The 57,671-nt window shown below is 44.2% G+C and carries 46 protein-coding genes and 4 pseudogenes (1 of these 50 running past the window's edge); 40 read left to right on the top strand and 10 right to left on the bottom strand.

What is annotated here, in order from left to right:
- On the bottom strand, window positions 1-472 hold the 5' portion of the coding sequence (locus tag SU60_RS08115) for a peroxiredoxin (protein ID WP_041155076.1). Its footprint begins 140 nt before the window's first position; the window shows 472 of its 612 coding nt (coding positions 1-472); the start codon lies at window positions 470-472; its stop codon lies off the left edge, out of view.
- Between the two features lie 199 nt (window positions 473-671).
- Here SU60_RS08115 and SU60_RS08110 point away from each other — a divergent pair, with 199 nt between their 5' ends.
- The 3 genes and pseudogenes from SU60_RS08110 (at window position 672) to aceA (ending at window position 5,260) form a co-directional block, all read left to right on the top strand.
- Window positions 672-1,577: a hydrogen peroxide-inducible genes activator gene (locus tag SU60_RS08110; protein ID WP_041155075.1), complete on the top strand. Its 906-nt coding sequence runs from the start codon at window positions 672-674 to the stop codon at window positions 1,575-1,577.
- Window positions 1,578-2,181: 604 nt separating this feature from the next.
- Window positions 2,182-3,809, top strand: a pseudogene (gene aceB / locus SU60_RS08105) (malate synthase A).
- A gap of 140 nt (window positions 3,810-3,949) precedes the next feature.
- Window positions 3,950-5,260, top strand: a complete 1,311-nt coding sequence (aceA, locus tag SU60_RS08100) for an isocitrate lyase (protein ID WP_041155074.1) — start codon at window positions 3,950-3,952, stop codon at window positions 5,258-5,260.
- Window positions 5,261-5,416: 156 nt separating this feature from the next.
- On the opposite strand, the gene SU60_RS08095 is transcribed toward aceA, so the two are convergent.
- Window positions 5,417-5,875, bottom strand: coding sequence for a CBS domain-containing protein (locus tag SU60_RS08095; protein ID WP_041155073.1), 459 nt, complete (start codon window positions 5,873-5,875; stop codon window positions 5,417-5,419).
- Between the two features lie 316 nt (window positions 5,876-6,191).
- On the opposite strand from SU60_RS08095, the gene SU60_RS08090 reads away from it, so the two are divergent.
- The 6 genes and pseudogenes from SU60_RS08090 (at window position 6,192) to secF (ending at window position 13,319) form a co-directional block, all read left to right on the top strand.
- Complete coding sequence (locus SU60_RS08090) at window positions 6,192-7,340, top strand: trypsin-like serine protease (RefSeq protein WP_041155072.1); 1,149 nt, start codon at window positions 6,192-6,194, stop codon at window positions 7,338-7,340.
- Between the two features lie 297 nt (window positions 7,341-7,637).
- On the top strand, window positions 7,638-8,690 hold the full coding sequence (gene queA / locus SU60_RS08085) for a tRNA preQ1(34) S-adenosylmethionine ribosyltransferase-isomerase QueA (RefSeq protein WP_041155071.1): 1,053 nt from the start codon (window positions 7,638-7,640) through the stop codon (window positions 8,688-8,690).
- Between the two features lie 160 nt (window positions 8,691-8,850).
- Window positions 8,851-9,983, top strand: a pseudogene (gene tgt / locus SU60_RS08080) (tRNA guanosine(34) transglycosylase Tgt).
- A gap of 166 nt (window positions 9,984-10,149) precedes the next feature.
- A complete protein-coding gene (gene yajC / locus SU60_RS08075; protein WP_041155070.1) occupies window positions 10,150-10,479 on the top strand; it encodes a preprotein translocase subunit YajC in 330 nt (109 codons plus the stop codon).
- Window positions 10,480-10,500: 21 nt separating this feature from the next.
- Window positions 10,501-12,357, top strand: a complete 1,857-nt coding sequence (secD, locus tag SU60_RS08070) for a protein translocase subunit SecD (RefSeq protein WP_084735692.1) — start codon at window positions 10,501-10,503, stop codon at window positions 12,355-12,357.
- Window positions 12,358-12,371: 14 nt separating this feature from the next.
- Entirely contained in the window at window positions 12,372-13,319 is a 948-nt protein-coding gene (gene secF / locus SU60_RS08065) for a protein translocase subunit SecF (RefSeq protein WP_041155068.1), read from the top strand.
- A gap of 125 nt (window positions 13,320-13,444) precedes the next feature.
- Here secF and suhB read toward each other — a convergent pair whose 3' ends face one another.
- Entirely contained in the window at window positions 13,445-14,248 is an 804-nt protein-coding gene (gene suhB, locus SU60_RS08060) for an inositol-1-monophosphatase (protein WP_041155067.1), read from the bottom strand.
- Between the two features lie 231 nt (window positions 14,249-14,479).
- Between suhB and trmJ the strand changes: the two genes are divergently transcribed.
- The 20 genes from trmJ (at window position 14,480) to SU60_RS07960 (ending at window position 33,204) form a co-directional block, all read left to right on the top strand.
- The gene (gene trmJ / locus SU60_RS08055; RefSeq protein WP_041155066.1) at window positions 14,480-15,208 is read left to right on the top strand and encodes a tRNA (cytosine(32)/uridine(32)-2'-O)-methyltransferase TrmJ; all 729 of its coding nucleotides are present in this window, start codon (window positions 14,480-14,482) and stop codon (window positions 15,206-15,208) included.
- 134 nt (window positions 15,209-15,342) lie between these two features.
- Window positions 15,343-15,849 (top strand): Fe-S cluster assembly transcriptional regulator IscR, encoded by a 507-nt coding sequence (iscR, locus tag SU60_RS08050; protein ID WP_041155065.1) that lies wholly within the window; start codon window positions 15,343-15,345, stop codon window positions 15,847-15,849.
- Between the two features lie 28 nt (window positions 15,850-15,877).
- Window positions 15,878-17,092 carry an IscS subfamily cysteine desulfurase gene (locus SU60_RS08045; protein WP_041155064.1) on the top strand — a complete coding sequence of 405 codons (1,215 nt, stop codon included), beginning with the start codon at window positions 15,878-15,880 and terminating at the stop codon, window positions 17,090-17,092.
- Between the two features lie 40 nt (window positions 17,093-17,132).
- Window positions 17,133-17,516, top strand: a complete 384-nt coding sequence (gene iscU / locus SU60_RS08040) for a Fe-S cluster assembly scaffold IscU (RefSeq protein ID WP_041155063.1) — start codon at window positions 17,133-17,135, stop codon at window positions 17,514-17,516.
- A 71-nt stretch (window positions 17,517-17,587) separates the two neighbouring features.
- Entirely contained in the window at window positions 17,588-17,914 is a 327-nt protein-coding gene (iscA, locus tag SU60_RS08035; RefSeq protein ID WP_041155062.1) for an iron-sulfur cluster assembly protein IscA, read from the top strand.
- A gap of 55 nt (window positions 17,915-17,969) precedes the next feature.
- Window positions 17,970-18,485, top strand: a complete 516-nt coding sequence (hscB, locus tag SU60_RS08030; protein WP_041155061.1) for a co-chaperone HscB — start codon at window positions 17,970-17,972, stop codon at window positions 18,483-18,485.
- Window positions 18,486-18,506: 21 nt separating this feature from the next.
- Window positions 18,507-20,360, top strand: coding sequence for a Fe-S protein assembly chaperone HscA (gene hscA, locus SU60_RS08025; protein WP_041155060.1), 1,854 nt, complete (start codon window positions 18,507-18,509; stop codon window positions 20,358-20,360).
- 13 nt (window positions 20,361-20,373) lie between these two features.
- Window positions 20,374-20,712, top strand: coding sequence for an ISC system 2Fe-2S type ferredoxin (gene fdx / locus SU60_RS08020; protein ID WP_041155059.1), 339 nt, complete (start codon window positions 20,374-20,376; stop codon window positions 20,710-20,712).
- 60 nt (window positions 20,713-20,772) lie between these two features.
- A complete protein-coding gene (iscX, locus tag SU60_RS08015; RefSeq protein ID WP_041155058.1) occupies window positions 20,773-20,967 on the top strand; it encodes a Fe-S cluster assembly protein IscX in 195 nt (64 codons plus the stop codon).
- A 161-nt stretch (window positions 20,968-21,128) separates the two neighbouring features.
- Window positions 21,129-22,427, top strand: a complete 1,299-nt coding sequence (gene pepB / locus SU60_RS08010; RefSeq protein WP_041155057.1) for an aminopeptidase PepB — start codon at window positions 21,129-21,131, stop codon at window positions 22,425-22,427.
- Window positions 22,428-22,518: 91 nt separating this feature from the next.
- The gene (gene ndk, locus SU60_RS08005) at window positions 22,519-22,944 is read left to right on the top strand and encodes a nucleoside-diphosphate kinase (protein ID WP_041155056.1); all 426 of its coding nucleotides are present in this window, start codon (window positions 22,519-22,521) and stop codon (window positions 22,942-22,944) included.
- A 239-nt stretch (window positions 22,945-23,183) separates the two neighbouring features.
- The gene (gene rlmN, locus SU60_RS08000; RefSeq protein WP_041155055.1) at window positions 23,184-24,311 is read left to right on the top strand and encodes a dual-specificity RNA methyltransferase RlmN; all 1,128 of its coding nucleotides are present in this window, start codon (window positions 23,184-23,186) and stop codon (window positions 24,309-24,311) included.
- 403 nt (window positions 24,312-24,714) lie between these two features.
- The gene (gene rodZ, locus SU60_RS07995; RefSeq protein WP_041155054.1) at window positions 24,715-25,683 is read left to right on the top strand and encodes a cytoskeleton protein RodZ; all 969 of its coding nucleotides are present in this window, start codon (window positions 24,715-24,717) and stop codon (window positions 25,681-25,683) included.
- A 6-nt stretch (window positions 25,684-25,689) separates the two neighbouring features.
- On the top strand, window positions 25,690-26,808 hold the full coding sequence (gene ispG, locus SU60_RS07990) for a flavodoxin-dependent (E)-4-hydroxy-3-methylbut-2-enyl-diphosphate synthase (RefSeq protein WP_041155053.1): 1,119 nt from the start codon (window positions 25,690-25,692) through the stop codon (window positions 26,806-26,808).
- A gap of 26 nt (window positions 26,809-26,834) precedes the next feature.
- Window positions 26,835-28,103 (top strand): histidine--tRNA ligase, encoded by a 1,269-nt coding sequence (gene hisS / locus SU60_RS07985; protein ID WP_041155052.1) that lies wholly within the window; start codon window positions 26,835-26,837, stop codon window positions 28,101-28,103.
- A 124-nt stretch (window positions 28,104-28,227) separates the two neighbouring features.
- Entirely contained in the window at window positions 28,228-28,842 is a 615-nt protein-coding gene (locus SU60_RS07980) for a YfgM family protein (protein ID WP_041155051.1), read from the top strand.
- 12 nt (window positions 28,843-28,854) lie between these two features.
- Window positions 28,855-30,015 (top strand): outer membrane protein assembly factor BamB, encoded by a 1,161-nt coding sequence (gene bamB / locus SU60_RS07975; RefSeq protein WP_041155050.1) that lies wholly within the window; start codon window positions 28,855-28,857, stop codon window positions 30,013-30,015.
- A gap of 193 nt (window positions 30,016-30,208) precedes the next feature.
- Entirely contained in the window at window positions 30,209-31,705 is a 1,497-nt protein-coding gene (gene der / locus SU60_RS07970; protein WP_041155049.1) for a ribosome biogenesis GTPase Der, read from the top strand.
- Window positions 31,706-31,775: 70 nt separating this feature from the next.
- Window positions 31,776-32,648 carry an alanyl-tRNA editing protein gene (locus SU60_RS07965; RefSeq protein ID WP_041155048.1) on the top strand — a complete coding sequence of 291 codons (873 nt, stop codon included), beginning with the start codon at window positions 31,776-31,778 and terminating at the stop codon, window positions 32,646-32,648.
- Window positions 32,649-32,967: 319 nt separating this feature from the next.
- Complete coding sequence (locus tag SU60_RS07960; protein ID WP_041155047.1) at window positions 32,968-33,204, top strand: zinc ribbon domain-containing protein; 237 nt, start codon at window positions 32,968-32,970, stop codon at window positions 33,202-33,204.
- A gap of 11 nt (window positions 33,205-33,215) precedes the next feature.
- Here the strand turns inward: SU60_RS07960 and xseA are convergent, their stop codons facing one another.
- Complete coding sequence (gene xseA / locus SU60_RS07955) at window positions 33,216-34,547, bottom strand: exodeoxyribonuclease VII large subunit (RefSeq protein WP_041155046.1); 1,332 nt, start codon at window positions 34,545-34,547, stop codon at window positions 33,216-33,218.
- Between the two features lie 233 nt (window positions 34,548-34,780).
- On the opposite strand from xseA, the gene guaB reads away from it, so the two are divergent.
- The 7 genes and pseudogenes from guaB to SU60_RS07920 all read left to right on the top strand — a co-directional run bounded on the left by guaB (window position 34,781) and on the right by SU60_RS07920 (window position 44,781).
- Window positions 34,781-36,244 (top strand): IMP dehydrogenase, encoded by a 1,464-nt coding sequence (guaB, locus tag SU60_RS07950; protein ID WP_041155045.1) that lies wholly within the window; start codon window positions 34,781-34,783, stop codon window positions 36,242-36,244.
- Window positions 36,245-36,370: 126 nt separating this feature from the next.
- Window positions 36,371-37,924: a glutamine-hydrolyzing GMP synthase gene (gene guaA / locus SU60_RS07945; protein WP_041155044.1), complete on the top strand. Its 1,554-nt coding sequence runs from the start codon at window positions 36,371-36,373 to the stop codon at window positions 37,922-37,924.
- Window positions 37,925-38,055: 131 nt separating this feature from the next.
- Window positions 38,056-38,253, top strand: coding sequence for a hypothetical protein (locus SU60_RS07940; protein ID WP_052481512.1), 198 nt, complete (start codon window positions 38,056-38,058; stop codon window positions 38,251-38,253).
- 362 nt (window positions 38,254-38,615) lie between these two features.
- Window positions 38,616-41,549, top strand: coding sequence for an AlbA family DNA-binding domain-containing protein (locus SU60_RS07935; RefSeq protein ID WP_041155042.1), 2,934 nt, complete (start codon window positions 38,616-38,618; stop codon window positions 41,547-41,549).
- Between the two features lie 182 nt (window positions 41,550-41,731).
- On the top strand, window positions 41,732-41,968 hold the full coding sequence (locus tag SU60_RS07930; RefSeq protein WP_041155041.1) for a hypothetical protein: 237 nt from the start codon (window positions 41,732-41,734) through the stop codon (window positions 41,966-41,968).
- Window positions 41,969-42,300: 332 nt separating this feature from the next.
- Window positions 42,301-44,033, top strand: a pseudogene (locus SU60_RS07925) (chitinase).
- Window positions 44,034-44,187: 154 nt separating this feature from the next.
- Window positions 44,188-44,781, top strand: coding sequence for an acetate uptake transporter (locus tag SU60_RS07920; protein ID WP_041155040.1), 594 nt, complete (start codon window positions 44,188-44,190; stop codon window positions 44,779-44,781).
- 147 nt (window positions 44,782-44,928) lie between these two features.
- Here SU60_RS07920 and SU60_RS07915 read toward each other — a convergent pair whose 3' ends face one another.
- Window positions 44,929-46,479 carry an alanine/glycine:cation symporter family protein gene (locus SU60_RS07915; protein WP_041155039.1) on the bottom strand — a complete coding sequence of 517 codons (1,551 nt, stop codon included), beginning with the start codon at window positions 46,477-46,479 and terminating at the stop codon, window positions 44,929-44,931.
- Between the two features lie 309 nt (window positions 46,480-46,788).
- The gene (locus tag SU60_RS07910; protein WP_041155038.1) at window positions 46,789-48,045 is read right to left on the bottom strand and encodes a D-amino acid dehydrogenase; all 1,257 of its coding nucleotides are present in this window, start codon (window positions 48,043-48,045) and stop codon (window positions 46,789-46,791) included.
- Window positions 48,046-48,150: 105 nt separating this feature from the next.
- Here SU60_RS07910 and SU60_RS07905 point away from each other — a divergent pair.
- Both SU60_RS07905 and SU60_RS07900 read left to right on the top strand, forming a co-directional pair.
- Window positions 48,151-49,062 (top strand): annotated as a pseudogene (locus SU60_RS07905) (LysR family transcriptional regulator); the annotation flags it as partial.
- Window positions 49,063-49,213: 151 nt separating this feature from the next.
- Window positions 49,214-50,482 carry an O-acetylhomoserine aminocarboxypropyltransferase/cysteine synthase family protein gene (locus SU60_RS07900; protein ID WP_041155037.1) on the top strand — a complete coding sequence of 423 codons (1,269 nt, stop codon included), beginning with the start codon at window positions 49,214-49,216 and terminating at the stop codon, window positions 50,480-50,482.
- Window positions 50,483-50,558: 76 nt separating this feature from the next.
- Here SU60_RS07900 and SU60_RS07895 read toward each other — a convergent pair whose 3' ends face one another.
- The 4 genes from SU60_RS07895 to SU60_RS07880 all read right to left on the bottom strand — a co-directional run bounded on the left by SU60_RS07895 (window position 50,559) and on the right by SU60_RS07880 (window position 55,470).
- On the bottom strand, window positions 50,559-51,938 hold the full coding sequence (locus tag SU60_RS07895) for a Na+/H+ antiporter NhaC family protein (protein ID WP_041155036.1): 1,380 nt from the start codon (window positions 51,936-51,938) through the stop codon (window positions 50,559-50,561).
- Window positions 51,939-52,103: 165 nt separating this feature from the next.
- Window positions 52,104-52,691 carry a DedA family protein gene (locus SU60_RS07890; RefSeq protein ID WP_041155089.1) on the bottom strand — a complete coding sequence of 196 codons (588 nt, stop codon included), beginning with the start codon at window positions 52,689-52,691 and terminating at the stop codon, window positions 52,104-52,106.
- 186 nt (window positions 52,692-52,877) lie between these two features.
- Window positions 52,878-54,416, bottom strand: a complete 1,539-nt coding sequence (locus SU60_RS07885) for a bifunctional GNAT family N-acetyltransferase/carbon-nitrogen hydrolase family protein (RefSeq protein ID WP_041155035.1) — start codon at window positions 54,414-54,416, stop codon at window positions 52,878-52,880.
- Between the two features lie 154 nt (window positions 54,417-54,570).
- Window positions 54,571-55,470, bottom strand: a complete 900-nt coding sequence (locus tag SU60_RS07880; RefSeq protein WP_052481511.1) for a LysR substrate-binding domain-containing protein — start codon at window positions 55,468-55,470, stop codon at window positions 54,571-54,573.
- A 166-nt stretch (window positions 55,471-55,636) separates the two neighbouring features.
- On the opposite strand from SU60_RS07880, the gene SU60_RS07875 reads away from it, so the two are divergent.
- Together SU60_RS07875 and SU60_RS07870 are read left to right on the top strand one after the other, a co-directional pair.
- Window positions 55,637-56,647 carry a hydroxyacid dehydrogenase gene (locus SU60_RS07875; protein ID WP_041155034.1) on the top strand — a complete coding sequence of 337 codons (1,011 nt, stop codon included), beginning with the start codon at window positions 55,637-55,639 and terminating at the stop codon, window positions 56,645-56,647.
- Window positions 56,648-56,652: 5 nt separating this feature from the next.
- Window positions 56,653-57,327 (top strand): RraA family protein, encoded by a 675-nt coding sequence (locus SU60_RS07870; RefSeq protein ID WP_041155033.1) that lies wholly within the window; start codon window positions 56,653-56,655, stop codon window positions 57,325-57,327.
- The last annotated feature ends 344 nt before the right edge of the window (window positions 57,328-57,671 follow it).

Below are 57,671 nucleotides of genomic sequence, written 5' to 3'. Positions count from 1 at the left end.
CCATACGTAGCATTTCGTCGATATTACGGCCTAGAGGTAGGTCGTTTACTACTTGGTGGCGAACAGTGCCTTCTTCGTCGATTAGGAAAGAACCGCGGAAAGCAACACCTGCTTCTGGGTGCTCAACGTCGTAAGCCTTACAAATTTCGTGCTTAACGTCTGCAACTAGCGGGTACTTAACTTGACCGATACCGCCATCTTCGATAGCAGTGTTACGCCATGCGTTGTGAGAGAATTGAGAATCGATAGAAACACCGATCACTTCAACGCCTTTAGCTTGGAAATCAGCAAGACGGTTGTCAAATGCGATTAGCTCAGATGGGCAAACGAAAGTGAAATCTAGTGGGTAGAAGAACACAACGGCTTTTTTACCTTTGGTGAATTCTGCAAAGTTGAAGTTTTCAACGATTTCACCGTTACCAAGAACAGCTGCAGCAGTAAAATCAGGGGCTTGACGACCTACTAGTACCATTTTTTTGCTCCTAAAAAGTATGGTTAGTTCCGAACCGAATGTTGTTAAATCGGCTCAGTCCGTGTTTGTACGAGACAAACTATAGTACAGATTGTAGTATTGAAAAAAGCGAAATAAATAGATTGAGTTAATCGAAAAAAGCGATAATTGAAAAACTCTTAACTCGATCACTGGATTAGTGATAAGTATTGATAAAACTATGAATAAATGGCCTAGTTTAAAACAATTGCATTATTTGGTAACCCTGCATGAAACACGACATTTTAGTGATGCTGCGGTACGCTGTTTTGTGAGTCAGTCAACCTTGAGTAAAGGCATTCAAAACCTAGAAGATTTGATTGGTTGCCCTCTTTATGAAAAAAAAGATAAGAAAAGTCCTCTGGTGTTTACTCAAACTGGAGAGATGGTCGTAAAGCGCGGTAGAGAGTTACTTGCAAAAGGGCAAGACTTGGTTGAACTTGGCCGTCTATGCCAAGGTGGTGAGATGCAAGGTCAATTAAAAGTCGGATGCATACCAACGATTGCCCCTTTTTTACTGTGTGATTTGGTGCAAGAGGTGAACTACCGATTCCCACAGCTGAATCTTTTATTAAGAGAAGACACGACGACAAACCTGCTTCAAGCCCTTAGACACGGTGAGCTGGATGTGCTCATTTTAGCTTTGCCAGTCGAAATTGATGGTATGGAGAGCCGAGTGGTAGGTAAGGATCCATTTCGGATGGTCATTAGTGCTAATCAAGCTCAATCGGTGCCAGTACCTATTCGTTACGCTGATTTGCCTGACGAATCCGTGTTTCTATTAGAGAAAGAACATTGCTTAACAGAACACGCGGTATCGGCGTGTAAATTAACGGATAAGGAAAAAATCAATCCATTTACTGCGACGAGCTTACATACGTTGGTACAGATGGTTGCGAATGGTTTGGGCACCACATTCATTCCACAAATGGCAATAGATCACGGGCTTTTGCATAATCAAAATTTAGTCGTTTTAGATCCCCCGGGCACCCAAGCTTATCGAGAAATAGGCTTGGTTTGGCGTCCTAGCTCTTCAAGAACTGATACATTTATCCAACTCGCAGATGTTGTTTCAGAGCTGCTTTAGCTATTAGTCTTAGCTTCCATTAACCGCAATCTTACCTATTAACGCACTATAAATGGTGCGTTTTTTGGTTTTTTATCCTGCTGGTAATATTTAACTTGTAAAATTTTACAGCTCTACTGTCATGAAGCTTTCATAAAATAGTGAAATTTCACAATGTTAATTTTACACATCTTATGCCTTCCTTTGTTTAAGCTCTGTTTGAATATATTGCTCTAGCCCTTGCTACAGTAAGGCGTCTTCACTTCGGTTTATATTTATACGTGCGTTTTAAATGCTCAAGATATCAAAAAATTAATGTAATTTAATTACGTAATTAGATGCAAAAATAGGCTTGTGAATATGTCAATTTACTCAGCCGAATAAAACTTTGAATTTCCGGGTTTGTCGCTTTAGGGGGTTTCGCTTAATTCATTGTTGGTATAGCTTATTTAAAGGCCGATAAGACTTATGTCTAGATTGAAAAAGAACTCAAGTTTACGCAATGTATAGACATGGCCACACCAATCGAACGCAAATTTAAGGATGTATTTTGTTGTTCATAAATTACAAATGTAGCTTTTCGTAGGCCGATTAGAATGTTAAAGCACATTAAGGATGAATGATTATGCTTGCAGATACAGAGAATAAACCACAACCATCGATGCAGACCCAAGGCCAGCTTGAGGTAACGGGAGTTATTGCTCCTGAACATCAAGCTATTTTCCCTTTAGAAGCCCAAACCTTTTTATCTCTATTGTGCGAAAATTTTGCCGAACGCGTTGATCAATTACTGCAAGCACGAGAAGAGAAACAAACACGAATTGATGCGGGAGAGTTACCAGACTTTCTTACTGAAACTCAGGACATCCGTGAAGGCAGTTGGAAGATTTTGGGGATTCCACAAGATCTGCAAGATCGTCGAGTGGAAATTACGGGCCCTACCGACAGGAAAATGGTAATTAACGCACTGAATGCAAATGTAAAAGTGTTCATGGCTGATTTTGAGGATTCTATGTCTCCCGCTTGGAGCAAGGTTCTTGACGGTCAGGTTAACTTGCGTGATGCAATCAATGGCACCATCAGCTATACCAATCCTAACAATGGTAAGCATTACCAGTTGGTTGATGATCCAGCGGTGTTGATTTGTCGTGTTCGCGGTCTTCATTTAAAAGAAAAACACGTCACGTGGCACGGTCAGATTATTCCAGGTGCACTGTTCGATTTTGCTCTGTATTTCTTCAATAACTACAAAGCACTACTTCAAAAAGGCAGCGGACCTTATTTTTATATTCCTAAGCTGCAGTCTCATCACGAAGCAAAATGGTGGAGTGATGTATTCCATTTTACTGAGCAATATTTTGGTCTGGATACCGGGACGATTAAAGCGACGGTGTTGATCGAAACATTACCAGCGGTCTTTGAGATGGATGAGATTCTGTTTTCACTGAAAGAGCATATTGTCGGGCTGAACTGTGGCCGTTGGGATTACATCTTTAGCTACATCAAAACCTTGAAAAACCACCCAGACCGAGTATTGCCAGACCGCCAAGTCGTCACGATGGATAAGCCGTTCTTAAATGCGTACTCACGATTACTGGTACGTACCTGCATAAGCGTGGTGCGTTTGCGATGGGAGGCATGGCCGCATTCATCCCCGCTAAGGATCCAGTAGAAAACCAGAAAGTGCTAGACAAAATTCACAATGATAAATCGTTAGAAGCCAACAATGGTCACGATGGTACTTGGGTTGCACACCCGGGTTTAGCAGATACCGCCATGGAAGTGTTCAGCTCCATTCTGGGGGAGCGTTCGAACCAGCTTGATGTGAGCCGTGCACAAGACGCACCTATTACCGCCGCTGAGCTACTCGAACCCTGTGAAGGTGAAAGAACAGAAGAAGGGATGCGACATAACATTCGCGTTGCTTTGCAGTATATCGAAGCGTGGATTTCTGGAAATGGCTGTGTGCCAATTTACGGCTTGATGGAAGATGCCGCCACGGCTGAGATTTCACGCGCGTCAATCTGGCAATGGATTCAGCATGGTAAATCGCTAGATAACGGTGAAACCGTCACAAAAGCGCTGTTTGAAACTTACTTAAAAGAAGAGGTGGACGTTGTGAAACGAGAAATCGGCGAAGCGCGCTATCAAGCGGGGCGTTTTGACGAAGCCGCACAATTGATGGCCGAGCTTACAACCAGTGATGAACTGACGAACTTTTTAACCGTACCTGGATATGACTACTTAGATTAGTACAACCGAGATTCAGATAAGCAAGATTAAGAATACAAAACCAATAACGTGAAGGCTTAAAGGTAGATAGGGATGTACTACCTCAAGACGGAAACTCAACGCACCAGTAATGAGTGCAAATAATAAAGAGGGATAGACCAATGACATTAACTCGCCGCCAACAAATCGAAGCTCTGGAAAAAGACTGGGCAACAAATCCTCGCTGGAAAAATGTTAAACGCACTTACACAGCGGAAGAAGTGGTAGAACTGCGTGGTTCAATGGTGCCTGCGAATACAATTGCACAACGTGGTGCTGATAAGTTGTGGGACCTGGTGAATGGGAGTGCGAAAAAAGGCTACGTTAACTGTCTGGGCGCGCTGACAGGTGGCCAGGCTGTGCAACAAGCCAAAGCGGGTATCGAAGCTATTTATCTATCGGGCTGGCAAGTGGCTGCGGATAACAACACTGCATCTACTATGTATCCAGATCAATCGCTTTACCCTGTTGATTCCGTTCCTTCTGTGGTTAAGCGTATCAATAACTCTTTCCGCCGCGCGGATCAAATCCAATGGGCGGGCGGGAAATCGCCACAAGATGAAGGTGCGATTGATTACTTCTTACCAATCGTAGCGGATGCCGAAGCAGGGTTCGGTGGTGTATTGAATGCATATGAACTGATGAAGTCGATGATCGAAGCGGGGGCGGCGGGCGTTCACTTTGAGGACCAACTCGCATCGGTTAAGAAATGTGGACACATGGGCGGGAAAGTATTGGTTCCGACTCAAGAAGCGGTACAAAAGTTGGTCGCGGCGCGTTTGGCAGCTGATGTTGCAGGAACGACGACCTTGGTTATCGCTCGTACCGATGCTAACGCGGCAGATCTGTTGACGTCAGATTGTGACCCATACGATAAAGACTTCATCGAAGGCGAGCGCACGGCAGAAGGTTTCTACCGAGTGAGAGCAGGGATCGACCAAGCGATTTCTCGTGGTCTTGCTTATGCACCATACGCGGATTTGATCTGGTGTGAAACGGCAACACCGTGCTTGGAAGAGGCACGTAAGTTTGCTGAAGCTATTCATGCAGAATATCCAGACCAATTGCTCGCTTATAACTGTTCGCCATCATTTAACTGGGAGAAAAACCTGGATGCAGAAACCATTGCTAAGTTCCAGCAAGAACTCGCGGACATGGGCTACAAGTACCAGTTTATTACGCTAGCGGGTATCCATAACATGTGGTTCAACATGTTTGAGTTGGCACATGCTTATGCTCAAGGTGAAGGCATGCGTCACTATGTTGAGAAGGTACAGCGCCCAGAGTTCCAAGCGGCAGAAAAAGGTTACACCTTTGTTGCTCACCAACAAGAGGTAGGTACCGGTTACTTCGACAGAATGACCAACACCATTCAAGGTGGGCAATCATCGGTAACTGCGTTGACCGGCTCGACAGAAGAAGACCAATTTTAAAAATAGTGCTTAGTTTAAATAATTACTCTTAACCACGTCAGTAATGGCTTTTTGAGCGGCAGGATTGCCGCTCTTTTTTTTTGCTTGTGACGTATTGTTGAGATCACGTGCTGTAATTGTATGCCACGTTTGCACATCACTTTTCTCACCTACGGGTCATAGCGTTTCTTCGTCTGGTTCAATTTCTTCTGGTTCTACTTCTTCTTGCAGTTCCAACAAGTTAATCGCGATCGTTACGAAGTCACTGTCGGTAATAATGCCCACCAAATGATTATTACTTACGATGGGTAAACAACCCACTTTGTGCTTTTGCATGTAAACCGCACTTTCTTTTAAACCTGCACGCGGCTCTGCGGTCATGATGTTGGTGTGCATCATTTTTTCCAGAGGGGTGTCGAGAGTAAAAGAGTGCTCTGCTTCATCTGGATGCAAGCTTGATTCTTGAGCGGCAAGAATATCACGCTGAGTGACTAAACCTTGCAAGTGATGATGAGTATCCACAACCGGAATATGCCGAATATCGAGTTCATCCATCATTGCTTTTGCCTCTCGCAAGGTATGCGTTCGGGATAAGGTATGAGGATTGCGAGTCATCATGTCTTCAACCTTGATCATAGGGACCTCCAGCAGTGTTGTCCTTTGTTTAACTATAGGAAATATTTAGCGCTATATCTGAGAACTAACCCGTTTTTCATCAATAAAATACGTGATCTAATTCGAAGCTTTAATCGGCTGAATAGGAGGGCTTTATTTATGTTTTTATTAGTAATGTTGCGGGTGAATTGGTGCGAGGGAGTTGGCATTTTTAGTTGATAGTGGGTGAGGTCAAAATGTATTCCAATGAATTGAATCGCACATTTTTATTTGCTTGATGTTCCAATTTTCGTCTCTCAAGGAAAATAGGTCTAGGCTTAGCAAATTGAAGACGATTATGTACAAAAAACGACTAGCAATGACCACTATGGCACTTTTCGTTCACTCAGCGCATGCCATTGTATTGGGCACTGAGGAAACGAACCCGGTTGATCGAGTGGCCATTCGAGCCAGCAATATGGCTGAATTCCCAATCTGTGGCGGTACAATGGTGACAGACCAATGGGTGATGACCGCTGCACACTGTGTGGTGATGGGAGAGGGAGCGAACGAAGCCAGTTATTACGTGACACCGCCAGGAGAGCTTGCCATTACAGCAAGAGTGCATGATCTCAACAATACCACGATTGATAATTACTATTCGGTCTCTCATGTGGTGGTGCATCCTAGCTATACCCGTATTGCAAAAGCCGACATAAACGGTGATGGAGACATCAAACCAATCCAAACCGCCTTGGATAACGACATTGCTCTGTTGTACTTAACTCGACCAGTCGAAAATGTCAACCTCGCACAACTGGCCACTAAGGAGGATATGTTTGACATTGAAGCTCGGCTTGCAATGGATTGGAATGATAACTATGACACCAATCAGCGGATTGAAAACGTACAAGTATTTGGTTGGGGAGCGACCACGCCACTGGCTGGCGACGCCGCTTCCACCTTACAAACGACATCTATCGGTTTTTTACCGATTGATAAATGTTATGAGCGTCTGGAAATTGGCAATAGCTTTCCAGGGGCCATTAACTCGCGTGATAATAGGACAAAAATTTGCACTTTGCCGACGTTTAATGCTTTGCTCGAAGACAGCAGCAGTACTCAATACGGCAACTCTGCATGTAAAGGTGACAGTGGCGGGCCCCTTGTCGATATTGCAACGGGTAAGCAAATCGGTATTGTGAGTGGCGCGCCATTAATTCTGCCTACTTGTGGTTCACTAACGATTCCGAGTTTTTATACCAAAGTCAGTCACTACTATGACTGGGTGCAGGACTACATTACGGCGGATGCTCCACCAAGCCGCTATATCATCGCGCCAAATTTCATTACAGACAGCAGTGAAGAGGGAAGCCAAGAATGTCATGACGGTATTGCCACCAATAACTGTAATTTCAGAGAGTCCCGCGATGAAGGAGGGAGTGTTAGTTTATGGTGGTTGTCGTTACTGGTTCCTTTGATGTGGTGGCGTAGGCGTGAGGCTTAATTCTGAAAAAAATTGACTCAAGAGCAGTGAAATGCCTTTTCACTGCTCTGTTGACTGCCAGTAATCGTCACGCTAGCAGCGAACCTCACTTTTGTTGCTGATTGCTTCCTTATGCAAGGTAATCGTGAGGTTTTCTCCTTTGTGAGTTTCTCTCACTCATACTTGCCTTTGATAGCGAATCCCTTCTGCCAACCTAGCATCTCTGGGGGATTTGGGTATACTAGTCTGCCGCGAAAAACGCGTCGCAACCTTATCGTCTTTAATGACGTGATTTGACCAATTAAAAAGATCAGTAGCATGCAAGTATCAGATTTTCATTTCGACCTCCCAGATGAACTTATCGCCCGTTACCCTCAGCCAGAGCGCACCGCTAGCCGCCTGTTGCAAATGGACGGTAATACTGGCGAACTCGTTGATGGCGTATTTACCGATGTGCTCGACCAAGTTCAACCGGGTGACTTAGTGGTTTTCAATAATACCCGTGTGATTCCTGCTCGTTTATTCGGTCGTAAAGAGTCTGGCGGTAAACTTGAAGTGCTGGTGGAGCGAATGCAAGATGAACAGAGCATCTTAGCGCACGTTCGCTGTTCTAAATCACCCAAGCCGGGCACTACGATTTTTGTAGGCGAGAACGATGAGTATTCGGCAGAAATGGTGGCACGTCATGACGCATTGTTTGAGCTGAAATTTCATTCCGATAAAACGGTACTCGAGATTTTAGAAGAAATTGGTCATATGCCACTTCCTCCTTACATCGATCGACCAGATGAAGAGACGGATAAAGAACGCTACCAAACCGTTTATAATCAAAAACCAGGAGCCGTTGCAGCACCAACCGCGGGTTTACACTTTGATGACGTTCTATTAGACAAGATCAAAGCAAAAGGTGTTGAGTTTGCTTATGTTACGTTGCACGTGGGGGCAGGAACATTCCAGCCAGTCAAAGTGGAAAATATTAATGATCACCATATGCATGCCGAGTATGTGGAAGTGCCGGCGGAAGTCGTCGAGGCGATCAAGGCGACCAAAGCACGCGGTGGTCGCATCATAGCGGTTGGCACCACGTCGGTTCGCTCGTTAGAAAGTGCAGCGCAAGATGCAGTAAAAAAAGGGACTGAACTGGTTCCTTTCTTCGGCGATACTGAAATTTTCATTTACCCTGGATACGAGTACCAACTGGTAGATTGTCTCATTACTAATTTCCACTTACCTGAATCTACTTTGATCATGTTGGTGAGTGCGTTTGCAGGGTACGAGAACACCATGAATGCATACAAGCACGCGGTAGAGAATCGATACCGATTCTTTTCCTATGGTGACTCAATGTTCATTAAAAAGAAAACGGCATAGTTAACACTAAACAATAGATTTACGAGTGCTAGCAGTAAGCTAGGATATGAAAGCAAAAAATACTGCTTTTATCTCTCGCACGGAAAAGCGACCGCTCCTTACCGTAGGGGAAGGCCCCTAAACATTCAGTCAGACTGTTTCTCTGACACTCGGAGGCATCGTGAAATTAAAATTCGATCTTAAGAAAAAAAACGGCACAGCACGTCGTGGTCAACTGACTTTCGAACGTGGTACTGTGCAAACGCCAGCATTCATGCCTGTCGGTACTTACGGTACGGTGAAAGGAATGACACCAGAAGAAGTAAAAGGAACGGGCGCAGAAATCCTGTTGGGCAACACCTTTCATTTATGGCTACGCCTGGTCAGGAAGTGATGAAAATGCATGGTGACCTGCACGATTTTATGAACTGGCATGGTCCTATTCTTACTGATTCAGGCGGCTTCCAAGTATTCAGCTTGGGTAAAATGCGCACGATTACGGAACAAGGTGTGCACTTCCGTAACCCTGTTAACGGTGACAAAATTTTCATGGATGCTGAAAAATCGATGGAAATTCAAAAAGACCTTGGTTCTGACATCGTGATGATTTTCGATGAATGTACGCCATATCCTGCGACACATGATGAAGCGAAAAAGTCGATGGAAATGTCACTGCGTTGGGCACAGCGTTCTCGTGATCATTTCAATAAACTGGAAAACCCAAACAATCTGTTTGGTATCGTCCAGGGTGGCGTTTATGAGGACCTGCGTGATGTGTCAGTGAAAGGTCTAACTGAGATCGGTTTTGATGGTTATGCAGTTGGTGGTCTTGCAGTGGGTGAACCAAAAGAAGACATGCACCGCATTCTTGAACACACGTGTCCGCAATTACCTGAAGACAAACCTCGTTACCTAATGGGGGTTGGCAAGCCGGAAGATTTGGTAGAAGGTGTACGTCGCGGTATCGACATGTTTGATTGCGTCATGCCAACGCGTAACGCTCGTAATGGTCATTTATTCGTGACCGGAGGTGTGATCAAGATCCGCAATGCGAAACATAAAACGGATACTACACCGCTCGATCCACACTGTGACTGTTACACTTGTCAAAATTACAGCAAGTCGTATCTTCACCATTTAGAACGTTGTAATGAAATTCTTGGTGCTCGTTTGAATACGATCCATAACCTGCGTTACTACCAACGCTTAATGGAAAGCATTCGTAAGGCGATTGATGAAGATCGTTTCGATGAGTTCGTACAAGAATTTTATGCTCGTCGTGATCGTGAAGTGCCACCACTAAGCAAAGCTTAAATGAACGAAAGCCTCTGGTGTTGTCGCCAGGGGTTTTGCGAATAAAGTAGGCGAACGCACGTTATTTTTGAGAGAGTGATCTCTATTAGTCACTCGCAGACTTGAATATAAAGTACGTAGTCCCAACTTGGTTGGATTATCAATAATATATAATGAGGATGTTTTAATGTTTATCTCTCAAGCTCACGCAGCAGCAGAAGGTGCACCAGCAGGTGGCGGTTTTGAAATGCTAATCATGCTTGGCATGTTTGCAGTGATTTTTTACTTCATGATTTATCGCCCACAAAGCAAACGAGTAAAAGAACACAAAAACCTAATGGCTTCTATGGGTAAAGGTGATGAAGTACTAACCAGCGGTGGTTTAGTTGGTAAAATTACCAAGATTTCTGAAGAAAATGATTACATTTCAATCGAGCTTAACGCGAACAATGAAATTGTTATCAAAAAAGACTTCGTTACTGCAGTGTTGCCTAAAGGTACGCTTAAGTCTCTATAAAACAGCTAAAGGGTCCTCGCTGTGTTAAATCGTTACCCATTATGGAAGTACCTGATGGTGCTGTTTGCGATCATCGCAGCTGCATTGTACGCACTTCCAAATCTCTACGGTGAAGATCCGGCTATTCAAGTTACAGGGGCGCGTGGCGCCTCTGTAGATATGTCAACGCTGGATGCTGTCACTACTGCTCTTGATAAAGAGCAACTTTCTCATAAATCCATTGCTCTTGAAAATGGATCAATTCTTGTCCGCTTTAATGACACTGATACGCAAATCAGTGCTCGCGATATCATCAATGAAGCGCTTGGCAAAGACAAAATTGTTGCACTTAACCTAGCACCTTCTACCCCAGATTGGTTAGAAGCGATTGGTGCGTCCCCACTTAAGTTAGGTCTAGACCTACGTGGTGGTGTTCACTTCTTGATGGAAGTTGATATGGATGCCGCCATGGAGAAGCTAGTTGGTCAACAAGAAGAAGCTTTCCGTAGCGAGTTACGTGAAGCGAAACTGCGTTATCGTGCTATTCGACCTTCGGGTAAAGAAGCCGTCGAAGTGCTGCTTCGTGATGGCGATCAATTGGGCGAAGCTAAGAGCTTACTGCAAAAGAACCACCCGGATATGAACTTTGTTGAGTCGGATTCGAATGGTCGTTTTGCACTGCTTGCCACGTTTACTGAGCAGCGTCTACAAGAGATCCGCAACTACGCAGTAGAGCAGAATATTACTATTTTGCGTAATCGCGTAAATGAACTGGGTGTGGCTGAACCGTTGGTTCAACGTCAAGGTGCGAGCCGCATTGTGGTTGAATTGCCTGGTGTGCAAGACACAGCACGAGCAAAAGAAATTCTTGGCGCTACCGCAACACTTGAATTCCGTGAAGTTGACGAAAGTGCTGATCTTTCAGCTGCTGCCAATGGTCGTGCACCAGCAGGTAGTGAAATTAAGCAAGATCGCAATGGTCGCCCAGTCGTGCTGAAGAAACGAGTGATCTTGGGTGGTTCGAGCATTACAGATGCAAGCTCAAGTGTTGACGAATATGGTCGCCCTCAGGTGAACATTTCGCTTGATAGCGAAGGCGGCAACAAAATGTCTGCATTCTCTAAGAAGAACATCGGTAAGCTAATGGCGACGGTGTTTGCAGAGTACAAAGACAGTGGCCGTAAAAACCCTGAAGGTAAAGTTATCCTGACTAAGCATGAAGAAGTGATCAACCAAGCAACGATTCAATCTGCGCTCGGCCGTAACTTCCGAATCACTGGTATCGACTCTGCTGCGGAAGCTCATAACCTAGCACTATTGCTCCGTGCCGGTGCTTTGATTGCTCCAATTTCAATTGTTGAAGAGCGAACCATTGGTCCATCAATGGGTCAGCAAAACATTGATATGGGTATTCAAGCATGTGTCTGGGGTATGGTTGCCGTCATGTTGTTTACGCTGCTTTATTACCGTGGTTTTGGTCTTATCGCCAATATTGCGTTAATGGCTAACCTAGTGTTGATTATTGGTGTTATGTCAATGATTCCAGGTGCGACAATGACACTACCAGGAATCGCAGGTATCGTACTGACAGTCGGTATGGCGGTCGATGCGAACGTTCTGATCTTCGAGCGTATTCGAGAAGAAATTCGAGATGGGCGCAACCCGCAACAAGCCATTCACCAAGGCTACGCAAACGCATTCAGTACCATTGCGGATGCGAACATCACAACACTGATCACAGCTATTATCCTGTTTGCTGTCGGTACGGGTGCGGTGAAAGGTTTTGCAGTCACGCTTTCCATTGGTATTTTAACTTCAATGTTTACTGCTATAGTTGGCACACGTTGTATCGTGAATCTACTATATGGCGGCAAACGCATTGATAAATTGTCGATCTAAGGCTGGGAATTAATATGTTTCAAATTCTAAAAGCAGATAAATCGATCGGCTTTATGCGTTGGTCGAAGGTCGCGTTCCTGTTCTCGACCCTTATGATTGCGGCGTCTATCTTCACCTTGTCAACCAAGTGGTTGAATTGGGGATTAGACTTCACTGGTGGTACGTTAATTGAGGTGGGCTTTGAACACCCAGCTAATCTCGAGAATATTCGTACCGCGCTTGATGCGAAAGGCTTTGGTGACGCTACCGTGCAAAACTTTGGTAGCGCCCGTGAGGTTATGGTACGTCTTCGTCCTCGTGATGATGTGTCAGGCGAGACCTTGGGTAACCAAATCCTTGGTGCAATTAAAGATGGTACAGGCGAAAGCGTTGAAATGCGTCGTATCGAATTCGTTGGTCCAAATGTTGGTGATGAGTTAACAGAGGCCGGCGGTTTAGCTATTCTTGTATCGCTTATTTGTATCTTGATTTACGTATCAATGCGATTTGAATGGCGTCTGGCAGCGGGTGCTGTATTGGCATTGGCGCACGATATCATTATCACCTTAGGTGTCTTCTCGTTCATGCAAATCGAAGTCGACCTTACTATCGTGGCCGCATTACTGACCGTTGTTGGTTACTCGCTCAACGATACGATCGTAGTGTTTGACCGAATTCGTGAGAATTTCCGTAAGATGCGTAAAGGTGAACCTGCAGACATCATGGATGCGTCTATTACTCAAACATTGAGTCGTACGCTCATCACCTCCGGTACAACATTGTTTGTAGTTATTGCGTTGTTCGCGCAGGGCGGTGCCATGATCCACGGGTTTGCAACCGCATTACTACTTGGTATCACGGTAGGTACTTATTCGTCTATCTACGTTGCTTCGGCACTGGCGCTGAAACTGGGTATCCAGAAAGAGCACTTGATGCCACCTCAAGTAGAAAAAGAAGGTGCAGAGTTCGACGAGATGCCATAAGGTTATCTGAGAGCCTAAAATTAAAAACCGCTGAGCAATCAGCGGTTTTTTTTGCCATAAAAAAGCCCCACTCAGAGAGCAGGGCTATTCAAAAGCATCAGCGTGACGGGCTAGTTCAGACTCTATTACTTAAGCATCGCTTCGTTACCGTTCTCACGGATATGCTTAAGGATAGATTTTACGCCGCGAGCGCTTGAAGCAACGATGTTGCCAGACTTCATGTAATCAGTACCACCAGAGAAGTCGGTTAGGATCGCACCCGCTTCACGAGCAATCAGCTCACCAGCTGCCATATCCCAAGGTTTTAGGCCTAGTTCGAAGTAACCATCTACGCGACCCGCAGCAACATAACATAGGTCAAGCGCAGCAGAACCACTGCGACGGAAGTCCGCACATTCAGTAAATAGAGAACCCACAATCTTGATGAAAGATTCAGAGTGTTGTTTCTGTTTGAATGGGAAACCTGTTGCTAGAACAGTACCTTGAAGGTCTTTCAATTGAGCAACACGAATACGTGCACTGTTCAGTTGTGCGCCAGCGCCGCGTTGTGCGGTAAACAGTTCGTTTTGCATAGGGTCGTAAACACAAGCAACTTCAGTTTTGCCTTTGATACGAACTGCAATAGAAACAGAGAAGTGTGGGTAACCTTTTACAAAGTTATTGGTGCCATCCAGTGGGTCGATGATCCATTGTACGTCTTTATCTTTACCTTCGATAAGACCTTGTTCTTCAGCAACGATACAGTGCTCAGGGTAAGACTGCTTGATAGTATCGATGATGATGTATTCTGCTTCTTTATCTACATTAGTGACAAAGTCATGTGTGCCTTTTAGTGACGATTCTACTTTATCTGTGTTTTCTAATGATTTAGCAATATGATTGCCTGCCTTTCGCGCAGCGCGAATAGCAATGTTTAGCATTGGATGCATACGGTTTTCCCAACGGATGTTAAAGAACAAAATGAAAGCGGCGGCGAGTATACCAAAGATAAATAAAAAAGGAAGTGGTTATTTTTTGCTCTAAGTGTGCGTGTTTAATGTCGTGATTTCGCTGATTACGACAAGAATGCAGGAGAATACGAACAGACACATCGCTGGATATAGGGCGTGTTAAAAATTTATGATAATATTTCGCCGTTTTAATAAAGGCAGTAATCATCAATGTTGGATCAAGTAAAAATTGTGCTTGTCGGTACTTCTCATTCAGGCAACATTGGCTCGGCTGCGCGGGCTATGAAGGTTATGGGGCTCAGTCAATTAGTGTTGGTGGATCCTCAATGTGAAGTGGATGAGCAAACGCTAGCGCTCGCAGCAGGTGCCAGTGATATTGCACAGAACGCGACGATCGTTAATACGTTAGACGAGGCCGTTCATGATTGTGGATTAGTGGTCGGCTCAAGTGCTCGTTCACGAACGCTAGAATGGCCGATGTTGGAGCCACGTGAATGCGGTGAAAAATTTGCAGTTGAGGGGCAAAAACATCCTGTTGCTTTAGTCTTTGGTCGTGAAAGAACGGGACTAACGAATGAAGAGTTGCAAAAGTGCCACTACCATGTATGTATTCCTGCCAATCCAGAATATAGCTCGTTGAATTTGGCAATGGCAGTGCAAACACTAAGTTATGAAGTTCGCGTAGCACACCTTAATCTGCAACAAAGCCAGTACTCACCTAATGAACCGGAAGAGTACCCACGCCACAAAGAATTAGAAATGTTTTTTGAACACCTTGAAAAAGTGATAGTGGACACCCAGTTTATTAGTCAAGAGCAACCTGGTCGAGTGATGAGTAAATTACGCCGCTTGTTTTCCAGAGCACGACCAGAGAGTCAAGAACTTAATATTTTGCGCGGTATATTGACCTCTATAGAGAAAAATATTCGAGCAAAATAGTCGTTTTTAATGCGAAATACCCATTCTTTATGTAAGGATGAATACTTGAGTAATTTAGTCAAATAAATACTTGACCGTTTTACTCAGGTATGGAAAAATCATAACCATTACAAACCATGTGGATACGGTGTGGTATGAAACTTACATCTAAAGGAAGATATGCGGTGACAGCCATGCTGGATGTGGCACTGCATTCGCAACAGAACCCAGTCCCTCTCGCGGATATATCTGAGCGCCAGGGCATTTCGCTCTCTTATTTAGAGCAACTTTTTTCTAAATTGCGTAAAGCGGGTTTAGTTGCAAGTGTTCGCGGCCCTGGTGGTGGATACCGACTAGGAGCAGAAGCGGATACCATCGCAATTGGTACTGTCATTGCAGCTGTCGACGAGTCTGTAGACGCGACGAAATGCCAAGGGAAGGGCGGTTGTCAGGGTGGAACCCGCTGTCTAACTCACACGCTTTGGCGCGATTTAAGCTCACGCATCAGTGACTTCTTGAACAACATCACTCTTGGTGAGCTGATGACGGATAATGAAGTCCTCGAAATTTCAGATCGTCAGGATATCGACTTGGCGGTCAACCATGGGCTTTCAAACAAAAATACAACCACCGTGCCCATCGGTGTAAACGTCCGCTCTTAGCGGTCAGCTTTTTACATTGGAGTAGAGAATGAAACTGCCGATTTATCTTGATTATTCCGCTACATGTCCAGTTGATCCTCGTGTAGCTGAAAAAATGGTTCAGTACATGACAATGGATGGCACATTTGGCAACCCAGCGTCGCGTTCGCACCGTTACGGCTGGCAGGCAGAAGAAGCAGTTGATACTGCTCGTGAGCAAATTGCTGACCTTCTAAATGCAGACCCGCGCGAAATCGTATTTACATCTGGTGCGACAGAATCTGACAACCTTGCAATCAAAGGTGCAGCACACTTTTACTCTAAAAAGGGTAAACACGTCATCACGTGTAAAACTGAGCACAAAGCGGTTCTTGACCCATGTCGTCAACTCGAGCGTGAAGGCTTTGAAGTGACGTACTTAGAGCCTGAATCAAACGGCTTGATCGATTTAGAGAAGCTAAAAGCAGCCATGCGTGAAGACACTGTACTTGTCTCTATCATGCACGTGAACAACGAAATTGGTGTTGTTCAAGACATTACGGCCATTGGTGAGCTATGTCGAGAGCGTAAGATTGTGTTTCATGTTGATGCAGCTCAATCAGCAGGCAAGTTACCAATCGATGTTCAAGAAATGAAAGTGGATTTGATTTCACTATCAGCGCACAAAATCTACGGACCTAAAGGTATTGGTGCTTTATTCGTACGTCGTAAGCCACGTATCCGTCTTGAAGCACAAATGCACGGTGGTGGTCATGAGCGCGGTTTCCGTTCAGGCACACTACCTACGCACCAGATTGTAGGTATGGGAGAAGCTTTCCGCATTGCAAAAGAAGATATGCAGAAAGATTATGATCACGCACTGGCACTTCGTAACCGTCTTCTTGATGGTGTGAAAGACCTTGAAGCGGTCACCGTTAACGGAGACTTAGAGCAGCGTGTACCTCATAACTTAAACGTAAGCTTTGCCTTTGTAGAAGGTGAGTCATTGCTGATGTCGCTAAAAGATCTAGCGGTTTCTTCTGGTAGTGCATGTACTTCTGCAAGTCTAGAGCCTTCATACGTTCTCCGTGCGCTTGGCATGGACGATGAGTTGGCTCACAGTTCGGTTCGCTTCTCCTTTGGTCGTTTTACAACAGAAGAAGAAGTCGATTACGCAATTGAACAAATCCGCGTTGCAGTGACTAAGCTACGCGACATGTCTCCTCTATGGGATATGTACAAAGAAGGGATTGATTTGAGCACTGTAGAATGGGCTCACCATTAATCTCAGGGATGAATAAGTAGAGGATTCGAGGTAATTTATCATGGCATATAGCGAAAAAGTAATTGATCACTACGAGAACCCACGTAACGTTGGTTCATTTGAAAAAGACGATCCATCCGTTGGTAGCGGCATGGTTGGTGCACCAGCTTGTGGTGACGTAATGAAACTGCAAATCAAGGTAACACCGGAAGGTATTATTGAAGATGCGAAGTTCAAAACGTACGGTTGTGGTAGTGCAATCGCATCAAGCTCATTGGTCACTGAATGGGTTAAAGGTAAATCTGTGGATGAAGCTGCGGCCATCAAAAACTCAGAAATTGCAGAAGAACTAGAGCTGCCACCAGTAAAAGTTCACTGTTCAATTCTGGCGGAAGATGCAATCAAAGCAGCCGTTGCAGATTACAAGAAAAAACACCAAGAATAATTAAACCGTAATATAATGGGAGACGTTACCTCTCCCATTCCAATCGTAATATAGACAAATTAAGGTGCAGTATGGCCATCTCAATGACAGAAACAGCGGCAAGTCGCGTAAGAGCATTCCTAGATAACCGAGGCAAAGGTATCGGGTTACGCCTTGGAGTGAAGACGACTGGCTGTTCCGGCATGGCGTATGTACTGGAGTTTGTGGACGAGCTTAATGAAGCAGAAGATGAAGTTTTTGACCTGTCTGGGGTAAAAATTATCATTGATAAAAAAAGCTTGGTGTACCTAGACGGTACCGAACTGGATTACGTAAAAGAAGGGTTGAATGAAGGCTTTGAGTTCAACAACCCTAATGCGAAAAGTGAATGTGGTTGTGGTGAAAGCTTCAACGTCTAATTGATTGTCCTTCTGGGCAAACGAGTCCAGAAGGCATTACTAGGACCCGAACTTAATGAATCACTTTGAATTATTTGGGCTACCAAGTCAGTTTAAGCTGGATGGTAGCCTTCTTTCTTCTCAGTTCCGAGAATTACAAAAGCGTTTCCACCCGGATAACTTTGCGACAGCATCGGAAAGAGACCGTTTGATGGCGGTGCAAAAAGCAGCCCAGATCAACGATGCTTATCAAGTGCTGAAAAATCCTATCTCACGTGCTGAATATATATTGGCAGAGCAAGGGGTAGAAATTCGTGGTGAGCAGCAGACGATGCAAGATCCGATGTTCCTAATGGAACAAATGGAGCTGCGCGAGGAATTGGAAGATATTGCAGGCAGCTCTGATCCAGAATCAGCGCTTTTGGACTTCGATTCGAAGGTCAGCAACATGTATAAACAGCATTTGGCTAGCGTCGAGCAAGAGCTTGATGACGGTCTTTGGGCACAAGCCGCCGATCGAGTTCGAAAGTTAAAATTCGTCGCCAAGCTGAAGAATGAAATTGAACGGGTCGAAGAAAAAATACTCGGCTAGTTCGCGTGACAAGGACCAATCATGGCACTACTTCAAATAGCAGAACCGGGCCAAAGCTCGGCACCTCATGAGCATAAGTTAGCCGCAGGTATTGACCTCGGTACGACGAACTCTTTAGTTGCTACCGTACGCAGCGGTGATGCAACGACGTTAACCGACGAGCAGGGGCGGAGCATCCTGCCTTCCGTCGTCAACTACTCTCAAGCGATGCCAACAGTTGGTTATGAAGCGAAAGATAAAGCAGAGCTAGAGCCTGAAAATACCATCATTTCGGTTAAACGCTTGATCGGTCGCTCATTAAAAGACATCAAGTCGCGTTTTACCTCTTTACCTTATCAATTTAAAGAAAGCGATAACGGTTTACCGATTCTGCAAACCCCTCAGGGTGAAAAAAATCCTATTGAAGTGTCTGCTGAAATTCTTAAAGTTCTTGGTAAACGTGCTGAAGATACATTAGGCGGTGAGCTTGCGGGGGTTGTTATTACCGTTCCGGCGTACTTTGACGATGCTCAACGCGCTGGCACCAAAGACGCAGCTAAGCTCGCGGGGCTTCATGTGCTTCGTCTGCTCAATGAACCGACTGCCGCTGCCATAGCTTACGGGTTAGACTCTGGTCAGGAAGGGGTGATTGCCGTTTACGATTTAGGTGGCGGTACGTTTGACATCTCTATACTGCGTTTATCCAAGGGTGTATTTGAGGTACTAGCAACGGGTGGTGATTCCGCTCTGGGTGGTGACGATTTTGACCATCTATTAGCTGAATTTCTGATGGAGCAAGCTGGTCTTGAAGCCCCTCTTTCTGCAGAACAAAACCGCACATTACTCAACATTGCCACTGCGACGAAAATTGCTTTTTCTGAACAAGACAGTGTTGATGTCGATATTTTTGGTTGGACAGGCACCGTCACTCGTGAACAATTTGAAGCATTGATTCAGCCATTAGTGAAGAAAACGTTGATGTCATGCCGACGAGCACTGAAAGATGCTGATGTGTCGTCTGATGAAGTGCTTGAAGTCGTGATGGTTGGTGGTTCAACCCGTACGTTACTTGTCCGTGATATGGTGGGTGAGTTCTTTGGTCGTACACCATTAACAAGTATTAACCCTGATGAAGTCGTTGCGATTGGTGCTGGTATTCAAGCTGACATCTTAGCTGGTAACAAGCCAGATTCTGAAATGTTGCTTTTAGATGTTATCCCGCTTTCCCTCGGTATAGAGACGATGGGGGGATTGGTTGAAAAAATCATCCCTCGTAACACGACAATTCCAGTTGCGCGTGCACAAGAGTTCACCACTTTCAAAGATGGTCAAACTGCAATGAGCGTACACATTGTTCAAGGTGAGCGTGAGATGGTTGATGACTGTCGTTCATTAGCACGTTTCTCACTCAAAGGAATTCCACCAATGGCGGCTGGTGCTGCCCACATACGTGTAACCTATCAAGTTGACGCTGATGGTCTTTTGTCTGTCACGGCGATGGAAAAAAGCACGGGAATTCAGTCTGAAATTCAAGTGAAGCCATCTTACGGTCTTAGTGATAATGAGGTCGCTGACATGCTGCGAGATTCAATGAATCATGCAAAAGAGGACATGCAAACGCGTGCTTTGGCTGAGCAGCGAGTTGAAGCGGATCGAGTTATTGAAGGTTTGATCGCCGCCATGCAAGCAGACGGAGATGAATTGCTCTCAGCACAAGAGAAGCAAGACCTAGTTAACGTGATTGAAGCATTGATTGAGCTGCGTAATGGTGATGACGTTGATGCGATTGAGCAAGGCATTAAAGACACGGATAAAGCGAGTCAAGACTTTGCATCGCGCCGTATGGATAAATCGATTCGATCTGCACTGTCAGGTCAATCAGTAGACGATATATAAGAGATAAGTAGTTATGCCTAAGATTATTGTATTACCACACGAAGATTTATGCCCTGAGGGTGCAGTGTTGGAAGCAAACAACGGTGACACCGTTCTAGACGTAGCGCTGAAAAATGGTATTGGCATTGAGCACGCATGTGAAAAATCATGTGCATGTACTACGTGTCATGTCATTATCCGTGAAGGCTTTGACTCTTTGGAAGAGAGTGAAGAGCAAGAAGATGACATGTTGGATAAAGCATGGGGCCTAGAGCCAGAATCTCGTCTTGGTTGCCAGGCTAGAATTGCGGATGAAGACTTAGTTGTCGAAATCCCTAAATACACGCTGAACCATGCGTCAGAAGATCACTAAAATAACAAGACTACGCTTGTAGCCCTTAAATATTGAGGGATGAACAAAAGGAAAATGAGCATGAAATGGACAGACTCTCGTGACATCGCAATTGAACTTTGTGACAAGTTTCCTGATGTCGATCCTAAAACGGTGCGGTTTACCGATCTTCATCAATGGATCATGGAGTTGGATGAGTTTGAAGATGATCCAAACCATTGTAACGAAAAGATTCTTGAAGCCGTCATCATGTGTTGGATGGACGAAGCTGATTAGAGCTGCAAAATACAGCCTAGTTAACAATTCTTACTAAAAAAAACGGACTCTAGAGTCCGTTTTTTTATCAAATTGACATTTTCAACCTACAAAATGCTAACATCCGGGAGTTATTAAAATAAGCGGCACAGGTAATGCCGAGAATAAGACAAGGAGAAACCATGTCTACACAGATGTCCGTATTTTTAAGTCAAGATTCTGCAGCACCACATTGGGGTGAAAAAGCGCTGCTTTCGTTTTCAGAAAACGGAACAACCGTTCACTTAGGGGAAGGTCATGATCTTGGCGCAATCCAACGCGCAGCTCGCCAGCTTGATGGCCAAGGGATTCGCTCTATTTTGCTTGCAGGCGATAACTGGGACCTGGAAAGTGTTTGGGCGTTTCATCAAGGCTATCGCAATCCTAAGAAGCATGGAGCACTTGAATGGAAAGCGCTGCCTGAACAGGAACAGCTCGAACTTCAAGCTCGAATTAAAGCGACTGATTTCACACGCGATATCATCAATAAAACGGCAGAAGAGGTCGCACCTCGTCAACTGGCTTCTATGGCGGCTGAGTTTATTAAGTCTATGGCTCCGGAAGGCACCGTTACCGCTCGCATCGTAAAAGACAAAGATCTTCTTACAGAAGGTTGGGAAGGCATTTTCGCCGTAGGCCGAGGATCATCACGTACCTCCGCGATGCTGCAATTGGATTATAACCCAACGGGTGATGAAAACGCCCCAGTATTTGCGTGTTTAGTGGGTAAGGGCATCACCTTTGACTCAGGCGGTTACAGCTTAAAGCCTTCCAACTTTATGACGTCAATGAAGGCGGATATGGGGGGCTCTGCAACAGTAACTGGCGGTTTGGGCTTAGCGATTCAACGTGGGCTGAATAAGCGCGTCAAACTGATTCTTTGCTGTGCAGAAAACATGGTGTCTGGTCGAGCGCTTAAGCTTGGCGATATCATTACCTACAAAAATGGCAAAACGGTAGAAATCATGAATACCGATGCTGAAGGACGTTTAGTCTTAGCGGATGGCCTGATTTACGCCAGTGAGCAAAAACCAGAGCTTATTATTGATTGTGCGACGTTAACTGGCGCAGCTAAGAATGCGTTGGGTAACGATTATCACGCGCTGATGAGCTTTGATGAGGAGCTTTCTCATCAAGCGCTCACGGCAGCAAATCAAGAGAAAGAAGGTTTATGGCCACTTCCTCTTGCCGATTTCCATCGAGGTATGCTGCCTTCCAACTTTGCTGATTTATCCAACATCAGCTCAGGTGATTACTCTCCAGGCGCAAGCACAGCGGCAGCGTTTTTGTCTTACTTTGTTGAAGACTATAAGAAGGGTTGGCTGCATTTTGATTGCGCTGGTACTTACCGTAAGTCTGCATCCGATAAATGGGCGGCGGGCGCTACGGGCATGGGTGTACGCACGCTAGCTCGTTTACTGAACGAACAAGCGGGTAAATAATACCAATTGCGGTACTGATTTTGTTGGTGCCGCTTGCTTAATAATAAGCTATTCAGAACTATTACTATTACAAGTACAAAAAGGACATTTTATGGCTCTAGAAAGAACGTTCTCAATTGTTAAGCCTGATGCAGTGGAACGAAACCTAATTGGTGCAATTTACAACCGTATTGAGAAAGCCGGTTTGCGTATTGTCGCGGCAAAGATGGTTCATCTTACTGAAGATCAAGCCAGTGGTTTTTATGCTGAACACGAAGGTAAAGCATTTTTTCCTGCTCTTAAAGAGTTTATGACGTCTGGCCCGATTATGGTTCAGGTGTTGGAAGGTGAAAACGCTATTGCCCGTTACCGAGAACTTATGGGTAAAACAAACCCAGAAGAAGCAGCATGCGGTACACTACGTGCAGACTATGCGCTCAGTATGCGCCATAACTCTGTTCATGGCTCAGATAGCCCAGAGTCTGCTGCTCGAGAAATCGAATTCTTTTTCCCAGAGTCAGAAATTTATCCGCGTTAATGTTCAGCGACTTGTTGCGCTTTACGCTTATTGGGTAGTTAAGACTGTTAGCCTCGGAAACTTCCGAGGCTTTTTCTTATCTGATTCTTATCTGAAAACATCGACAATTGTTGTGGTTAAATTTTAAGCATAATGATTTTAATGCCTTAGCAAACTCAGGGGTTTACCCCTCTTGTTGTAGCTGCATAAAGGCTGTACAATTCGCGCCCTTATTCTTGTTTCAGTCATTGAGAGGCAACATGACCACTGAAAAAATCAATCTACTCGACTTTGATCGCAAAGGCATGCGTCAGTTTTTCGCGGAAGAGCTCGGCGAGAAAGCGTTCCGTGCTGATCAGGTTATGAAGTGGATATACCATTTCGGTGTTGATGACTTCGAGAACATGACGAACATCAACAAGAAATTGCGTGAAAAACTGCAGCATAAATGTGAGATTAAAGCGCCATACGTTGCCGAAGCGCAACACTCTTCCGATGGCACGATTAAATGGGCGATGAAAGTCGGTGACCAGGATGTAGAAACCGTATACATCCCTGAAGACGATCGTGCGACATTGTGTGTGTCGTCTCAAGTTGGTTGTGCACTAGCATGTAAGTTCTGCTCAACAGCACAACAGGGATTTAACCGTAACCTAAAAGTTTCAGAAATCATCGGTCAGGTTTGGCGTGCTGCGCGTGAGATTGGCCTGGAAAAAGAGACGGGACGTCGTCCTATCACCAACGTTGTGATGATGGGCATGGGCGAACCGCTTTTGAACATGAAAAACTTGATTCCTGCGTTAGAAATCATGTTGGATGACTTAGGCTTTGGTTTATCTAAACGCCGAGTGACTGTATCGACATCTGGCGTTGTTTCTGGTCTTGATCAAATGACGGGCAAAATTGATGTGGCGCTGGCTATCTCTTTGCACGCACCAAATGACAAGCTACGTAGTGAAATTATGCCAATTAATGATCGCTGGGATATTGAAGATTTTCTTGCTTCTGTGCGTCGTTATATTGCGTCGTCTAATGCAAACCGCGGTAAAGTAACGGTTGAGTATGTTTTACTAGATCATGTTAATGATGACATGGAGCATGCTCGCGAGCTTGCAGAGTTGATGAAAGACACGCCATGTAAGATTAACTTGATTCCGTTCAATCCTTACCCAGGTTCTCCTTATAAAAAGCCAAGTAACTCTCGTATTGATCGCTTCCAGAAAACGTTGATGAAATACGAACACACGGTGACTGTACGTAAAACGCGTGGTGATGATATTGACGCCGCTTGTGGTCAACTTGTGGGTGATGTGATTGATAGAACTAAGCGCACAGCAATGCTAAAAGCAGCACGTGGTGCAGAAAGCATCGATGTAAAAGCAGTATAAACGAGCAGAGTTAACGATAGCCAGAGCCTAGCTCTGGCTATTTTGTTTACCCTACCTCTTTAAATTGAGAGCATTTGGCGTTTATTTCAATTTATACTGTCAAAGTTTGGACAAAAGCTTCAGCTATCTGTTAGTTTGAGTAGAATGAGTTTTTGTCTTTGTTATACATTCGCTTATCATTATGTATGACATTAACGACAACGCTGACAACTTCGGCTCTTTTCTCCTACGCTTTGCTGTTTTGCGCAGAACGTGTATTCGCATATAGAGTGCTGAAGATTTGTTAAAATATTATTTTGGTTAATGCGTTAGGGCTGGCTACTTTTTAGTTGTAGTGAGCTTTCAGAACAAAAACGAAAATAAAGAATTGTATTAACCACTAAACAGATTAAATACCATCATTATGACAGAAAACGAAAATACCAATGAAGTCCCGCTTTCAACTGAACCGGGCACACTCCTAAAAAATAAACGCGAATCCATCGGTATGACCCAGAAGCAAGTTGCTGATCGCCTCAGGCTTCGTGTTTCTGTTATTGAAGATATAGAAGACAACCGTTTTGAATCTCACCAAGTTGCAACGTTTACTCGAGGTTATTTGCGTTCGTATGCAAAAGTGGTCGGTCTTGATGAAAAAGTGGTGCTGTCAGCTCTAGAGCAAACTTTACCGTCACAACCGAAAACTCAAGAAATAGAAATGCAGAGTTTTTCGCGCAAAACCAAGCACGAAAAGCACAACAGTCGCATCATGTTCCTGACTTGGTTAATTGCGATAGTGATTACTGGTATTTCTGCTGCTTGGTGGTGGCAAAATCAGCATGACAATAGCCTGACTCAAGTTGTCGCTAATGCCAGTAGCGATACGTCCGAGCAGAGCAAGCAAGAGCTCGCAGATATCGATTTGATGACAGCTGAAGAATTAATCGCTAGTGCTCCTAAAGACGTTGCACCTGAGGTGGTAAGTACTTCTGCTTCTGAAACTATGATGGCCGATACTGATATGAGCGCGGCTGAAACAACGGCAGTATTGACTCCGAACACCGACCAATCTGTTGATGAGAGCGCAGAGCAATCAATATCAGCGACGGATGTCGAAGAAACTCAGGAGCCGGCAGTAGTGGTTCCTGAAGGCATGACCTTAATCACAATGAAATTTACAGCAGATTGCTGGATTCAAGTGAAAGATACTAATGGAAAAACACTGGTAAGTGGCACTCATAAACCAGGTCAAGATGTAAAACTGACCGGGAAAGCGCCATTTAAAGTGATATTGGGTGCTCCTGAAGGGGTTACGATGACATTTGCAAGTGAACCGGTTGATCTTTCTGGGTATACTTCAGGCAGAGTAGCTAGATTCACTTTACCGTTATAAAGAATTATGCAACACGAATCTCCAATCATTCGTCGTAAATCGACGCGTATTTATGTGGGTGATGTACCTGTTGGTGATGGTGCACCTATCGCTGTACAGTCAATGACTAACACCCGCACGACTGACGTAGAAGCGACAGTCGCACAAATCCGAGCACTAGAAAATGTCGGTGCAGACATTGTACGAGTCTCCGTACCAACGATGGATGCAGCTGAAGCGTTTAAGCTAATCAAACAGCAAGTATCTGTTCCTTTGGTAGCGGATATTCACTTTGACTACCGTATCGCGCTTAAAGTGGCAGAGTATGGCGTAGATTGTTTACGCATCAACCCTGGTAACATTGGTAATGAAGAGCGAATTCGCTCTGTAGTCGATTGTGCCCGAGATAAAAACATTCCGATCCGTATTGGTGTCAACGGTGGTTCTTTAGAAAAAGATCTGCAGATGAAATATGGAGAGCCGACCCCGGAAGCCTTAGTCGAGTCGGCTATGCGTCACGTCGATCACCTTGATCGCCTCAACTTTGATCAGTTTAAAGTGAGTGTCAAAGCGTCGGATGTATTTTTAGCGGTAGATTCTTATCGTTTATTAGCTAAGAAAATCGACCAACCTTTGCACTTAGGGATCACTGAAGCGGGTGGCGCACGTGCAGGAGCGGTGAAGTCATCTGTCGGCTTAGGTATGCTGCTCGCGGAAGGCATCGGTGATACATTACGTATCTCCTTAGCGGCTAACCCAGTTGAAGAAATTAAGGTCGGCTTCGATATTCTTAAATCTCTACGTATTCGCTCACGTGGTATCAACTTTATCGCGTGTCCGAGTTGTTCTCGTCAGGAATTTGATGTTATTGCTACCGTTAATGCCTTAGAAGAGCGTTTAGAAGACATTATTACCCCGATGGATGTTTCGATCATTGGTTGTGTCGTCAATGGCCCTGGAGAAGCGGAAGTGTCTCATCTTGGCCTTGCGGGCAGTAATAAAAAGAGTGCCTTCTACGAAGATGGTAAGCGTCAGAAAGAGCGCTTTGACAATAACGACCTTGTGAATCAGCTCGAAGCTAAGATCCGTGCGAAAGCCGCCATGATGGATGGTGAAAATCGCATTCAAGTGAAAATACAAGATTAATCTCAACGAGAATTACGGTAAGTATTGTGGCAAAAACAATTCAAGCAATTCGAGGCATGAACGATTGCCTCCCAACTCAGTCTCCGCTGTGGCAAAAGCTAGAAAACACAGTGAAAAAAGTCATTAGCGCTTATGGTTACAATGAAGTTCGCATGCCAATCGTTGAGATGACGCAACTATTTAGTCGCGCCATTGGTGAAGTAACGGACGTGGTTGAAAAAGAAATGTACACGTTCGCGGATCGCAATGGTGATAGCTTAACGCTTCGCCCTGAAGGTACAGCAGGTTGTGTTCGAGCTGGTATAGAAAACGGTTTGCTTTATAACCAAGAGCAACGTTTATGGTACATGGGACCAATGTTCCGTCACGAACGTCCGCAAAAAGGCCGTTACCGTCAATTCCACCAGTGTGGTGTGGAAGTGTTTGGTCTCAATGGCCCCGATGTCGATGCGGAGCTTATCATGATGACTGCACGTTTATGGCGTGAACTGGGCATTGATAAACATGTGCGTCTAGAGTTGAACTCAATTGGTTCGCTTGAAGCCCGTGCCAACTATCGTACCGCGCTAATCGCATTTCTAGAGCAACATATGGATATTCTAGATGACGATTGCAAGCGACGTATGCACACTAACCCATTACGAGTATTGGATACTAAAAATCCAGATATCCAAGCGGTGTTGGGTGACGCACCTCGACTTTCTGACTACTTAGATGAAGAATCTAAACAACATTTTGCTGGTCTTTGTGAACTTCTTGATGCAGCAGGTATCGAATACACTGTTAATGAGCGTCTCGTTCGTGGTTTGGATTACTACAACCGTACAGTATTTGAATGGATCACCGAAAGTTTAGGTGCACAAGGAACCGTATGTGGTGGTGGTCGCTACGACGGTCTTGTGGAACAACTGGGTGGCAAAGCAACTCCAGCGGTTGGATTCGCTATGGGGCTTGAGCGTCTGGTTCTAATGCTTGAAACGCTTGAGCTTGCTGATGTACGTCGTAGCGTCGATGTGTATGTTGTGACTGCAGGTGAGGGTACGATGATGTCAGGAATGAAGCTCGCAGAGCATCTTCGTGAAGCCATCCCTGATGTCCGGATTATGACTCACTTCGGCGGTGGTAACTTTAAGAAACAGTTTAAGCGCGCAGACAAAGTTGGTGCTGTAGTAGCATTGGTTCTGGGTGAAAATGAGGTCGCGGATAACACCGTTGTACTGAAAGATTTAGCGGGTGGTGAGCAACATACTTACAACCAAGCAGAAGTTGCTGATAAGATCGCAGCACTGATCTAGGTCTTTTAGTAAGCTAGCAAATACATCCTAGTTCGTAAATTAAGGCTCCCAATCGAGGAGCCTTTAAACGAAATGGGAACAATGGCAGCCTTGCTGCCATTTACATGTTTTAAGAGGACAGGAAGTGGAACTTTACGATACTGAAGAACAACAAGTTGAAGCCATTAAAGACTGGTGGAAAGAAAACGGTAAAGCCGTCATCATCGGTGCGGTTGTTGGCTTAGGTGGTCTATTTGGCTGGCGTTATTATCAGGATTCTGTCGTTCAGGCGAGTGAAGCAGCTTCACACAATTACACTCAAGCGATTAATTTGTTGCAAGAAAAAGGACTAGATGCACAAGCGGATGTTCAGGCTTTCATCGACTCAAGTCAGGTCAAAGAGTACTCCGTTCTGGCGGCACTTCAGTTAGCCAAATCATTCGTCAATGAACAAAACCTTTCTGCGGCTCTTGAGCAACTAAAATGGGCACAAAGCAATACCAAAGATGCGGCGTTATCGCCACTTATCAGTTACCGTATCGCACGTCTTGAAGCGGAAATGGGCAACTTTGACGCAGCAAGTTCTGAACTAAGTAAAGTGACTGACGCGACTTGGAGTGGCCGTATTGCAGAGCTGCGCGGAGATATTGCACTGCGTCAAGGTGACAAAAATGCAGCTCATGCCGCATATACCGAGGCGCAACAAGCAGCAGATGCAAGCCCAACATTACAAATGAAACTGGACGATCTGGCGAAATAAGGACCGCATTGGATGAAAAGAGTCTTTAAAAAAGCCTTGTTAGGGGCGTTAACGGTGGGAGTTCTTGCTGGTTGTGCTGGTGAAGAAGATACCATTGTGATGGCTCCGCTACCGCAAGTAGACAGTGAATTTACCCCAAGCACCGAGTGGAGTACATCCGTTGGTGATGGTGTGGGACATTATTTTTCAAAGCTGTCACCAGTTTATGCTAACGATAAGTTATTTGTCGCTAGCCGTGATGGAAAAGTAAAAGCCTTAGATCCAGAAAACGGACAGCCTTTGTGGCAAACTGATGTTCAGCAAGACGTCATTGCGCGTCTTTCAGGTGGCATTACTGCTGCATACGGTAAGGTGTTCATTGGATCCGAAAATGGTGAAGTGATTGCTCTTGACCAAGAAACTGGCGAAGTGAGCTGGCGGGTTGAAGTTGGTGGTGAAGTGTTGGCAAATCCCGTCGCTGACTCCGGCCTAATCATGGTTAATACCAGTCGTGGTACACTCATTGCGCTTAACGAGAGCACTGGTGAGCAACGCTGGGCGCTGGCAACAGAAGTGCCAAACCTAACGTTACGAGGTGATAGTACACCTGTCGCTGCCGGTGGCGGGGTTTTCTGGGGAACCGCAAATGGTCGTCTAGCCGCTGCGATTGTTGAACGTGGGCAGCTCATTTGGCAACAGCCGATCGGAACTCCAAAAGGCGCAACAGAAATTGATCGTTTGGTTGATGTTGATTCTACACCGGTTATCTTAGGCGGCACGCTATTTACCGTGGGTTTCAATGGTCAGTTAGTCGCAGTTGATTTACGTTCTGCAAACCCTATTTGGAAGCGTAATTACTCCTCCGCCAACGATCTTGCAACAGATGGCAGTCGTATCTTTGTCATTACTGAAAAAGATCACGTTGTTGCTGTGGATGCTCGTAGCGGTACGGAACTGTGGGCAAACGACCAATTGGAAAACCGCCAGTTGACTAAGCCTGTTGTCATGGGGCGCTACCTTGTCGTAGGCGATACATTAGGCTACTTGCACTGGATCGACCGCTCGACCGGTGACTTTGTTGCGCAGCAGTATGTTGACGACAGTGGGTTTGCGGTTGGCCCTACGTTATTGTCTGACGGTTATGTCATCACCACTCGCAATGGTGATGTAAAGAAACTAACCATCACAGAATAATATCGTGATATAATTCACATTCGGCTCCTGGTTGGTGACAGCTAGGGGCCGTTTTGTTGTTTGTAATTATTGTTTGTAATTATTGTTTGTCATTGTTATTCCTGACGTGGTTATAGGTAAAATGCTGGTTTGAGTTGGCATTGAGCAAGTCGTTACCTATAACTACAGAAGATAGATTATTTTAGAGGTTGTTATGATACCTGTAGTGGCTCTTGTAGGGCGTCCGAACGTAGGTAAATCTACACTATTTAACCGATTGACGCGCACTCGTGATGCGTTAGTTGCGGACTTTCCTGGCCTAACACGAGACCGTAAATATGGCCAAGCTAGACTTGGTGAAGAACACGAATTTATTGTGATTGATACCGGTGGTATCGATGGCACCGAGGAAGGCGTCGAAACAAAGATGGCGCAGCAATCGTTAGCCGCCATGGATGAAGCAGACGTGGTACTTTTCATGGTTGATGGTCGTGCAGGTCTTACGCCTTCTGATGAAGCTATTGCTGCGCACCTGCGTAAAATTGAAAAGCCAGCCATGCTCGTGGTCAATAAAATTGATGGCATTGATGCTGATGCTGCTTGTGCCGACTTCTGGCAACTTGGTGTGGACGACATGTACCAAATTGCAGCTGCGCATGGCCGTGGTGTGACCGCATTACTTGAGCGAGCTCTTTCACCATTTTTTGATGATTTACTGGATAGTGAATCAGAAGCAGGCGAAATCGAAGATTTAACAGAGTTTGAAGATGCCGAATTTCTGCCAGAAGAGCGTACCGAAGAGGAAGCCGAGCAAGATCTTAAGCGCCTCCAAGAGCAGCCAATTAAACTGGCAATTATTGGTCGACCTAACGTGGGTAAGTCGACACTGACCAACCGTATTCTGGGTGAAGAGCGTGTCGTTGTGTACGATATGCCTGGCACGACTCGCGATTCGATCTACATTCCGATGGAACGTGACGGCCGAGAGTATGTATTGATTGATACTGCAGGTGTTCGTCGTCGTGGTCGTATCAACGAAACAGTAGAGAAGTTCTCAGTGGTTAAGACACTGAAAGCGGTAGAAGATGCCAACGTGGTGTTGTTGGTTATTGATGCGCGTGAAAATATCTCTGATCAAGATCTAAGCTTGCTAGGCTTTGCACTGAACGCAGGTCGTTCCATTGTATTAGCCGTAAACAAATGGGACGGTCTTGATAGTGATGTGAAAGAAAACGTGAAGAAAGAGCTAGATCGCCGCCTCGGTTTTGTCGATTTTGCTCGTATCCACTTTATTTCCGCACTACACGGCACCGGGGTTGGCCACTTGTTCGAGTCGATTCAAGAGGCATACAAGTCTGCGACTACCCGAGTAGGAACTTCTGTTCTTACCCGAATCATGAAGATGGCCGTTGACGATCATCAACCACCTATGGTTCGTGGTCGTCGGATTAAACTAAAATACGCGCACGCGGGGGGATATAACCCACCAATTATTGTTATCCACGGTAATATGGTTCGTGAACTGCCCGATTCGTACAAGCGTTATCTGATGAACTATTTCCGTAAATCGCTGGAAATTATGGGTACACCAATCCGTATTAATTTCCAGAATAGTGACAACCCGTATGAGAACCGTACGAATAAGCTTACCATGTCTCAAGAGCGCAAACGTAAGCGTATGATGTCTGCAGTGAAAAACCGCAATAAATAATAAAATCATCTCAATACCCAAGCCGCTGCTTGGGTATTTTTTTATCTTAAAAAGACAGAAACAAACGAATATGACGATAAACGCGACTAAAATCCGTTTTTGCCATCAAACGTGGCAATTAGAAGCACAAGTGCAACAAGTTGATCACCAAGAAAATGTTACTTATGTCGTGACAGAGACCACTCCGTTTCATCCCGTCAGTCATATTTGGCCAGACCATCCGGCTGACAAAGGTGTGCTGAGATATGGCGGCGAGTTAATCGAAGTGATGGATTGCCAAGTTGGTGCGATAGAGCAGCAGACTGGCGAGTTATACGTTGGAAGTGCAATTCCTGTAAAACGCGATACTGAAGGGTGGGTATTTGTGGTTGTGCATGTTATTCCGCCGTCACCGTCACTCGAACCGGGAGTGGTTGTCTCTATGGAAGTGGATAAAGCGTATCAGTCTTCATTAAGTCGAGGGCATAGTGCTGGACATCTTGCTTTTTTAGCCTTAAATAAAGTCCTTGCCGCAGACTACTGGCGTAAAGATGCAGATCGTAAAGACCCGCATGGCTACTATGACTTCAACAGCTATGCTCAAGAGAGCAGTTTTGTCACCCCTGATAAGTGCGTTGATACTTACCGCTTAGGCAAAACATTGCGTAAAAGAGGATTAAACAGCGCAGATATGCTATCTGATCTACAAGAGATTGCTGAAAGCGTGAATCGTCAATTGGTCGAGTGGCTTGCGCGTGATACTGTGATCACTATGGAATGCAAAGGTCAGCGTCTCACCGATTCCCGCTACTGGAAGTGTGATTTGGGAGAGAAAGAAATGGCCGTCATCCCTTGTGGTGGAACGCATTCAAGTCATTTAAATGAGTTTGGCTCAATACATGTGACGTTGATAGAGCGTGACAGTCAAACGATAGAAATGCACACGGATGTAAAGCCACTTTAGCTAATGAGATCTTTTTATTAAATTCTGATTCTTGGTTTAAAGCTGTCAATCAATGTGTTTTTATTCTGTTTTAAATTCATATGCAGAACATGTAACTTATGCTTTCGGTGTGTGGTGATATAAATATTCTTTTAATAGGTGATCGCTGATCAAATAGTAAATATCAGATGATCAGTGTAAGATCTTTGAGAAAGGTGCCCAGCGCTAGCGTTTTAGAGCGTTTTTACTATTTTAGAGCGTTTTAACTAATAGTAAGCAAATACACGCTTGTACTGGTAATGGGCATGACTGTGACGAGATGAGTTGAGGTAGAAGAAACATGCAGACAAACATGTGTCCGACTTGTGAGAAAGAATTGGAATGGACTGGACAGTATCACTGTAATCAGTGTGGTTCCGATTATAAAAAGGTTGGTTTTTGTCCTGATTGCGAACAAGAGCTAGAGAAACTGCAGGCTTGTGGTGCAGCAAACTACTTTTGCAACACCTGTAATGAGCTTAAATCAAAATCTCGCGTTCGGTTTGAATTTCAAAAGCTTGAGTCTGCAGCGGGTTAGGGATCGGCTGGTTAATTGACGGTCGAGCGAATCTCGCCACCGGATAAACGGGTCACAATAGCATCGCCAGCTTTCACATCTGAAGTTTGCGTGATGACCTCACCATTCTCGTTTTGTGTAATGGAGTACCCACGCTTTAGCGTCGCTAGTGGACTGACAGTTTCGAGCTTTTCTGCCGCGATAGCCAATTGATGACGCATCGACAGGAGTTTACGATCCATTGCATCCAGAAGTTTCTGTTCTACACGTTCAAGTGTCGATTTTTGCTGCGCCAGTTGTTTAACGGGTGAATTCAACTGTAGACGATAAAGTTTGCGTTCTACTGTTTGTTGCCGAGAATCAACAAAGCGTTGCATCGCTCTGCGCAGACGCATATCTAACTCATCCAGTTGCTGTGACTGACGGTATAATTGGTTACTTGGGTGTTGGCGTTCCAAACGATGTAACAATTTTTCCGCTTGCTGTTTTTGTGTCGCTAAATAGTAACGCATGGTACTGGCCAACTTATGTTGACGAGCTACAAGAGTTTGTTCCTTATGACTATTGTCACGACTGACCAGCTCCGCCGCAGCAGAAGGCGTTGGCGCACGAACGTCAGCAACGAAATCCGCAATGGTAATATCCACTTCATGACCGACGGCACTGATAATGGGAATTTGGCTAGCTGCAATGGTACGTGCGAGGATTTCGTTATTGAAACACCACATGTCTTCCAATGAGCCGCCACCGCGACCTACGATCAATACATCGCATTCATTTCTACTATTGGCTCGACCAATTGCTTGAGCAATTTGAATGGCGGCTTGTTCACCTTGCACGACTGTCGGGTAGATGATGACAGGAAGAGAAGGGTCACGACGCTTTAATACATCTAGAATGTCGTAAAGCGCGGCTCCTGTTTTTGAAGTGATGATACCAACACATTTTGGATGTTCAGGTAGAAGCTGTTTATTGGTTTGCGCGAACAACCCCTCTGCAGCCAACTTCATCTTCAGTTCTTCAAACTCTTGCTGTAGTCGACCGTCACCTTCAGGTTGCATGCTCTCAATAATAAGTTGGTAATCCCCGCGAGGCTCATACAGAGAGAGGCGAGCCTTTACCAGTACTTGATTACCGTTAGTCGGTTTAAATGACACTCGACGGTTATTGCCACGGAACATGGCGCACTTTACTTGAGCACGGGAGTCTTTAAGAGTGAGATACCAGTGGCCTGATACCGGGGCCGAGAAGTTCGAGATTTCTCCCACAAGCCAGACGATCCCCATTTCATTTTCTAACAGCAGACGGACTTCTGCATTAAGCCGAGAAACAGTGAAGATGTTTTGATTGGTCTTGGAGAGCACAGCGAATCTCGCAGACAAGAGTATGGAAATTAGCGGCAATATAATACATAGCAAGGGGGTGAATGCAAGAAAAAAATTAAAAAATTTGTAGTCAAGCGATTGCGTTAAACGTATAATCCCTCCGCAATATCTAATCCAAATGTAGCTTGTTAACCGAAAACTTGCTGCCCTCATTATGCGAAACGATGAGATTGGATTGTTCTTTTTACTCCTCTAATTGTGAGATATTGCAAATGCTAAGAATTGCCAAAGAAGCGCTGACATTCGACGACGTACTGCTTGTGCCAGCACACTCCACCGTTCTCCCAAACACAGCTGATCTTCGCACTCAGCTGACTAAAAACATCACTCTGAATATTCCAATGATTTCTGCCTCAATGGACACGGTGACCGAAGCTCGCCTTGCTATTGCACTTGCGCAGGAAGGTGGCATCGGCTTTATCCACAAGAACATGTCTATCGAACAACAAGCGGCCGAAGTTCGTAAAGTTAAAAAGTTCGAAGCAGGCGTCGTTACTGATCCAGTTACTGTTAATCCAGATGAAACGATTGCTGACGTAGTCGCTCTAACAGAAAAACACGGCTTTGCTGGTTTCCCTGTTGTGACAGAGCATAACGAATTGGTTGGTATCATTACTGGCCGTGACGTTCGTTTTGTCACGGATCTTTCTAAGAAAGTGTCTTCAGTGATGACACCAAAAGAAAGCTTAGCTGCGGTTAAAGAAGGCGCAACCCGTCAGGAAGTGCAGGAAAAAATGCACGAAGCACGTGTAGAAAAAGTACTGGTTGTGAATGATGACTTCAAACTGACTGGTATGATCACTGCAAAAGATTTCCACAAAGCGGAGCGTAAGCCAAACTCATGTAAAGATGAGCGCGGCAGTCTACGTGTTGGTGCTGCTGTCGGTGCTGGTGCTGGTAATGAAGAGCGTGTAGCAGCATTGGTTGAAGCTGGTGTTGATGTTCTTCTTATCGACTCTTCTCATGGTCATTCTGAAGGTGTGCTTACTCGTATTCGTGAAACGCGTGCTGCGTACCCGGATCTAGACATCATTGGTGGTAACGTGGCCACTGGTGCCGGTGCTAAATCGCTGATTGAAGCTGGCGTAAGTGCGGTAAAAGTCGGGATTGGTCCAGGCTCTATCTGTACGACTCGTATCGTAACGGGTGTTGGCGTTCCACAAATTACGGCTATTGCTGATGCAACAGAAGTAGCGAATCAATACGGCATCCCTGTTATTGCTGATGGCGGCATTCGTTTTTCAGGTGACATCTGTAAAGCTATCGTTGCTGGGGCATCATGTGTGATGGTTGGTTCTATGTTTGCTGGTACAGAAGAAGCACCGGGCGAAGTTATCTTGTACAACGGCCGCTCTTACAAATCTTACCGAGGCATGGGCTCACTTGGTGCTATGTCTCAAGGTTCTTCTGACCGCTACTTCCAGTCAGATAACGCAGCAGATAAGCTGGTACCAGAAGGCATCGAAGGTCGTATTGCGTACAAAGGTCGTCTAAAAGAAATCGTACACCAGCAAATGGGTGGTTTACGTTCAAGCATGGGCCTAACTGGCAGTGCGACGATCGAAGATATGCGTACTAAAGCTGAATTCGTACGCATCTCTGGTGCGGGTATGCAAGAGTCGCACGTACATGACGTACAAATCACTAAGGAAGCGCCAAACTACCGCCGAGGTTAATCCCTGATTAGCAAGATTTAAATAAGAATCTCTCGACGTAAACGTTTGCTTTTTCCTTGAAGCATTAATAAGAGGCGGGTACACTCGCCTCGATTTTAATCACTTAGCCTAAAAAGACTGCTCAAAATGACTAAAAACATCCATGACCAACGTATTCTGATCTTGGACTTCGGTTCTCAGTACACTCAACTCGTTGCTCGCCGCGTACGTGAAATCGGCGTTTATTGTGAGCTATGGAGCTGGGATGTCGAAGAAGCGGATATTCGTGAATTCAACCCAGATGGCATTATCCTGTCTGGTGGTCCTGAAAGTGTCACCGAAGAAAACTCTCCGCGTGCCCCTCAATATGTGTTTGACTCTGGTGTTCCTGTTCTTGGTGTGTGTTACGGCATGCAAACAATGGCAGAACAGCTAGGTGGTAAAGTTGCTGGCTCGAACGAACGCGAATTTGGTTACGCTCAGGTTCAAGTTTCTGGCGAGTGTTCAATTTTTAAAGATCTTGAAGCGACGCAAGATGTTTGGATGAGCCACGGTGATAAAGTGGTCGAGATCCCAGCAGATTTTGTCAAAGTTGGTCAGACAGACACTTGTCCTTACGCTGCAATGGCGAACGAAGAGAAGAAATACTTCGGCGTTCAGTTCCACCCAGAAGTAACGCACACCAAACAAGGCCTACAAATGCTTGAGAACTTCGTTCTCGGTGTGTGTGGTTGTGAGCGTCTATGGACATCTGAATCTATCATCGAAGACGCAGTTGCTCGTATCAAAGAGCAAGTGGGTGACGACGAAGTTATCCTAGGTCTTTCTGGTGGTGTAGATTCATCCGTTGTTGCAATGTTGGTTCACCGCGCGATTGGCGATAAGCTAACGTGTGTATTTGTTGACAACGGTCTGCTTCGTCTCAACGAAGGTCAACAAGTCATGGACATGTTTGGCGACAAGTTTGGTCTAAACATCATTAAGATCGATGCGGAAGATCGCTTCCTTGACGCGCTTAAAGGCAAGTCTGACCCAGAAGATAAGCGTAAGACCATTGGTCACGTATTCGTAGACGTATTCGATGAAGAGTCTAAGAAATTAGCAAACGCGAAATGGCTAGCTCAGGGTACTATCTACCCAGACGTTATCGAGTCAGCTGCATCTAAGACTGGTAAAGCGCACGTGATCAAATCACACCACAATGTGGGCGGTCTGCCAGACGATATGGAAATGGGTCTTGTTGAGCCACTACGTGAGCTGTTTAAAGATGAAGTACGTAAGATTGGTCTAGAGCTAGGTCTTCCATACAACATGCTTTACCGCCACCCATTCCCTGGACCTGGTCTAGGTGTTCGTGTTCTTGGCGAAATCAAGAAAGAGTACTGTGACTTGCTACGTCGTGCAGACGCTATCTTTATTGAAGAGCTACACGCAGCAGACTTATACAACAAAGTGTCTCAAGCATTTACCGTATTCCTGCCTGTGCGTTCTGTCGGTGTGATGGGCGACGGTCGTAAGTACGATTGGGTTGTATCGCTACGTGCAGTAGAAACCATCGACTTTATGACAGCGCATTGGGCACACCTACCATACGATTTCCTTGGTAAGGTTTCTAACCGTATTATCAACGAAATTGATGGTATCTCGCGTGTTGTTTACGACATCTCTGGTAAGCCGCCAGCGACAATCGAGTGGGAGTAGGGCGGGCTATAATAGCTAATTAGGCCATTAGAATAGAAATAGAATGCCAGTCAGTAACACTGACTGGCATTTTTTATGGCTTCTCACTTTACCCTAAAAACCTTGCGGAGGTATTTGGTTTTTTCGCAGTGATGTTCATTGTGATGCTGGTCTTCTATTTTTTGGGCCAGTGGCTGCACAACACCGGACACGGGCCGAAGATGAAAGCCATTGCCGACAAAATGGAGGTATTCCAAAATAAGTTGGCTGGGCGTGCTTACAAGGACATGACGAGCTCGGTCGACCAAATCAACAAAATGAGTCGCTGGCCGTTTGGCCGACGCAAGTAGTTAGAAAGCACACGGGCCGGTGATGGTGCACTGGCCGCATCTCCACATACCACCTGCCTTAGAAGTGACACATGACCATTACACGTAATATCGAAGTGTGCAGTAAGCAGCTGAGTTGGACAGTGCCTGAGTTGGCAGTACAGGAGTTTATTGAACACTACACCTTTTGAAGGTATAGAAGAGTTTTATCTATTCGAACACAAAGTAGCAGCTTCTGTTAATTCTTAATAAATAAGATTTCGGTTGCAAAAAGAGATATTGTTCATATAAATTTACTTTAACTTGACACAAGTCACATAAAAATGTAGCTGGTTAATATGAAATAACTCACTTAATGTCGGTAGGCGCGCAATGGAACTGAAATGAAAGCATTGATTGAACAACTTATAAATCTCGACGAAAAACTTTACCTCGAATTTAAAATGGAATGGTATTGGCTTGATAAAAAGCCTGACATTAAGGAGTGGGGTGAGTTTCTCAAGGATTTTTCTGCTCTAGTTAATTGCTCGTCATCACACATATCTAGTGACAAATATCTTCTTATTGGCATTAATGAAAGTGAATCAGGAGATAAAAGAGTCGTCGATGTAGACTTGAAACGTTTTGGTTTTAGTTCTATCGAAGAGTTTAAAATTAAAGTAGATGAAAAATTAGCGCAATTCTTTACATTTGAAAAAGAAACCCCAAGTTATTACGAAATTATACAAGAAGAATATAAAGGGAAAAATATACTATATTTCCACATAAAACCAGTTATGTCTCTTATGGTTTTAAAGAAAGATTTACAAGATAAGTCTCGTATGGAAAAAAAAGGAAACGTTTTTATTCGAGAGCTTAAAGCTAATAATGAACCTCAGGTAGCAAATGCTTCGCCAGTAGAAATAATAGAATTAACAAGAAGGCATGAAGAGAACACTCCATCATTACTAAGCGAAATAAATATAGGTAAAAGTATAGGTAAAACTGTAAAACTCTTTCTTAAAAAGAATGGGATATTTAAAGAAAGTGGACATGCTAAAAAGAAAATATGGAAAGAAAAGATACTTTTTGAAGTATATAATTTAAAGTCTGAATTTACTGATGATATTGATTTTATATATTTATTTAGGGATTCTAATCAAGTTAGAACTAGAGACTATTTACTGGAGAATAATATAATATCTAGTAATTCTAAGAAATACATATTAATTGATGATGGTTTAAGCAAAGATGTGACAGGAATAAAATCAAAGTTTTCTGCTAATGGTGTTTATTCTCTAGGGCAATTTGCATTAAATTACCTATATAAGGATTTGTTAGATGAGGATATATTTCATGATGGTAAATTTAGAAAACAAAAGCAGGTTAAAAACTTCATTGAGCCATTTACTAAAAACTCCGATGATAAAAATGCATTAGTAATGCTAAACGAGTGGTTTTCGAGAAGCTCCAGTCCTCTAATGGTTGTTAAAGGGTATGGTGGAGTAGGTAAAACCACCTTGGTTAAATATTTCTTAGATGAAATATATTCATCAAATATGAAGAAAGAAGATGGGTATAAGATACTTTTCATTGACTCTAAGAAGATAATTGATGAGATATCTTTAAAAGGTAATATAGACAATCTATTTAATTTTTATGATGCATATGCAAGTCTTTATAATATTGAAAATAAATTTAACAAAGACCTTTTAGAATTATCTCTAGATAATGGTAGTTTATTAATAGTTGTTGATGGTATAGATGAGGTAATTGCGAAGCTAAATAATAAATTTGATGTGAAGAAATTTATTTCTAGTATTTTTGAAAACTACATAATAGGTAGCGCTAAAACTAAAATAGTATTAACTTGTAGAGATTATTTTTGGGATGCTAATACAGATGAAGAATATGCAATAAGTAAAATAGAATTGAATCCATTCACTGAATTTTTGGCTAAAAAGTTATTCGAAAAAGAGTATTCTTCAAATTCTAGAGAATTTAAAAAATGTGTCCAATATGCTAATGAATTTAAGTTTAGTCCTGATAAAACTGATGGTGAACACGTTTTTATTCCCTACATACTCGATGTAATAATGGATGTTGTAAAACAGAGCCGTGATTTAGGGTATGTAAGTAAAGATGATATCGATTCCAACTTATTAAATGTAGAACTTACAGATGATTACTTTGTAGGTCGAATATGTAACCGAGAAATAGAGAAGCTTAATAATACTTCAATTGATAATCAAATTTCTATTTTCATGAAAATGGCGGTACAGTATAACGGCTATGTTCATGACTCAAATATAAACAGTATTTTTCAGAGTATAGAGGATAGTGACATCGAAGAGGTGGTAACTTTGTTTAAAGGTCATCCTTTTATCAGCTATGATCACGAAGCAAAGTTATCATCATTTAAGTACGATTTCTTTGAGGATTTTTTTGTTAATCTATTTATTTGTTCTTTTTTGATAAATAAAACAGAAAAAGAAGCTAGTGAAGATATTGAAAACCTTATTTGTGAGCATATTAAATACAATGCTAGTTTTACGGATAGAATAGCATCTAGAGTGAATTTTAACGATGAATTAGAATTGTTTATTATTGAGCTTATAGATGGGTACATATGTAAAATAAAGGATGCTGATAACTTTAAATATAGGAAGATAATATCTAGCTTAACTTGTATTTTACTATCTTGTGCTTATAAGAAAAATGGATCTTCTACGCCAGAAGAAAATACCAATCTATTAGATAGTATTTTCGGTAGGTCTTTTGATTACTTATCTATAATAAACCTCTTCGGAAAGGAAAGTGATAAACTAATATTTGACTTTAGAGGGAGAAGTATGACAAATGTCTGGTTTGAAAACTACCCGTTTTTTTGGGAGTGTAAAGTTAACGAAGAAACAAGTTTCTCTAATAGTACTTTCAAATATTTAGAGCCTAGAAACGGAGTTAGAATTCCAAAAATACACGAAAAGTTATTTGTTAAATGTGATTTGTCAGGAATTAAAGAAATTTTAAAGTCTAGTGATGACAATCATAATAAAAAAGAAAATAGTATCCGAAGTGATATTATAAAAATATTCAGACTTTTCGATAATGGTGGAACATTCAAGGAGCAAAAAAAAGAGTATATTGAAAAACATGCTAATGGTATTATTCTAAAGCAATTGATTAAAAAGAAGGTTATATCACCTTATAAGAACCCTAAAAAACCGAAGATTAACCAGCTTAGAGTTTCTGATGATTTTTTTGATATTATTAAGGTTCTTGATCAAAGTGGAAGTTGCTACGAGTTAGAGAGGGCTGTAAATCTGGTTAGCGAATAGATTTACAACCAGTAGAGCATTGTACTGGTTAAATATATAATATTCCGAATAAATTAAGGTTAGCGTTAGGTATGTATTCACTGTTAAGTCTTGTTATTTATTAGGGGGCAATTTTGTTGCATTGGCCTAAGTTGGATGAGTTTTCATGAGAGTCGTTATAGTTTGTTGTAGGAGCAAGAGCAATGGGAAAATCAATCTTAGGCTCTAGGTATGGAAGCTTTAGCTCTGGCACATTGAATACTTCATATATTGAACGTGACCTTTTCCTATGCTCGTTAACTTTGCAAGAAACGGATGCTTTGCGTCGTGATATGGCAGAATCCTCTGCTTGGGCCAAAGCCGAACTAAAACGTCGACGAGACGCAAAAAATCAAAAAAAATCTGCGCATGGTATAGATGATGGTATCGAGAAAAGCTAGCTTTCTAACTAGCTGTTATGTAGATATATTTTCTTCTTATTGATCTTCGAGTGGGAATGATTTTCCTATAGACTGTTGAGTTTTCAAGAACCAGCCTTCGGGCTGGTTTTTTTTCCTTGGTTTCGCTAGGCTCAATGTGATTTCTACTTTGGTATACTGAGTTTGCGAAGCGTTTTTTGAAGCAATTAACTACTTTAGTGCAACAAACGAGTTTTAATCGGCTTAGCAATTTTACCCTCACTCGCAAGTTGACCGTCATTAACCTTAGTGATCGTGAATCTTAATCTTCCTTTATCTACCCTTTTGTTACTTTTAACGAAAGGACTTAAAAGATGAAAAGAAGTAGCTATATTACTGCACTAGCTATGCTAACTGCGGCACCATCAGCTTGGTCTGATATGAACATTCAGCCAGACCCACAAAATCCCACAGGTTATGTCATTGCTCGTGGCGATATCCAAGCCACCGAACAGAGCAAAACCGCTGATCCAATGTATGCCATTTGGGCGAAAGCATTGGAAACTCGCTCGAATACGGTCGTTGAAGCCATCCTGCCTGGCTCAAACAGTAACCCTGAGAACGTCCAGCGTGTCGAGCGCGTCTTTCCTCAAAGCGAATGGGATTTCCTGACCCAGATGGCGGCACCAGAATATACATATACGCGCTTTCTCCGAGCGATCGGTAAGTTCCCGGCATTTTGTGGGGAATATACCGATGGGCGTGATTCTGACGCAATCTGTAAGAAATCCATAGTGACAGCGTTTGCGCATTTCGCCCAGGAAACTGGCGGACACATTTCGGTTGATAATGTATCTGATAATCCCTTAGGGCTGGAAGAATGGCAACAAGCACTGGTTCACGTACGCGAAATGGGATGGTCGGAAGGGCAGGCGGGTTATACGACTGGCTGTGGACAAAATGACTGGCAAAATAAACGTTGGCCGTGCGAACCTGGTCAAGGGTATTTTGGCCGAGGTGCGAAACAACTTTCTTATCACTTTAATTATGGTGCTTTCTCTGAAGTAATGTTTGATGGTGATGCAACCGTATTGCTCAAGAATCCAGGTCTGGTTGCCGATTCTTGGTTAAACCTTGCATCGGCGATTTGGTTTTTCTTAACGCCGCAGGCTCCAAAACCAGCAATGCTACATGTGATAGACCGGACTTGGGTTCCATCACAGCGAGAGCTAGATGCAGGGATTGGTTACGGTTTCGGAACCACGATTAATGTGATTAATGGGGGGATCGAATGTGGAGAGCAGAATAAAGATAAAGGCCAGCCTGTTAATCGTATTCGATATTGGGAAGGGCTTGCAGAGCACTATCAGATCCCAATTGAAGCTGATGAAGAGAATACCTGTTGGCAGCAAACGCCTTATGGTAGCTTAAACCTAAATGGTGCGACAGACGTTCTTTATACCAACTGGGATGGTAACTGGAAGTATTACTCTGACCGTCCAGGAGGGCATTCTTTTGAATGTGAATTAGTCGGATTCCAAACGGCCTATTCAGCATTAGTTGAAGGGGACTACGAAAAGTGTGTCACTAATTTCTATCAATCTCATGCGGGTTGGCCAGAAGTTCGAGTTGTCGAACAATTAGAGCCTGTTGATCCTGTTAACCCACCTGTTAGCGGCGTCGCTGCTTGGGAGGCGAGCAAAGTCTATACAGGTGGTGATCAAGTTTCTTATCTAGGCGCGATTTATGAAGCGAAGTGGTGGTCACAAGGGAACGATCCAGCAAAAGGTGACCCTTGGAAGCTGGTTTCTGAAACACCAACAACAGAGCCTGAAGAGCCCGTCACTGAGCCAGAAATTCCGGTAACTGAGCCTGAAGAACCAATCACTGAGCCAGAAACACCGATTACCGATCCTGAAGCGCCAATTACGGAGCCTGAAGTACCAGTAAGTGAGGATTTCATTGTATGGGAGCCTGGTATTACTCAAGTAGCAAATGGCGATAAAGTCATTTATCAAGCAAGTGTTTTGTCGCAAAGAATGCTCCAGGAGCATGGGAAACACCAAGACAAAGTAATTGGTTTTGGGACGAAATCTCCTGCCAATAGGAACGATAAACCCCTTCTTTTTCCAAAGGCTCTGTTTTCACAGAGCCTTTTATTTATGGAATCTAAGTTTTCACTAACGTATTTTCTCTTTTGTGACATCGTCCACTAGAATTTGCCCGCACTTTTTATCAACTTTTTTATAGGTATTAATAAAATGTCAACAAAACTGGCTAACCCTGCACCGCTAGGTCTAATGGGTTTCGGTATGACCACGATTCTGCTGAATATTCATAATGCAGGGTTTTTCCCAATGGACTCCATGATTCTAGCGATGGGCATCTTTTACGGTGGCCTTAGCCAAGTAATCGTTGGCATTATGTGCTTTAAACGTGGTGATACGTTTGGTACAACTGCTTTCACTTCTTATGGTTTGTTCTGGCTGACTTTAGTCGGTTTGATCGTAATGCCTAAAATGGGTCTGTCAGCAAGCCCGGCCTCATTTATGGGTTGGTACCTAGCGCTATGGGGTATCTTTACTGGCTTTATGTTTATCGGTTCACTTTGCTACCCAACGGCAAAACAAGTGGTATTCGGTTCGTTGACGATTCTGTTCTTCCTGTTGGCGGCGCGTGATTTCACCGGCAACGAAGCTATTGGCACTATCGCAGGTTTTGAAGGTATCTTCTGTGGTGCAAGTGCTATCTACTTCGCCATGGCACAAGTATTAAACAACGAGTTTGGCCGTACAGTGTTACCTGTTGGTCGCGCTAAGATTGCACGTAAAGAGCAAGTGCTAGCTACCGCTTAAGTGCTAGGCACCGTTTAAGTGATAATATCTTATACGGTTCAACCTTATTTAGGGTTGAACATGCAAATAAATAAGGGCCAGCATAGTTGCTGGCCCTTTTACTGCGTAATGCAATATTGTTGTGTAATGCAATATTTATTTTATCTATTAAAGCGAAGCTTCTTCTGCTGTTTTTGTTGTTTCAATTGCGGCAGTATGAGCTGATTTACCTGTCTTACGTTTGTATTTACCTTCCCAGTAATCTGCGCCTTTAATACCTAGTGCAACTGGGTTGAATGTATACTCCGTCACGCCTTCTTTCTGCTGTCTTTCATAATCGCTCAATGCTTTAAGCGCAGGCTTAGACATAAAGAAGATGATCAGAATGCCGACAATATTTAACCAAGCCATTAAGCCTACACCCACGTCACCCATCGCCCATGCAAGGTTTGCGGTTTTTACCGTACCGTAGAACACGGAGGATAGAATCACCAGCTTGAGAACAAACATCAGACCATTTACTTTAAACGTACGGCGAATGTAAGCAATGTTTGTTTCTGCAATGTAGTAGTACGCCAGAATCGTGGTGAATGCGAAGAAGAATAGCGCAATCGCGATGAACGGTTTGCCAACGCCTGGAAGAGCACTTTCAATCGCCATCTGAGTGAAGACAGGACCGTTTGCACCAATATCTGCAGGTAGGTTTTGTACTAGGAATGCGCCTTCTACTGCACCGTGTACGTTGTAAGCACCCGTGATAAGAATCATGAACGCTGTTGCTGAACAAACAAGCAGTGTATCGATGTAAATCGAGAATGACTGGACTAGACCTTGCTGAGCAGGGTGGTCAACACTTGCTGCTGCCGCTGCGTGAGGGCCAGTACCTTGACCAGCTTCGTTAGAGTAAACACCACGTTTTACACCCCAACCGATCGCTGCACCAATACCTGCCATTGGTGTGAATGCATCACCAATGATCATAGCAAAGATGCGTGGAACTTCGCCGATATTAAGTAAAATGATAACGAAAGCGGTCACGATGTATGCCAACGCCATGAATGGCACAACAATTTGTGTAAAGTTAGCGATGCGTTTTACACCACCAAAAATGATGAAAGCAAGGATGACACAAACCACGGTACCTGTGAAAATTTTTGCGAAACTGATAGTACCGACAGCCGTTTCAATCATGTCGCCAGAACCAAAAGCGGCTTCTACTGCGTTACCAATGCTGTTTGATTGAACGCCTGGAAGCAACACACCACACGCAAAGATAGTCGCAATAGCGAAGATCCAAGCATACCATTTCTGTCCCATTGCTTTTTCAATGTAGTAAGCAGGACCGCCACGGAATTCGCCTTCATCTTCTTCTTTATAAATTTGTGCAAGCGTTGATTCTGCGTACGCAGTAGCAGCTCCAAAGAATGCAACGACCCACATCCAGAATACAGCTCCTGGGCCACCAAAACCGATAGCAGCAGCAACACCTGCGATGTTACCTGTACCTACACGGCCGGATAGAGAGACCGCGAGCGCCTGAAACGACGAAATCCCTTTTGTTGAGCTTTTTCCTGATAACAATAATCGCCACATTTCGAAGAAGTGACGAATTTGTACGAAACGAGTCATGATGGAATAGAACAAGCCAGCGCCAAGGCATAGATAGATCAGCACTGGGCTCCAAATGATTCCATTCATAAAATCAACTAATGACTGCATGAGTTTTTCCCTGTTAGTTGTGTTTACGGTTACTTTTGCGGTGACACATTACCTTTTTTTGTAATGTAATTGTTAACTTTTGTGACAAATAATCCTTCATATCGTGATGTTGGACACATATTAAAGCTGAGATGTAAAAGTTTGTTTCCTGTTGCATATTGAACAAATACTAGTCAAATCTATAGCTTGATGAATAACTAGTCAGCATATTATTGTTGCTATTCAAAGGGCATAGAACGACAAGATATATTGTCTATGCCCCAAAATTAGGTTCAGTGAACTATTTTGGGGCGCTTGCCCACTTTTGTGTTATGCATAGCGACATAAATTCAGCTCAGAGTCCGTCATTAGACTTATTTTTTCTCCATTCATTAATGATGCAAGAATCTGGCCCGAACCGCATGCCATGGTCCAACCTAATGTCCCATGTCCAGTGTTGGTGAATAGATTGCTGTAGGGAGTTGCACCAATGATAGGAGTGCCATCGGGGGTCATTGGTCTAAACCCAGTCCAGAATTCCGCCTGACTAAAATCGCCACAGCGTGGGAATAAGTCTCGAATAACCATCTCGATGGTGTTCTTTCTCTTTTGTGGAATCGAACCATCAAACCCTGCTAGTTCAGCAGTGCCTGCGACGCGGATTCTGTCGTCAAAGCGCGTCATCGCCACTTTATAGGTTTCATCCATCACTGTAGAGCGCGGCGCATATTGCTCGTTTTCAATTGGGACGGTAAGTGAATAGCCTTTAACTGGATATACGGGAATATCAATGCCGAGCTGTTTGAGTAAGGCGGTAGAGTGGCTCCCAGATGCGAGAACAAACTGATCAGCTTTGAATAAACCGCGGTTGGTTTGGACACCAGTGATCTTTTTGCCTACTGTAACCCAATTGCTCACTTCGGTATTAAACTCGAACCTAACACCGTGAGCCTTTGCAAGCTCTGTAAGCTGTTGACAGAACTGAAAGCAATCACCTGTTTCGTCATCGGGTAGATGTAATCCACCCACGATTTTCTCTTTCACCAATGCCAGACCTGGCTCTTGTGTAATGCATTGTTCTGCATCCATGAGTTCAAATCGTGTTCCACTTTCCTCTAAAAGCTTGATGTCTTTTTCTATGGCTTTCAGCTGTTGCGATGTACGGAACACTTGTAAGGTGCCGAGTTGGCGACCTTGGTATTCAATCGAATGTTCTTCGCGCAGTTGTTTTAAACACGCTCGACTGTGGTTTGCGATGGATAACATGCGGGATTTATTGACTTGATAACGTGGTACCGTGCAGTTCCCCAACATTTTTGAAGCCCAACTGATCATCTCTGAGCTCAGAGTCGGTTGGATTTTCAGCGGTGCATGCTCCTCCATTAGCCATTTGATGGCTTTGAGTGGGATCCCTGGTGCAGCCCATGGAGAAGAGTAGCCATAAGAAATTTGACCAGCATTGGCAAAACTGGTTTCCATTGCGCTGTTTGGTTGACGGTCAATCACAGTGACTTGATAACCCGCTTGTGACAAATACCAAGCTGATGTTAATCCAATCACACCACTGCCTAATACGATGACTTCCATTCTTGTGCTCCATATATTGTTAACGCGCTCAGTTTCTTTTCTTTACCTCATGTTAACAATCGATATAAATTACATTTAGGTTATAGAAAAACTAAAGGCTTGAAGATGAGAAATCATGTGATGAGTGGAATCGCGTTATTCTGCCAAGTTGCTCAACATGGCAGTTTTACCAGTGCTGCTAAGTTTTTACATCTCACTACGGGGGCGATAAGCCAGCAAATTATTCAATTGGAAGAGTTATTAGGTTTTACTCTTTTTGAACGCCATTCTCGTGGTATTCGTTTAACCACTAAGGGGATCCAGTTGCACCAAGCGGCCCAGTTCCACTTTTCTGAATTGGAAAAGTTGCTCGACGAGTTAAAAGTGGATAAGAACAATAGTGAGATAAAACTCAAGTTAACACCGTCGTTTGCTTTCAAATGGTTAGTGCCCAAGCTAGAAAGCTTTCATCATGAAAGTCCTGATATTCAGGTGCAAATTTTTGCTGAAGGCGCATTAGTAAATAGCGATTTAAAAGATTACGATCTCGCGATTGATTACGGACTACACCCATACCGAAACAAGAATGCTGAACTATTACTGGATGAGCAATTGTTGCCAGTGATGAGCCATAAATACTTAGATGATCATCAATGGTTAGCAGCAGGGGAGACCCTTTCTGAATCCGCGAACGCTCGCGAGCTTTGGAAACAAGCGACGTTATTGCACGATGCTATGCCATGGGAAAAAGCGCCACGTGATTATGAGTGGCTTTATTGGGCATCGTCCATGGGGCTAGATTTTAAAACGGACGTCGGACACTTTTTTAACCGTACCGATATGGCCATGTCCGCTGCCGAAGCGGGAGTAGGAATTGCTATGGCGAGGATGGCTCTAATAGAAGATGAGCTTCTGACACATCGGTTAGTTTCTCCATTCAACCCTATCCCAGCTAATGCAGGTTATTATTTGATTATGAATACACAGAGCGACTCAACAGAAAAATTCCGCCATTGGTTATTCAAACAAGTGAGCTCGAGCAGCCTCAGTATTGTTTCTAAAAATAATGACTCATTCCTAAAACAGAAACAGGGGGAAGATACGCACTGTGACCAATCGCGAGGTTCTTTGTTTGAAAAGTAGGCATCATGGGGAGATGATTCCATAGAAAGTACGTGCAAGGATGAAAATGAAAGACGAAACGCTATCGATCCACTTTGGCTATGAAACGGATCCTACTACCAAATCAGTGGCGACACCGATTTACCAAACTGTTGCTTATGAGTTTGATAACGCTCAACACGGTGCTGATCTGTTTAACCTAGAAGTGCCGGGGAATATTTACACGCGTATCATGAACCCGACAAATGACGTATTGGAAAAGCGTATGGCGGCTCTAGAAGGCGGCATTGCAGGTTTGGTGGTGAGTGCGGGGAGTGCTGCTATCAACTATGCGATTTTGACGTTGGCACAGGCCGGCGACAATATTGTTTCTACGCCACAGTTATACGGTGGTACGTACACTTTGTTTGCTCATATGTTGCCAAATCAAGGCATTCAAGTGAAGTTCGCTAAGGATGATAAACCAGAAAGCCTCGCTGAGCTGATCGATGAAAACACAAAAGCGGTGTATTGTGAGAGTATCGGTAACCCAGCAGGTAATATCGTTGATTTAGAACGCATCGCTGAACTTGCTCACGCACAAGGTGTACCCGTTATCGTGGACAACACGGTGGCAACGCCTGTTTTATGTAAACCGATTGAATTTGGCGCGGATATTGTCGTGCACTCGTTGACGAAATACGTTGGCGGGCATGGTACTACCTTAGGCGGCATCATCGTCGATTCAGGTAAGTTCCCTTGGGCTTTGCACAGTAAGCGCTTTCCGGTTTTGAACCAACCTGAGCCTTCATATCACGGCGTTGTGTATACCGAAGCTTTCGGTGATGCTGCGTTTATTGGTCGAGCGCGAACCGTTCCATTACGCAATACTGGCGCCGCGTTATCGCCAATGAATGCCTTTATGCTTATGCAAGGTTTAGAAACTTTATCATTGCGTATGGAGCGTCATACAGAAAATGCATTGAAAGTAGCGGAATATCTCAACCAGCATGACAAAGTTAGTTGGGTAAGTTATGCCGGGTTACCGGAATCGGAGCATCATGAATTGGCCAACAAATACATGAAGGGCAAACCTTCGGCAATTCTATCGTTTGGTCTGAAAGGTGGCTATGAGGCAGGCGTCAGCTTCTATGATGCTTTGAAGATCTTCAAGCGTCTGGTGAATATTGGTGATGCTAAATCATTGGCTTGTCATCCAGCATCGACGACTCATCGCCAATTAAGTGAAGCCGAACAAAAACAAGCAGGGGTGTCTCCTGAAATGATTCGTTTATCGGTAGGTATTGAACATATCGATGATATTATTGCGGATCTCGAGCAAGCACTTAACGCTTAACTCATCACGTAGACTCTGCGTTTAGAACCAGTAAGGCCAGCCTTGAAAGCTGGCCTTACTTGTAAGGAAAGGATAGTTAACTTTCTGTTTGTCGGTTTTGTTGATGCGCGGTCTGGCGCGCAGGGTGTTTTATGAATACCGCCACAATGGCCGCCGCCGCGAGCGCAAAACAGTAGTAAGAATTACTGACCACATCAAGTGGCGACAAATTGAATACTGAACCGAGTAACAGCACTTGTGCACCGTAAGGCAATACGCCTTGAATGACGCAAGAGAAGATATCCAATAGACTGGCTGAGCGACGCGGTGAGATGTCGTTTTCTTCAGCCAATTGGCGCGCTACACTGCCCGACACAATAATCGCAACCGTGTTATTTGCGGTACAGCCATTAACGAGAGAAACCAACCCAGCAATGCCGAGCTCACTTGCGCGACTATTGGCATAGGTAGCGTGCTTGGAGCTAAAACTATGGATCATACGACTGACCACATTAGTCAAGAAAGCTAGACCACCTTGGCGTCGCATTAACTCACTTAAACCACCGATTAACATCGACAGGAGAAAGATTTCCTGCATGTTACCAAAACCCGTGTAAACGTCTTGCGCCAAGTTCGTCAGACCGTAGTTGTCGATTGAAGCAAGGCCGACGCCGCCGGCGAATAAGATACCTATCGTCAGTACCGCAAATACGTTTATACCCGTGACGGCTAAGGATAGGATAGTCAGGTACGGAAGCACTTTAAGCCATTCAATATTGTCCGTTTCTGGTACTTGAGTCGTCGTGCTGTAGTAAGCAAAAATAGTTATTGCGATCAGTGCTGCAGGCAGTGCAATACGAATGTTTTCTTTGAACTTATCCTTCATTTCGCAGCCTTGAGAGCGTGTGGCTGCGATTGTGGTATCAGAGATAATTGATAGGTTATCTCCAAACATAGCACCGCTCAGTACGACACCTGCGGTAAGAGGAAGGCTCATTCCTGCGGATTCTGCAATGCCTAATGCCACTGGCGCGACGGCTGCAATGGTGCCCATTGACGTGCCCATCGCGGTTGCTATAAATGCCGATATTAAGAAAATACCCGGCAAGATCATGCTGGTTGGGATTGCAGATAAACCAAGGTTCACTGTCGCATCGACGCCCCCTGACGCTTTTGCAACCGCTGCAAATGCCCCAGCCAACAGATATATCAAGCACATCGCAATGATATCTGGATGTCCAACGCCACTTATAAAATGCTCTATTGAACGGTTTAACTTATCTTTGCTCAATAAAAAGGCGAGGATGATCGCTGGCAAAACGGCGATTGGAGCAGGCAATTGATAGAAGGCAAACTCAACACCTTGCAGAGACAAATATGTCCCTACGCCAATAAATAAAGCAAGAAAGACAATCAGAGGAATCAGTGCCACACCAGAAGGTGTCACTGCGTGAGTGTGATGCTGGGAACCGGACATGAAAAATACGACGTTAGAAATAGGAAAGGGGGCAAGACTAATCTCACATTTAAGAGTTGTCAACGTCTAGACGTCTAAATGGCTGTTTGTTTTTAACCAAAAACAATGTAACAACGTGCTAGAGATTTATCTTTTTGATACTGCTGACTTTTATATTGCACGTAATTATTTAGCCGATTTGGTTTTTTTTCGCTTGATAATCCCAAGTAACATCCATACAAATAAAGCGGCAGCGAGTACCCAGATGAAGTACTTATACTGAGTATACAGATGGCTAAGTGAGTTAATGTGTTCAAAAGTAAAGTGTGCAAGTAAGCTAAATGCCATAACCCAAACTGTCGCGGCGAGTGCATTGCCAAGCAAGAATTCTTTTCTTGGCATTTTGGCTATCCCACAGGCCAACGGCATAAATTGTTTCATTCCTTCGATAAAACGACTGACCACCAAACAGGCGGGACCGTATTTTTGGATGGTGGTTTGAAGCTTCTGCATTTTGGGGCCAGAAATATAGCCTTTCTTATCGAGCCAGCCCTCAAAGTAATAGCCGATTAAGTAACCACAGGTATTGCCGAGAAAGCAGCTCAGCCAAGACACGGCCATGACCATGCTGAGGTTCATCACTTGTTCGGATGAGAGAATGGATGCTGCGATCATTAATGATTGGCCAGGCATCGGAATGCCAACACCTTCGAGAAAAATGCTGACAACAAGTGCAAGGTAGCCATACTGCTCAAGTAGAGGTTTCATGGATATGAGCAGCTCGTTTATTTGTTCCAAAAGTTTCCCCGCAATCACAGCGCTACGAACTTAACATCTAATTCTACTCAAGGTACTCCTTTATAGTGAGCAAGACAGTCACACCCTGAGCGCTGGGGTTAATGTTACATAACAGAGAAACTATTGCCAGCCGAACTATATAGTAGGAGCTGGCTTAGTTTGTTACTGTTCTTTTGCTTTAGTAAATCCACCGTATAAGTCGAGTCGACGATGACGTAAGTTGGTTACCGATCCCTCGGTGTTCAGTTGCTTGAGTTTGGTTAAGTCGACATCGGCAAAAATAATCATCTCCGTATTCGCGCTTGCTTCTGTCAACGTCGCATCATGCGGGAAATAAATATCTGAAGGAGAGAACACTGCGGATTGCGCATACTGAATATCGACGTTGTCCACCCTAGGTAAGTTGCCAACGCTGCCGCCAATTGCCACATAACATTCGTTCTCGATAGCGCGAGACTGAGAGCAAATTCTTACCCGTTGATAACCGTTTTTCGTGTCGGTCCAGAATGGTACAAATACGATTTGCGCGTCTTGTTCTGCCATCATTCTGCCCAGCTCCGGAAACTCACTGTCGTAGCAAATCAAGATACCAACTCGGCCTGCATCTGTTTCGAATACTTGTACGCCGTCACCACCATCGATCACCCAGTCTTTTTGTTCATGCGGGGTGATGTGGATTTTGTACTGGGCGTTAATTTGTCCATCGCGCTGCAGCAGATAAGCCACGTTATAAAGTTTACCGTCTTCTTCTATGACAGGCATACTGCCAGCAATGATATTAATGTTGTAAGTGACCGCCATTTGCGAGAAGCGGTTTTTTATTTCTTCGCTAAAGCTGGCAAGAAAACGTATTGCTTCTACGGAGTTTTGATCATTTTGCAGCCCCATCAGAGGTGCATTGAAAAACTCTGGGAAGAGGGCGAAATCGGCTTTGTAATTTGCCAGAGATGAGATGAAGAACTCCGCTTGGTCCAGTAAGTCTTCCAAATCGTTCATAGCACGCATTTGCCACTGTACGACGCCAATACGCACCAGTGTTTTTTCGACATCATGAATGGATTGAATGTCTTCTTCATAGAAGAAGTTATCCCATTCGAGCAGCGTTGCGTAGCCCATGGACGCATCGTCCTCTGGCAAATAACCGCGCATGATACGTTTAACATCGAAGTCATTGGCCAGTTGGAATGATAATATAGGGTCGTGAAGTTCGCGGCGTTTAACCTTATCGATATATTCAGCAACACTCAATTCGTCTGCGTATTTGTGATAATTAGGTATACGACCACCGGCTAATATTGCCTTGAAGTTTTTACTGCGACATAACTCTTTGCGTGCATCATAAAGACGACGACCTAAGCGTAACCCCCGATAATCTGGGTGAACAAACACATCCAAGCCGTACATGGCATCACCCGTAACTTTATTTTGAATCACGTTATTTTCAGTGATGATGTCGGTGTAAAGGTGGGGGAGTGATATACGGTTATAATCGACTTTCATTGTCAGTGCGGCACCGACAATCTTGCCATTATCTTCAATACATATTTGTCCGTCAGGAAACTGATGGATGAGATCCATAATTGTGATGCGTGGCCATGAGCCGCCCACGTCAGGAAAAACCAAGTCCATTAATTCCGCGAGCTCTGGGTAATCCGTCGGCTCAATGGTACGTAAAGAGAGTTTGGGCGAGTTGGTATCCATATCCTACTTCCATTTATCCTTTTCAAACATTATGAATGAGGATGCCACATATACCCAAATAACCTCAAGGTATTGATGACGATAACAATGATTCGGAATGTTACGGTGACATCATTTCAAACACTTTAGAATCCACCCTTATAAAACGGTATATTCAGACCGCACTGATCTCGCTCAGACGTTGATAAGTTGAGTGAATTTTTTGCGCCAAAATACCGTGTAGTTTCTCAATCACTGCTTTACGAGGGCTTGATTGTCGCTCGACAATTCCGAGCTGACGTCGGATCTGTGGACTGCCAAAGGGGATTTTAAAACAGTCAGACAGGGTGGGGTTGATCGACATTTGAGGGACAACCGAAACGCCAAGCCCGTGTTGAACGCAGGTAATAATGGACTGGATATTGTCCACTTCTGCGACGTCCTGCGTGATGACTTCCATTCTCGAAAGTTCAGTATTGATCAAATTGGCTAAAGGTACATTGTTACTAAAGCGAATAAAAGGTTGCTGACTCAAGATCTCCTTTAAAGTCAAACCGCTCATGTCCTCTGCTGAAATTAGCCAGAGGGGCTCACTGATAAACGGGCTCCATTTCAGGTTGGACGGAATGTTAACGTGTTCAGCAATGATCGCTGCGTCAAGTTGACCTGAGGACACCTCTGACACCAGATAGCTAGAATCTCCAACTTTCAGGTTGGTTTTCAGACTCGGGTAATCCTTTTTCATTTCGACCATAGCCGCCGGGAGTAGGTTGAGTGCACTGGAACGCACTGCACCAATAACGAATGTACCAGAGGCCAAATCACCTTTTAGTGACAACTTTGTGTCTTCTTCCAGCCGTAGGATCTGGTTGGCCATCTCTACGGTTTGCTGCCCTTGTGGGGTCAGCTTTGGTGGCCGACTGCTGCGATCAAACAATGAAATATTCAGTTCTTGCTCTAGAGCGGACATCTGTTGACCGACTGCCGCTGGAGTTAGGCAGACGTCAGCAGCGGCTTTGGCAAAAGTGCCGTGCTTCCAGATGGATACCAAGGTTTTTAGCTGTCTTGTGTCCACTATGTAAACCTTTCTTTTACTAAATGTTAAATTTTATTAGCTACCATAATAGTTTTTTGTTTTGTAGTCTACTTTTCGAGGTGCTGAAGGCTGGTAAATGACCTTTACGTCACTAACTTAAGCCTTCACTTTCTGCTGATACCACTACGAAAAAGACAATAACAATATGCAAAAAACCATCATTATCACTGGACCCGGTTTAGCAAGTTCAGCGACCGAGCTCCTGCAACAACAAGGCTTTACTTTGGTGCACACTGCACCTTATAGCCAGGAAGATGAGCTACTGGCGCTGGTTGAACAGCATCAGCCTGTGGGCATTATTTCGCGAATGGGCAAGATCACTGCTCGAGTCATTGATGCAGCATTGCCTTATCTGAAAGTGATCGCAAAGCATGGTGTCGGGGTGGATAACATCGATATAAAGGCGGCAGCTGAGCGCAACATTCCTGTAGTAGTGGCTTCCGGCGCCAACGCGGTATCGGTGGCTGAACATACCATTGCATTAATGCTGACTGTCACCAAACAGGTAGTTCCCCTAGATGATGGGCTACGTTGTGGCCGATGGGAAAAACCTGGGTTTTCCGGCTATGAAGTGGCGAATAAAAATCTTGGTTTGCTGGGTATGGGTTCAATTGCTCAAGAAACGGCGCGCATTGCCAAGGGACTGAACATGAATTTGTTTGGTTATGATCCGTATGCCGACGATGCGTTGTTTGAGCAATTTTCGGTTCAGCGCTGTGCGACGGTGAATGAATTACTCTCACACAGCCAGATTCTGAGCCTGCACTCACCACTGACAGACGAAACTCATCAAATCATCAATCAGGAATCCATCGCTAAGATGCCAGTTGGCAGTTTTATCATCAATACCGCCCGTGGTGGTTTGATTGATGAGCAAGCATTGGTTGCGGCAATCGAGAGCAAACACCTAGCCGGTGCCGGACTGGATACTTTCGCGGTCGAGCCACCAGCTGACGATCATCCGTTTTTCCAGCAAAAGAACATTATCGTGACCCCTCATATCGCGGGTGTTACCAATGAAGGAAGTACCCGAGTAAGTGAAAGTGCTGCTCAGGGCATTCAGACCATTGTCGCAGGAGAGAAACTGCCGGCTTATCGCGTTATTAACCGAAAGTTAATGGCATCACCACAAGAATTTGTAAACAGCGGAGAATAGAGCAAATGAGTCTAGGTTTTAAAATTAACACCAGAGAGCGCACCGCGTCACAGGAGTTGCTTGATGCATACAAGGATCTGCCAGTGGCCAACGTATCGGATTCAATGAATCGCTTGTTTGCAGCGGGCCCGACCATGCGTCCGATGCACACTTCTGGTCAAATGCTGGGTTCAGCAGTGACGGTTAAAACTCGTCCAGGTGATAATCTGATGCTGCATAAAGCTATCGATATGGCGGTGCCTGGTGACGTTATAGTGGTCGATGGTGGCGGTGACATCGCAAATGCATTAATGGGTGAGTTGATGCTGGCGCACGCGATTAATAAAGGGGTTGTCGGATTTGTCCTTAATGGTGCTATTCGTGATCTGGACGCGTTCCGCGAGACGAACCTGCCGACATTTGCGGTTGGTGTGACGCATCGTGGGCCGTTTAAAGATGGCCCTGGTGAGATCAACGTACCAATCAGTATTGATGGCATGGTGATTCATCCTGGAGACATCATGATTGGTGACTCAGATGGTGTACTGGCTGTTCCTCTCGATGATGCGAAGTGGATTTTGGACAGCACTCTGGAAAAGCAGGAGAAAGAGGTCAAACAAATGGCGGCCATCAGTAAAGGACTGAATGATCGTACCTGGGTCGACAGAACACTCCTCAGTAAAGGGTGTGAAGGTCTGTAAACTTAAAGTATCGAAAATTATTTTAATAAAAAAACTCTGAAAGAAAGATAATACACAATTAATAAAAACTCTGAAAGATAAAGAATACTCAAGTAATTAAATAATTAGTATACAGTGCAAAGGATTTGTATGACGTCAATCTCACTAGCGAGATCGAGACATGTCTCAGTAGGACGTAAATTTAAACTTATAGATTGTTACAATAAATCTATCTCATGCATATCTATATAAGTTGGTCATTGACTCATTTATTGCCAAATAATTTGTATGTTATTTTTCATACGGTTATCTTTGGCTTTTGATAGAAGTAATGATAACTATTTTGGCTGTCTATGGTTATAGTT

The organism is Vibrio mytili (assembly GCF_000830505.1).
Taxonomy (GTDB): Bacteria; Pseudomonadota; Gammaproteobacteria; order Enterobacterales; family Vibrionaceae; genus Vibrio; species Vibrio mytili.
Note: the sequence above shows the minus strand (reverse complement) of the source record. Positions and strands in the feature narration are given on the sequence as shown.

Bases quoted from the DNA above. Each gene is read 5' to 3' on its own strand.
- SU60_RS08110 (WP_041155075.1), top strand. From the start codon at position 672: ATGAATAAATGGCCTAGTTTAAAACAATTGCATTATTTGGTAACCCTG.
- aceA (WP_041155074.1), top strand. From the start codon at position 3,950: ATGACATTAACTCGCCGCCAACAAATCGAAGCTCTGGAAAAAGACTGG.
- SU60_RS08095 (WP_041155073.1), bottom strand. From the start codon at position 5,875: ATGATCAAGGTTGAAGACATGATGACTCGCAATCCTCATACCTTATCC.
- SU60_RS08090 (WP_041155072.1), top strand. From the start codon at position 6,192: ATGTACAAAAAACGACTAGCAATGACCACTATGGCACTTTTCGTTCAC.
- queA (WP_041155071.1), top strand. From the start codon at position 7,638: ATGCAAGTATCAGATTTTCATTTCGACCTCCCAGATGAACTTATCGCC.
- yajC (WP_041155070.1), top strand. From the start codon at position 10,150: ATGTTTATCTCTCAAGCTCACGCAGCAGCAGAAGGTGCACCAGCAGGT.
- secF (WP_041155068.1), top strand. From the start codon at position 12,372: ATGTTTCAAATTCTAAAAGCAGATAAATCGATCGGCTTTATGCGTTGG.
- suhB (WP_041155067.1), bottom strand. From the start codon at position 14,248: ATGCATCCAATGCTAAACATTGCTATTCGCGCTGCGCGAAAGGCAGGC.
- trmJ (WP_041155066.1), top strand. From the start codon at position 14,480: ATGTTGGATCAAGTAAAAATTGTGCTTGTCGGTACTTCTCATTCAGGC.
- iscR (WP_041155065.1), top strand. From the start codon at position 15,343: ATGAAACTTACATCTAAAGGAAGATATGCGGTGACAGCCATGCTGGAT.
- SU60_RS08045 (WP_041155064.1), top strand. From the start codon at position 15,878: ATGAAACTGCCGATTTATCTTGATTATTCCGCTACATGTCCAGTTGAT.
- iscU (WP_041155063.1), top strand. From the start codon at position 17,133: ATGGCATATAGCGAAAAAGTAATTGATCACTACGAGAACCCACGTAAC.
- iscA (WP_041155062.1), top strand. From the start codon at position 17,588: ATGGCCATCTCAATGACAGAAACAGCGGCAAGTCGCGTAAGAGCATTC.
- hscB (WP_041155061.1), top strand. From the start codon at position 17,970: ATGAATCACTTTGAATTATTTGGGCTACCAAGTCAGTTTAAGCTGGAT.
- hscA (WP_041155060.1), top strand. From the start codon at position 18,507: ATGGCACTACTTCAAATAGCAGAACCGGGCCAAAGCTCGGCACCTCAT.
- fdx (WP_041155059.1), top strand. From the start codon at position 20,374: ATGCCTAAGATTATTGTATTACCACACGAAGATTTATGCCCTGAGGGT.
- iscX (WP_041155058.1), top strand. From the start codon at position 20,773: ATGAAATGGACAGACTCTCGTGACATCGCAATTGAACTTTGTGACAAG.
- pepB (WP_041155057.1), top strand. From the start codon at position 21,129: ATGTCTACACAGATGTCCGTATTTTTAAGTCAAGATTCTGCAGCACCA.
- ndk (WP_041155056.1), top strand. From the start codon at position 22,519: ATGGCTCTAGAAAGAACGTTCTCAATTGTTAAGCCTGATGCAGTGGAA.
- rlmN (WP_041155055.1), top strand. From the start codon at position 23,184: ATGACCACTGAAAAAATCAATCTACTCGACTTTGATCGCAAAGGCATG.
- rodZ (WP_041155054.1), top strand. From the start codon at position 24,715: ATGACAGAAAACGAAAATACCAATGAAGTCCCGCTTTCAACTGAACCG.
- ispG (WP_041155053.1), top strand. From the start codon at position 25,690: ATGCAACACGAATCTCCAATCATTCGTCGTAAATCGACGCGTATTTAT.
- bamB (WP_041155050.1), top strand. From the start codon at position 28,855: ATGAAAAGAGTCTTTAAAAAAGCCTTGTTAGGGGCGTTAACGGTGGGA.
- der (WP_041155049.1), top strand. From the start codon at position 30,209: ATGATACCTGTAGTGGCTCTTGTAGGGCGTCCGAACGTAGGTAAATCT.
- SU60_RS07965 (WP_041155048.1), top strand. From the start codon at position 31,776: ATGACGATAAACGCGACTAAAATCCGTTTTTGCCATCAAACGTGGCAA.
- SU60_RS07960 (WP_041155047.1), top strand. From the start codon at position 32,968: ATGCAGACAAACATGTGTCCGACTTGTGAGAAAGAATTGGAATGGACT.
- guaB (WP_041155045.1), top strand. From the start codon at position 34,781: ATGCTAAGAATTGCCAAAGAAGCGCTGACATTCGACGACGTACTGCTT.
- guaA (WP_041155044.1), top strand. From the start codon at position 36,371: ATGACTAAAAACATCCATGACCAACGTATTCTGATCTTGGACTTCGGT.
- SU60_RS07940 (WP_052481512.1), top strand. From the start codon at position 38,056: ATGTTCATTGTGATGCTGGTCTTCTATTTTTTGGGCCAGTGGCTGCAC.
- SU60_RS07935 (WP_041155042.1), top strand. From the start codon at position 38,616: ATGAAAGCATTGATTGAACAACTTATAAATCTCGACGAAAAACTTTAC.
- SU60_RS07930 (WP_041155041.1), top strand. From the start codon at position 41,732: ATGGGAAAATCAATCTTAGGCTCTAGGTATGGAAGCTTTAGCTCTGGC.
- SU60_RS07920 (WP_041155040.1), top strand. From the start codon at position 44,188: ATGTCAACAAAACTGGCTAACCCTGCACCGCTAGGTCTAATGGGTTTC.
- SU60_RS07915 (WP_041155039.1), bottom strand. From the start codon at position 46,479: ATGCAGTCATTAGTTGATTTTATGAATGGAATCATTTGGAGCCCAGTG.
- SU60_RS07910 (WP_041155038.1), bottom strand. From the start codon at position 48,045: ATGGAAGTCATCGTATTAGGCAGTGGTGTGATTGGATTAACATCAGCT.
- SU60_RS07900 (WP_041155037.1), top strand. From the start codon at position 49,214: ATGAAAGACGAAACGCTATCGATCCACTTTGGCTATGAAACGGATCCT.
- SU60_RS07895 (WP_041155036.1), bottom strand. From the start codon at position 51,938: ATGTCCGGTTCCCAGCATCACACTCACGCAGTGACACCTTCTGGTGTG.
- SU60_RS07885 (WP_041155035.1), bottom strand. From the start codon at position 54,416: ATGGATACCAACTCGCCCAAACTCTCTTTACGTACCATTGAGCCGACG.
- SU60_RS07875 (WP_041155034.1), top strand. From the start codon at position 55,637: ATGCAAAAAACCATCATTATCACTGGACCCGGTTTAGCAAGTTCAGCG.
- SU60_RS07870 (WP_041155033.1), top strand. From the start codon at position 56,653: ATGAGTCTAGGTTTTAAAATTAACACCAGAGAGCGCACCGCGTCACAG.